Here is a 57,671-nt window from a genome sequence, read left to right on the forward strand (position 1 = left end):
GCTAATGACAGTGTTGTGTTGCGAACCGAGAAGGTTAGCCTTTAACCAAAAAGAGGTACTGAATGCATTGGATTCCCCAAAAGGGAGTCCTTTTATTTCAGCTTTTTTAGGTGAATTTCCAGTAAGATTTTGAATCAATTCACTTAAAGTACCGTGGTGCAAGAGTTAAATAGCACAGCTGTCATTGAGGCGGCTTTTTTTAGTGTTCTAACGGCTCAGGTTAGTTCAAAAAAGTTAAGGATTTAACCTTTTTGGAAAAAAGGGGAGACCAATCTGATTGGAATTAAATTTGCTTTACAGAATACATAGAATTGAATGAATTGAATTAGTTGGAACGCCGTATGCGGTGAAAGTCGCACGTACGATGTGAACAGGGGGAAAAGGAAGCGATAACTTCAAACCCTTACCTACCTGTATGATGATAGGGCTAAATAAAAACATATGATAATATTGAAGAAGGTTGATTCATTGATAAGAAGTTCATACTTACTTAATAATACACCTAATAGGAGAGTAAAATGGCTAATATAAAGGATATTGCCAAATTAGCTGGGGTATCTGTTTCAACAGTTTCAAGAGTTTTGAATAACCATCCATATGTGAGTGAAGAAAAACGGAAAAAGGTAGAAAAAGTTATAGAAGAATTAAATTTTCAACAGAATCTTAATGCGATACATCTAGTTAAAGGGAAAACATATACGGTTGGTGCCATTATTCCTTATATCGATCATCCTTACTTCCAAGCGATGGTAGGTGGAATTATGGAAAACGCTTTTAAACATAATTTTTCGGTACTTTGCTGTGCTACAAATTATGATCAGGATGAAGAATTAAAATACCTCCATATGTTAAAAAGAAAACAGTTAGACGGTCTACATCTGTTCTCATTCGAATAACTGGGAAACAATCATTCCTTATACCAAGTATGGTCCTATTATAGCTTGTGAACGTTTTGAACCTTTACCATGTGTACATACGGACTATTATGAATCGTTTTTGGCAGGTTTAAATTATCTTATAAAAAAAGGACATAGAAATATTGGTTATTGTACTGGGAGAGAACATAGCTTCAGTAGTGAAATGCGTTTTGCTGCGTTTAATGCAGCCCTCACCAAAGTCAAAGAACCAATAAAAGAGTCCTGGATATTCACCGACTGCTACACTATGAATGATGGGAAAAGAATTATTAAAGATTTACAAAATTTAAAGGATATTCCTACTGCTATTTTAGCAAATGGGGATGAAGTAGCTGCGGGGATGATTACACAGGCAAAAATGATGGGGATTAAAGTACCTGCTGAGTTATCCATTATGGGGGTTGATAACCAACCTATATCAGAAGCCTTAGACCTGACCACATTGGACTTAAATATAAAAGAAATTGGCGAGCAAGCATTTATGCAGTTCTATAACGGTACAAATAAGACAATTAAAGTTCCATTCACTTTAGTTGAACGCAATACCGTTTCCACTTTGGTTTAAAAAAATCCTTGACCTGAGAATGTTTTCATAAATTAAAACTTTGTTTGAAGAGTTTTAAAATACATTTCGGTCAAGGAGTGGGCTGTATGGATTACTTTATCAATTCATTACTATCGTCTGATGAACAAAAATATTCGAGTATTACTGCAACGTTTGAATTCCAAGAACTTACAGGTATTAACAATAAATTTGGTACGCTAATTGCAACAGACAAACGGCTAATTCAGTATACAAAACATCCATTGGGGTTTAAGGAGACAAATATATATAAATACCGAGACATTATTAGTGTAGATGTAACGCAGTCTTTATTTACGTTTAACAACGAAGTTTCAATAAAAGTGAAATTAATTAACCAAGGAAATATGAAGCATTTTTTAGAAACAATCAAATATTTCTCGGCGTACACTCCAGGAATCAGGAACTATTGTAAAATTAATTTTGAAAATTAGCAGTTTGTTCATATTATATTTTTCTTATTCAACTAACACGGGGGGCTTTACTTCAAATGAGGTAAAGCCTTTTTTATTCAAGTAACGGGGAAGGTGGCAGGAAAACATGGTATGGAATATTTGTTTATTTTATCGTTTTTAAATTCTTCTATCCTTTGTATGTAAAGTTACTTTCAAGAAAACTAGTCAACATTTAGCATAATAACAACTGGATCGCCGCCGGAATCCCTTAACTCTGCACTTTTACACTATAGTTGAAAATTCGTATAAAAAACGACAATAAAATAGCTAACATTAACGAGGGAGGTTAGTGGAACAAGAAAGATGAAAACCCATCACTCATTTATGGTGCATTAGATCGAAATTAAACACAAAAGAGACATGGATTTTCCATGCCTATTGTTGTAGTTGTTTATCCTTTAGCCCTAATTTTGCCGATACTGAGGAACGTATGGATTGTTTGGGTATTGTTGAATATATTGTGGCGGTTGATACTGTTGATTTACATTTTGATGAGGTGTATTATTCTTTACTCTGTGACAGTCCTTGTATGGACCTATATATGTTGAGGGTTTCACAGGTGCAATTGCTTGTTTCCATTGACTTTCGTTAAGACAATAGGTATGAGACATGATATTTGCAGGAGTAAATTTTAAGATGTCAGAACCTAAAATTACTTCTGGAGTGGGTGCATTAAAAATAGCCAATAGATGAGTATTATCAACTACAGCGATTTCATAATGCCACCAACCTTGTGGAACATTTGCCACTTGTCCAGGTGTGATTGTGTAATTAAGTATTTGTTTTGTAAAAGGGTTCAGCATCGATACAATAGCAGAACCAGAAATACAATAAACTAGCTCTGCTGCATTTTGATGATAGTGCGGTTCTACGACATTATTAGTACTTAGGAAGATGTCTAGTAGTGACACATTTTCCAGTGTATTCAACTGTTTTATTCCTAATACGTTAATATAGTTTTGGTTATCTTTTACGAACAACGGACTTTTATTTACGTCAAAGGTGTAATTAGTTGTCGGAGATGTATAATCCATATATAAAACCATAAATTTTATTCACCTCATTTATTAGGCATTAAAATAAACCTATTGGCATGCTATGCACTTACTTTTAGTTCGGTGTGAATAATTTAAAAAATAAATATGTACGCATTTGGGAAGAACTTATGCTACAGAAGAAAAGATACTTGTTCAACTAAAGGGTGCTTATCTTGAATAAGGTTAAAGCAATGATCTTCCACAACCGGGTGCTTTACTTCAATAAGGAGTAAAGCTTTTCTTTTTCAACTAAAGGAGCATTAATGTGTAATATGCTATGTATTAGGAGCACATAGTGCCGAATATATTTATTAATCTACTAGGTGAGAGGTGTTTTTTTTGGAGTGGAAACCGGATAGGCTATTACATTTAATTCTTATATATGTGATGCTTGGTGGGTTCACATTCTGGTTGCCAGTATCAAGAGGCTTAATCGATGGACATACTTATTCGTGGTCAGGATGGATGGAGATAGGCGGAACAGAAGTTGGCGGACAGTCGAGGGGATGAACCGGGGCATCTGCTTACTTTATGGTAAGGTCTAGCTATTTTTTTTGAACTCTTCCTAATTTAATTATAGCAGTTAAAAAATGGTTAATATAGACTTTTTATTCTCATTTATTACTGCTAAAATCAATAGAACTTTAATGGTTAGGAGAGATGTAGTATGAATTCTTTGGTTCTCGGTTTTCAGGAGATAGAAAAAACACAGCTTTTACTCGTTGGCGGAAAAGGGTTAAATATAGGGGAATTATCAAAAATTCAAGGAATACAAGTACCAGAAGGATATTGTGTTACAACAGTGGGATATCAAAAAGCCATCGAACAAAACGAAACGTATCATGCTTTGTTGGATCGACTAAAAATGCTAAAAGTAGAAGATCGAGATCAAATTGGTGAAATCAGCAGGAAGATTCGACAAATCATTATGGAAGTAGAAATTCCTTCCGATGTTGTGAAAGCAGTTACTCACTATCTCTCCCATTTTGGCGAGGAACATGCTTATGCAGTGCGTTCTAGTGCGACTGCTGAAGATTTACCACATGCCTCTTTTGCTGGTCAACAAGACACCTATTTAAATATCATCGGCAAAGAAGCAATCTTGCAGCATATCAGCAAATGTTGGGCTTCCCTATTTACGGATCGCGCGGTAATCTACCGTATGCAAAATGGATTTGACCACAGTCAAGTTTATTTATCCGTTATCGTTCAAAGGATGGTTTTCCCACAGGCTTCAGGGATTTTATTTACCGCTGATCCGATTACTTCTAACCGAAAGCTTCTATCCATCGATGCCAGTTTTGGACTTGGAGAAGCAGTGGTCTCTGGCTTGGTCTCTCCCGATTGTTATAAAGTACAGGAAGATAAAATCGTCGATAAGATGATAGCAACCAAAAAATTGGCTATCTATGGATTAAAAGAGGGCGGAACAAAGACACAGCAGATTGCTCCTGATCAGCAAAAGACTCAAACACTTAACAATCAACAAATTTTACAACTAGCACGCATCGGAAGACAGATCGAAGCTTATTTTGGTTGCCCACAAGATATCGAATGGTGTTTAGTTGATAATACATTTTATATCGTCCAGAGTCGTCCAATCACGACTTTATACCCCATCCCTGAAGCGAATGATCAAGAAAATCACGTCTATGTATCTGTTGGTCATCAACAAATGATGACAGACCCCTTGAAACCATTGGGAATGTCTTTATTCCAGTTAACATCTTTTGGACCCAGGTTTAAAGCTGGTGGAAGGTTGTTTGTTGATGTCACAAATAGGCTGGCTTCACCTGACAGCAGAAAAATGTTATTAGATGCCATGGGACAACACGATCCACTCATGAAAGACGCACTCATTACCATAATAGAGCGAGGAGATTTCATAAAATCTTTATCAAATAATAAGCAAGAACAGAGTTCCGATAAAAGCAATAAAAGTGTGTCGTCTGCGGATTCTCAAGCACAAATCGAAAACGACCCGACAATCGTTTCTGATTTGATTAAGAGTAGTCAAACATCGATAGAAGAGTTAAAACAAAACATCCAAACGAAATCAGGATCAGATTTATTTGATTTTATTCTAGAAGATATCCAGCAGTTAAAGAAGATTTTATTTGACCCACAAAGTTCATCTGTATTTATGGCTGCTATAAATGCTTCATCATGGATCAATGAAAAAATGAACGAGTGGTTAGGTGAAAAGAACGTAGCAGACACACTTTCTCAATCTGTACCAAACAATATTACTTCGGAAATGGGTCTGGCGCTATTGGATGTCGCAGATGTGATTCGTCCTTATCCAGAAGTAATTGATTATTTACAACACTTAAAAGATGATACCTTTTTGGATGAACTGATTAAGTTTGATGGTGGACAGGAAACCCATGACGCTATCTATGCTTATCTTAACAAATACGGAATGAGATGTGTCGGAGAAATCGATATTACTAAAACTCGTTGGAGCGAAAAACCAACTACACTTATCCCCATGATTCTGGGTAATATCAAAAACTTCGAGCCTAATGCTGGCAATCGGAAGTTTGAGCAAGGGCGACAGGAAGCTTTGAAAAAAGAACAAGAGTTAGTAGATCGATTGAAGCAATTACCGGATGGTGAACAAAAAGCCATAGAGACAAAACGAATGATCAGCCTAATCCGGAATTTCATCGGTTATCGTGAATATCCAAAATACGGTATGATTAATCGCTACTTCGTTTATAAGCACGCTTTACTGAAAGAAGCCGAACAACTCGTACAAGCTAGCGTTATTTATGAAAAAGAAGATATATACTATCTCACTTTTGAAGAACTTCACGAAGTCGTACGCACAAATAAACTGGATTACCCGGGTTGCTTGGTCGAGCAGCAAGCGGAGCTTGCGACCAGACAGATCATCAGCAAACGAAAAGATGAGTACAAATTATATGAAAAACTAACTCCCCCACGTGTTATCACGTCTGATGGTGAAATCATTGCAGGTAAGTACAAACGAGAAAATCTCCCAGATGAAGCTATTGTAGGTCTACCTGTTTCTTCCGGAGTTATCGAGGGACGGGCACGTGTCATCTTAAACATGGAAGATGCTGATCTAGAAGATGGAGATATATTAGTCACCTCCTTTACTGACCCTAGTTGGACACCATTGTTTGTCTCCATAAAAGGCCTAGTCACCGAAGTTGGTGGACTGATGACCCATGGAGCAGTTATCGCACGTGAATATGGCTTACCAGCAGTTGTCGGAGTGGAAAATGCCACCAATCTGATAAAAGACGGGCAGCGAATTCGCGTGCATGGAACAGAAGGGTATATCGAAATATTGTAATTGCTGAAAACTTCTAGAATTAATCATTAGCACCGCTCCAGTGGTTACCAGAGCGGTGTCTTACAAACTTTCCATTGGGACAAAAAGTTGAAGCCAACTTTATCGGTGGTGCACCGTGGTCGAAGGAGTCAGACTATAGGTTGGGCTCTAACGCACCATAGTTCATCGACCTTCCTCCCCCAGCCGTAGAATCAGAATTGACGGTTAAAGAAGATAATTTCCATCGTTTGTGGTGCAGAGCTGAATTTTGCGCTGCATTGGCGGCTATAGGGTGCAAGAGTTAAGACCGGAATCAGAGCTGTCTTTATGGAAGCTTTTTTGTTGAACTAAAGATCAGGTTACATTAACAAGATGAACTTATTCTAACATTATTCTCCTAATCGACCTGTGTTGGTCTACATCGAACCTCTTTGTAAATATATTTCTTCTCCTTGGACAAACTTATTTTGTCGGATTTAAATCAAGGAGGAATCAAATATGGCAAACGATGTTAAACAGGAAATGAAACGCATTTGGGTCGAAACGTGTGGTTTATGGGAAAATTGTAATGAGGAAAATATTCAGTCTTTCTTATCACAATGCCGAGAAAAGAGTATAGATCCACAATATTGTATGAGTTGGGTAGAGAAACATAGCAACCAAATCCCTAATTGGTCAGCCGTTTCTAAGGTATCTCTTGAATGGGTAAATGAACATACTTCAACCGGTTCGCCCATTAACATACATGAAACTCAGTAACAAGGAGAGGAACGCTCTCCTCTTTTTTTACTCTTAGAGAGTGTGGGGTAGTTGTATGAGAGTCGTAAAGTCAAAGTATTTAAAATAGCTGAAAATGAAGATATTGATGGTACTCTTATGTACAAGATGGTTTAATCTGTATAATTGAGTACCTGCTCATGTTATAATGAGGAACTTTGGATAATTACGACTTTTACGTATAATTGAACGGACGCCAAGAAAAGCCTCCGCGTAGAGATAAAATATGGAGGTGTAAGAGAATGAATAAACGATGGACAATTGGTAAAATTAAAGAATTTGTTGAGAACAATTCGGAAAGTAAGTTGCTAACAACGGAATATCACGGTTTTTCTCAAAAGTTACTACTTAAATGTGCATGTGGTAGCAACTTTGAAAAACATTTACGAAATTTAAAAATAATAACCAACGTAAATGTGACGTATGCCAACCGCCACAAGCGACACGATAACGTATAGCGAATAAACGAAGTGCCGATTTCTATTAAAGAGAAGTTGGCACTTCGTTTATTTAGATTGGCAGCATGAATGTTATTGGATCAATCCCCATTTAGAATTTCAAAAAAAACGAATTTTGATGAATGGACAGTTCCGATTTTTCCAAATGGCGATTATTATTTCTTTTTTCAAAAGAATCTTGAATGGGGTTATTTGGGTCACCCTTGGGAAAGAACCATAACTGTTTTTGGAAAAGAAATGATAAAGGGTTTTGAAAAACATCAACCAGGGATTTTTCAAAAAATATTACGTCAGGGTTAATTAACCTTGTTCCATTACGGTGGCAAGAATTAAGGCTGGAGATCGCTGCGTATTTTTCTTGCTTGTTGGACAAATGGGTCAGTTTGGTTGAATAAGCACATAAATAATAAAGGGAGACTATCTGTTTTTCTAAGGTAGTTTCCCTTTTTCCTCGAATGAATTACTTTTTCAATCCAGCTGCAAAGAAGGGTCCATTAACTGTTATGGTTGTTATGATTTGAGCCATTTCTTGAGGAGATTCGTTACTGCCACTATTCAACCATTGTTGAATTACTCCTATATGTGCAGACGCAACGTAAGAAGCTAAATATTGTCCTGGAACAAGTAAATTTTCTTCCTTAATAAGTGCGTTTGGATCATTTCCAAACAGTGTTTTCCACATAAAATCTTTCATTCTTGTTTGAAATGATAAATCTCCTTTTGGACCTAACACAGCTCTCATAAAATCACTATTTTCAGTTAGATATTCAAAAATTGAAACTGAAACGGCTAAAGGTGTTTCAGTCGGTGAGTTAGTTTCAAGTGCGGCAATAACAGCTGGGAAGTTCTGTTTTGCAATTCTGGACATTTCAAGCATAATCTCTTCTTCGCATTTGGTCATTAAATCAAATTTGTCTTGATAGTGTGCATAAAATGTACCCCTATTAATTTTCGCTCTAGTTGTTATGTCTTTTACCGTAATTGCTTCAAAACCTTTTTCATCGATTAATTCTACTAGTGCATCTCGGATTGATTCTTTTGTCCGAATGATCCGCAAATCCGTATTACTATCTCGCAAGCTACTTCCTCCTTAATTTTATCCAACACATTTATAAAAGGTGTTCTGTAAACAACACATCTGCCATTTTTGATTATTGAACATAATGGGATACAATTATAAAATTTGAAATGTAATAAACAACGGGTTGTTCATTATTATAACAAAAAATCAGGGAGGATAAAAATTGTTCAAAAATAAACTGTTATTAGTTTCACCCATTATCGCATTGGCAGTTATTTTTATTTTTTCACTAACATTATTTCCATCGGTTCAAGCTCAACCAAAAAATTTGCCCATTGCAATTGTAAATGAGGATTTAGGGGTGGATATTCCTAATCAACCAAAGATGAATATGGGTCAGACAATCGTTGAGATGATACAAAAAAATTCAAAAACAACAACAGATAAAGATCCTGCTGTGAAATGGATTGAAGTAAAAACCGCAGATAAGGTTCAAAAAGGGATGGATAATCAAGAATATTACGCAGCATTGGTGATTCCAAAAGATTTTAGTGCGAAGCAAGCATCATTACGGACACCAACCCCTTCTTCACCAGAAATACAAATCTATATCAATCAGGGAATGAATTCAGCGGCATCAGCCATGGCAGGACAAATGCTAAATGGAATCGTTGATAACATGAACACGAACGTTCGCACACAACTACTTGATGGTCTTGAAAAGCAAGGAGCAGCATTAACACCAAAGCAAGCTGCAAGTCTAGCAACTCCAATTGCAAAAAAAGTGACAAATGTGAATGAGATTGGTACGAATAGTGCAAACGGAAATGCTCCTGTTTCTTTATTCCAGCCACTATGGATGGCAAGCTTAGCGAGTGCAGCTATTATCTTCTTCGCTGTTAGCAAAGTATCAATTACTAATCAAAAAGAGAAATTTTCCGCAAAATTGGTACAAATATTTATGGGGGCTATTGTCGCTCTTGTCGTTGGATTCGGGTTGACTTGGCTGGCAGATGGGATGGTAGGACTTCATATTCCGCATTTTACAGATACAGCAATATTTTTATCAATTACTTCCTTTAGCTTTTTCCTAATGATATTAGCTGTACTTTCATTATTAGGACTTAAAGGTATGCCTATTTTTGTCTTAATGCTTTTCTTTGGTGCACCATTGCTTGCAATGGCTCCAGAAATGATGTCTTCATTTTATCACGATTGGGTTTATTCTTGGTTGCCAATGCGGTTTATGGTACAAGGTCTACGAGAGTTGTTCTTCTTCGGTAAAGGATTAACCTGGAACACTCCTGTTTCTGTACTTGTTTGGATTGGAGCGGTAAGCATGGTGATCATACTGGCTTCTGTATTAAAACAGAATTCAATAAAAGAGAAAACACGAACCGAAAAAGTAGAGGCATAACAATAAACAAGCCGTTTCCTTTTGGGAAAACGGCTTGTTTTAGTACAAGTTTGTGAATAAACGTACTTAAATTAAAGGGAGCAATAGTTGAAGAATCAGGGATTGCTGCGGTGATCCTTTTTGTTATTGAAATAACGGGAGTTTAATTGAAGAAGGATTTTTGCAAATGCAAAGTGAAATATTAGAAAAGAAGTGCAAGTTTTAGGGGGAGCAATAAAATGAAAAATCTTATAGATTCATTTTTAGAAGATGAGATTTCTGACCAAGAATACTATGATGGGATTTATGAATTTATCGTTTCTTTTAACATTAGATGCGGCGAATACGAAGGCAACCGCTTTATTATTAAGGCTCTTTTCGCATAGATTGTTGTTTTTAGGATATAAAGTTTGTACGTTGATTTCCGCTCCAGGCACTTGCTTCAGCGGGGAGGGATGAAGCTCCTCGGCGTTACCGCCTGTGGGGTCTCCAACTTCCGTTTTTTTCCTGCAGGAGTCAAGTGCCCTCCGCTACAATCAACCTTTACTATCCTAAAGATTTTCTAGACAATTATTTTTATATGAATTAAATTTAAGAAAATAATTCGTTTGCTCCCGAAAATGAACGAGGAAAGTGTCACGATTCGGGGATTTATGTCTCTTCGTTTACTTAATTGGATAGTAATTTTGCTCTTAATCTTGACATTTCCTTATCCATTAAGGAAGAAGCTTTAGCAAGCTCTATGAGCTGCTTTTTAGCATCCTCAGGTATAGTCTCACCTTGATATTTATAGTTTAGTTTATGTTCCGTGGATGCCCAAAAATCCATAGCGGATGTACGAACTTGTATTTCTGCAGGAACCCATAATATTTCGTTGGACAGGATGACTTGAGTTTCTACAATCAGGTGCAGACTTTTATATCCACTCATTTTTGAGTCCTGAATATAATCCTTAACGCGTATCATTCGAATGTCTTCACGTTGCTCAATATGCTCCTTCAGCATATACACATCTTCAATAAAACTTGTAACAATTCTAACACCCGCAATATCTCTTATTTCATTCCTTACCGCTTCTTGTGTTAGTTGAATTTCTTTTTTTTGAATTTTCTCCACCAAAGATTTTATTGTTTTCATACGTGTTTTCATATGTTCAATAAGGGAATAGCCATGTTGTGTTTTCCACTCTAAGTCAATAATCTTGAAATCACTTTCTAATTCGTGTAATGCCATTTGGTAGAGCAGAAAGAATCCCCTCCAATTGTCTATTACTTTTTGAATAACCTCGATCTTAATCTTTTCTTTCAGCATGTCCACAACCCTCCAGTTATTATTCTGTTATCATAACACAGTTGATTCGAAGTAAAAAAATATGTTCTGATAGGAAATTTTTTATTTTCTCTTGTTATTTAGATCCTACGTCTGATAATGAGTATGCCAAAAAACAGGGCTTTAAATTAAGGGATTCTTTCCAACTCATTCTTAAGAGGCTACGGAGTAGTAGTTGCAAATGCCTGGGCAGTGAAGGTACAGAAACAAGGACGAATTGCTCTCTATTGCACTTCGTGGGATAATTTCGCATCTCAATCAGTGGCAAGGAAGTTACAATTAGTTCATTATGTAACAGACGTTCATATGAGTTAAATTAACAATGGACTCTTACCTCAACTGACAAGGGCGTTGATCCAAGAAGGATTAACGCTTATTTTTGTTGAAGTTATTTACTAACGAAGCAGGGAGATTATTTTATTTGAAAATTGGTTTTTCAGAAGATAATAAACTGACATTTGATGAACCTACTTTTTCCATATTCATATAGCAAACCCTTGTAGCAAACATTTACTTTTTTATTGAACAAACTAGGCAGTTTAGTTTAAGAAGGAATTATATACTAAATATAGAAATAAATTAAAGATAAATGAAATTATTTACCAACTTATAAATGGATGATCGGATGTGAAAAAGTATGCAAAAAAGTATTCTCCTTGTTGAAGATGACATGGAAATTAGTCAATTAATTATGAATTCGCTCGTACAAGAGAATTTTAAAGTATTTCCTGTATTTGATGGAGAAGAGGCATTGGCTCTTTTTGATGAAACAAACCCTGATTTACTTTTATTGGATTTAATGCTACCCAAAATGAGTGGCATGGAAGTATTAAAGCGAATAAGAGAAAAAAGCATGCTTCCTGTTTTAATTATTTCAGCAAAAGGAAGTGACCTAGAAAAAGCGTTGGGTCTCGGTTTTGGTGCTGATGATTATATAAGTAAGCCATTTTCCATGATTGAACTAACAGCCAGAGTCCATGCTGCTATTCGTAGGGCTACACAATACCTTCCTATCGAAAAAACATCTAATCCTAATTTTCTTTATTATAAAGACTTCACCCTTGACTTACATTCATTTACTGCACAGGTTAGAGGCAAGACTGTACAGCTTACATCTAAGGAATTTTATATTTTAAAATTGTTTATGACTAATCAAAGCAGAGTGTTCACAAAGGAACAAATCTATCATTTCATTTGGGAAGATGATTATTATGGAAATGAAAATGTAATAAACGTGCATATAAGAAGACTTCGTGAAAAAATTGAAGAGAATCCTTCCAATCCACAGTATATTAGAACCATTTGGGGGATTGGATATAAATTAGGTGAGTGAAACATGTTACTCCTACTATATGTATTGATTTTCATTTTAACTATTTTAAATGTATTACAATATCGATCACGAAAGAAGATCAAGCAAACTTTACATGAGATGAGTGAAAAATTAGCTGATATTATGAAAAATGAGACATCTGAAAAAGTGTTAATTCAAACAAATCAACATGCCATCCAGCTTTTACTCATTCAGATTAATCGTTTATTGGATTATAACCAAAAGGTCATTGCGGATTATGCTAGAACAAAAGATAGTTTAAGGAAAATGATATCAAATATGTCTCATGATTTGAAAACACCACTGACTGTTATTTTAGGGTATGTGGAAAAATTGAAAATGGATGAACAGATAACCGAAGAAGAAAAAGGAATTGTTAGATTACGCCTGCATGAAAAAGTATTAAACCTTATCACCCTACTTAACCAGTTTTTTGACCTAGTAAAAATCGAATCAGAAGATTATTTGATCCCATTAAGTAAAATATGTCTCAATGAAATATGTAGGAAAAATGTGTTGGAATTTTATGATTTGCTGCATGCAAAAGGTCTCCAAGTAGAGATTAATATTCCAGATCAGCATTTATACATTTTGGGGAATGAGGATGCGTTAAATCGGATATTTGACAATCTCATCTCGAATTCCATCCGTTATGGCAGTGATGGAGGAGTTTTTGGTCTAACACTTAGAGAAGGTGAAGGAACGATAACTGTAGAGATTTGGGATAAGGGAAAGGGGATTGCGGAGATCCATCAAGATCGAGTGTTTGAACGATTATATACATTAGATGATGCTAGAAACCCACAATTTCAAGGAAGTGGTCTAGGTCTTAGTATTTCTAAACGCTTAATAGAATCCATGAAAGGATCCATTCATTTAAATAGTAAACCCTTTGAAAAAACAAGCTTTACTTGTATTTTTAAACAGATTACATATTAAAAACTCTTGAAAGAGGTGTTCTTGTTGTATGGGACAGCTCTTTTTTAAAACTTAAGAATCTTGTAAGGATTGAGAAAGAAAAAAGATATGATCTCTGCTTATGATAGGAGTATAAGAAATAAGGGGGCAGATTGATGGAATATATTGTTCGTACAAATGGATTAACAAAAAAAGTAAAAAGTAAAGTGCTCGTATCTAATGTAAATCTTCAAATAAAAAAGGGTGAAATTTATGGTTTCCTTGGCCAAAATGGAGCAGGAAAAACAACAATTATGAAGATGCTCACAGGATTAATTAGTCCTACTACAGGAGAAATTACTTTATTTAATCAGAAGCTGACAGAAATTTCAAAATCTAGTCTAAAACGTGTCGGAAGTATTATTGAATATCCAATCTTCTTCGAGCATTTAACCGCTATGGAGAATCTTCAGATACACTGTGAATATTTGGGGTATTATGATCAAAAGGCCATAATACAAGCTTTGGATATGGTTCATTTAACAGGGATTGAAGATAAGATTGTAAAGGACTTTTCGCTTGGCATGAAGCAACGACTTGGGATAGTGCGTGCAATCATAACAAAGCCTGAACTGATTATTTTAGATGAACCTACAAATGGCCTTGATCCAATTGGTATAAAAGATATGAGAGACTTAATTCGGATGTTAAATAGGGAATATGGGATTACTTTTCTTCTATCCAGTCATATCTTAGGGGAAATCGAACAGGTAGCCGACCGAATTGGTGTTATAAAGGATGGGAAACTTGTGAATGAAGTGACGTTAGCCGATATTAGTAAACAACGAACGGAGTATATTGAAATTGTCACAAAAGATGTTCAAAAATCAGTATATTTACTCGATTCTGAACTTAAAATCCCTAATGTAAAAATTATCCAAGATAATCGGATTCGGATATATGATCTTACTTTGCCACAAAGTGAAATATCAAAAACATTGATTCTACATGATATTGAGATTGAGGAAATTCAAAAACATATTAGTACTTTAGAAGACTATTTTTATCAACAAATTCATGGAGGTGACAAAGTTGGGTAAATTAATGATGCTGGAATGGAGAAAATTAAAACAAAAAATGATTATGGGCGAACTGATTATTTATTGGGGGATTCTAATGTTTTTGCCAATATTTTTTATTAAAATGGTCAGTACAGATTTTGGTGAAAGCTATTCCACGATCATCCAACTTATGATATCTATTCAGATGGGATTCGTTCTTTTTGGTGCCTCACTTATTAATCAGGTTGTAATAGATGAATATAAAAATAAAACGATCTCTCTTGCATTCGGATATCCAATAAGCCGAAAAAAATTAGTAACGGCAAAAGTTCTTTTTATATCACTTTTTGTTTTCTGTTGTACGATAGTATCCTTTTTACTTGCCGGAATAACAACCTATTTACTAGATCATTTCTTTCAAATTATTGATGGGCAGCCAACTATTGCGGATCTAACAACGTATTTTAGTAAGATGATTGGTCATTCTTTCATGATTACACTGATTAGTTTAATCCCACTTTACTTCTTTGGTGTATGGAAAAGAGCAACGTTCCCGACAGTCCTTTGTGCACTATTTCTAATGCAATTTCAAAATTTCTCCTACCTTCTGAATATAGATATTAATCCTGATATGGTGAATGTAGGGCTTTGTCTCCTTGGAGCAGCAAGCGTCTATCTTTCAATTAAAATGGTTGATAAAGTGGGGGATTTATAAGGAGGGATAGCTGGTAATGTTTGATAGAATTCTAATTACATTGTGAGAAGTTTGTGAACAAATGTACTTGAACCATAGGGTGCTTTCCTAAAAGAGATGGCTGCTAAAGACGGCCTTATCTTATAGAACTAAAGGGAGTTCAATAAGAAGCAAAAAAGGATCTTCATTCGAAGAACCTTTTTTTATTGCCGTAACGGGGCTTGTATCTTGTAGCAATTACTAAAGATGAGTGTCATTGAGTTTTGAAATTTTTTTACCATCGCTATAGTCAAGGCAAGAAACTTCAATTAATAAACCATTAAATGCTGTGAAATAAAAACCATAACTATTACCCCTCATTGTATAAGGTTCCTTGTCTATTTGAATACCCCCAGCTACTAAACGATCATATGCTTGATCAACCTCACTTGAGGTTTCCACCAAAAAACCAATATGAAAAGCTTCAGGATATCTAATCTCCTTTTTCCCCTTAAATGCTTTTGGATCACTTAACACGAGAATAAATCCATTCTCATCACTCATCACTACAAGGGCTTTTCCTTTTTGTTCCAAAAAATGAAAATCAAAAAATGTTTCAAAGAAATGTCTAGCTTCTGATAAATCATCAACACATAGATTTAAATGATTCAACCTCATTCACTCATCTCCTTTTTAACAATGATTAATCAGAAATAATCGTATTGACCTATATCGGTAACACTTGTGTGTTTTTCTTTTAATGTGCAAATATTACTGATATGGGTTTCTTGTTCTTTATAGGTAGGTCAACCAAATTATATATATGCCACTTAACATCACAATTATTCTTTTCTTACCTTTTGATATTTAGGTTCAAAGGTTGTAGAAGAGTTTTTAAAACTGTACCAGCAAGTCAATTAGCTGTAAGTGTTCGGAATCCAGAAAAAGCAGAAGGATTACGAGCTCGCGGACTAGAAGTTCGACACGGAGATTTTGATCAACCAGAAACATTAGATTCTGCTTTTTCAGGAATTAATCGACTTTTAATTATATCCACGGTTGGGGAACCGAATATCAGACACTAAGAAATTAGTTTTGATATTCGATTTTTGATTCAAGAGAATTTAAGACCACAGGTATCATTTTAAAAAAGCTAGTTTATATAAAAAACGATAAAACACTCTCGAACGTTGTTAAGTCAACGCTTGCGAGTGTTTTTTGTTTTGTGGGAAAGAGGTCTATTATTTACCACGAACAAAACGAATCATTATTTTATATTTACACTAGATAAATCATGAAGTAATATTATGCTATACGATATATCGTGATACATAATATCACATAACATAATATCTCGATGAACGAAAGAAGGGATGTAAGTAATGGCATATAATGGGGGACCGATGACCGAAGCAATGTATTATGTACTACTAGCATTAATGCATCCTAACCATGGGTATCAGCTTATGCATGCAATTACAGAAGTTTCGCATGGCAGATTAATAATGGGACCGGGGACACTTTACGGAGTCCTCTCACGGATGCAAAAAGACGGACTTATTTCATTAGCAGAAGATGATGGCAGAAGGAAGACTTACCAAATTACCCCAGAAGGAGAACAAGCTCTACGTATTGAGTATGGTCGATTAAAAGCCATGATACAAGACGGCAACATTTTAGAGGGAGGTAATGAGAATGAATAAAACAGTCTACAAACTTCGTCCCAGTGATTATTGGCGAATCGGTGAGCATGAAAGCTGGTTTGCAGACATGGCGGCTAATGGAATCCATCTAAAAAAGATGGGGTTACAATTTGTCCAGTTTGTTAAAGGCGAACCGAAAAAAATGAGGTACAGAATAGATGTATCAATAAATAAGAAGATTACACCAGAACAAATACAGATGTATGCGGAAAGTGGATGGGATTATGTGACCAGCTATAATTTTTTTCATGTATTTTCATCACCCGTTGAGCTTAATGCACCAGAGCTTCATACAGACCCAGCCGAGCAGTCTTATACATTAAAGGAACTGGACAAGAAACTAGCTATGAATGCTGGTATAGTTGCTGTCGCAATGATCTTAATGATCGTAATGTTGTATGCTATTTGGTTTCTTGATGAAACACCTACCTTAGTTTTGGTTGAAGGGATAGCTATTCAACAAACTATTTTAACCATCTTCATCGGATTTTCGGCCTATACTTCGTTACAGGCCGCCATATCCATTCGTGCTTTACGAAAAGATCTTATTGGAGGAAAACCGATTGATCATCATGCTCCTTGGAGGATGCACCACCGATTAAATTCTATAATAGCTTTACTGTTTACAGCAGTGGTGGGAGTGGGTTCTATAATTCCATTCGTGCAGCTTGCAAAAGGTGATACGAAAACATTACCAGAAGCAAGCCTTGACTTACCGTTTGTCAGATTAGCAGATGTAGAGCAGAATCCAGCTTTGGTTCGAGGGGAATCTACCTATATGAGTGACAATGTTGATTGGGGCAACCGGTATACATATGAATGGAGTCCGTTGGCACCAGTGCAATATGAAACAGATGAAAACGGGGTGGTACCAGGAAGAATGTGGAAGGACGGGAGCGGTGAATATTCACCAAGTATGCATACAAGAGTTTATCAGCTTAGTATACCAAGTATAGCCGATAATCTAATTTCTGATTTAATAAAAAGATATAATTATGATGATAGTGGCGAAGATTTTGTTAAAACAAAGCATCCAACTTTTGATCATTTGATTGTTCATGAGGATGAGGCGATGAAAGAAGTATTTGCTTCTAAAGGCAAAGCCTTCATACATGTTCGTTATTATGGCTATGCAGATATCAATTCAATAATAGAAAATATAGAAGAGAAGATTGAGATAATTTTAGAATAAATTTCGTAGATAGGTAGTGAACCATATCCATTTATGGTTAGGTGAGGAAAACGAAAAAAGTATCCTTATGTATATGGTTGGAGAAGGAGAAATTTACATTACATCTTCTAAAACTACAAATCAAATAATGAAATTAATACTATCTGATCAAGAAGATAAAGTGCAGCTTTTTTTATTTAAGTTAATGGCAGGATAGTCCAATGTGGAATGTTAGAACCCACAAGACATTAATCATGACACAAACTCGCCGAAAATGATAAAGTAATATGAAAAATAGACAATTGGGTGGTGGAATCATCATGAAGCATCTTCTTCCTAGCATAGAAGACCTGTTGCAAACGAATTTTTCTTTGCTTTCCGATATGGGTGACAAAAATGAAGCAGCATATATATTTAAACAGCATCAAAGTGAAGTCTGGATGTTAACGATAAATGAGTATCTTCATTATAAAAACGAGAATATCAAAGATCTTTATTGGAAAAAAGCTGGCGTTTCCAATGAAAAAGCTGTTATTCAAGACGTGATTCAAGAAGTGCAAACATCAGATGTTGTGGTCATCACGGATGGAGAAGGAAAAATCAAGGGCTACATCGCTTCCGCTGCTTTACTTTCTAAAGTGTTTGAATCTTATCAATATTTAGAGGCCTATTTTCAAACGATGATTGATACAATGGATGGTTCGGTCTCGATTGTGGATGAAGCTGGAAAAACGGTTGTTTGGACTCCTGGTGCTGAGAGGATTTTTTCAATTCCTAAAGAAGAAATTATCGGAAATGAAATGGAGCAGTTTTTTCCAAAAGAAATGTTATTAAATAAAGTTACGATGGAAACAGGTCAATCATTTCGTCATAAACAGCATAAACCTCGTGAGGATCTTTTTGTCATGATTAATAGCAGTCCGATTGTCATCAAGGATCGGATCGTAGGTGCGGTTGCTGCAGAAACAGACATTACCAGTCAAGTGTTAATGAATCAAGAACTTATGAATGCTTCCTCCAAAATTCTTCAACTTCAGAAGGAGGTTTCAAGGCTGCAGTTGTCACATGATTCCTTTCAACAAATTAAAGGTTCAAGTCAATTGATGAAAGAAACAGTTTCATTATCAAGGAAAATGTCTGAAACGAGTGCAAACATTTTATTACTTGGTGAAACTGGGGTTGGAAAAGAAGTCTTCGCAAAAGCTATTCATTATTATCGTGGATCAGACTCTCCATTTATTGCTGTAAACTGTGGTGCGATTACACCATCATTGTTTGAGAGTGAATTTTTCGGCTATGAAAAAGGAGCATTTTCTGGTGCAGATGCAAAAGGTAAAAAAGGAAAACTGGAGTTGGCGCATGGAGGAACACTTTTTCTTGATGAAATTGGTGACCTACCGTTGGATATGCAAGTGAAGTTACTCCGAGTATTGCAAGATAAAACGTATTATCGGGTTGGTGGCACAAAGCAACTTAAAGCCCAATGCCGAATCATTGCTGCTACAAATAAGGATTTAGAGGCAATGGTTGAAACCAATACCTTTCGAGAAGACCTTTATTATCGGCTTAACATTTTATCTATTACAATTCCCCCTTTGAGAGAACGAAAAGAAGATGTTATGGAGCTCCTTCATCTATTTATTAATGAGTTTTCACTGTTATACCATCGAACGATTAAAATCGTAGATCCTCAGGTCACTTCCGCCCTAATACAATACGATTGGCCAGGAAATGTGAGGGAGATGCGAAATGTTATTGAACGATTAGTGTTATTGTCAGGAGAAGGAACCATCTCTGTCGGAGCATTACCGCCCAAGCTGTTACAATCTACATTGTCATCGACCGGATACCTTGATGACTCCTTGCAAGATGACCTAAATGATTTTGAAAAAAATAAAATCATGGAAGCCATTCAAACGGAAAATGGCAACAAGCAAGCAGCGGCAAAAAAACTAGGAATATCTCGAGCTACTTTATACAATAAAATGAAAAAATTAAAGATTGAACTTTAAAAACTAAAAGCATATGCGCCTAAATTAGTCCAGACGAGCGTAAGAAGCTCCTGGGCTGATTTAGAAGCTGGAAATCAAAGGTAGACGCAAGTATTGCTCAGTTAGTCGCAAGTTATCTTCCATTACCGAAAGTATTGCTCCTCTACCCGTAAGTAAGCTCCCTACCTTTAAATAAACTCCACTTATAGGATGTTCCACTGTTCTATCAAAACTCTAACCGTCTAAATACTTTGACACTAAGCACTACACAGTGTCTAAAAACATTTACACTATTATCTAAACTAGCCCCTAATAAAAGATTATTAAAATGGCACAGAACTTGCATCATTACTTCATGTCTATTTTTATCCATACATTAAAGGGGAATTGATCATGAATAAGCGATTGCAAGAATTGCAAACCTTTTTACAAAAACAAAGTATTCCAGGTGGCTTAGTCACATCGCGCCAAAATATTTTTTATTTATCGAATTTTGATTACAATCCGCACGAACGGTTTGTAGGTATTTTTGTCTTCCCGAATGGCGAACCCATTTTTATTACACCGGCAATGGAAGTTCAAATGATAAAGGAAGCAGGCTGGAACCATCCAATCCTAAGTTACACAGATTCCGATCACCCGTGGGCACTTGTTCGTGACGTGATCGAAAGCAGAAACAAAATGAAGCAATTTGCTGTTGAGAAACATGAAATCTCCTATTTTTACATTGAAAGTCTACAACAGATTTTTGGTGAAGTAGAGTTTGCATCACTAGATCCAATACTGACTGAAATGCGACTAGTAAAAGATGCTGATGAAATTGAAATATTACGTGAAGCCGCCGCTTTTGCTGATTACGGCGTACAAGTGGGTATTGAAGCATTAAAAGAAGGAATCACAGAACTTGAAGTATTAGGGAAAATTGAATTTGAATTAAAGAAAAAAGGGATTAAAGACATGTCATTCCCTCCCATTGTATTGTTTGGCCAAAATGCAAGTAACCCACATGGCGCATCAGGTGACAATAAGTTAAAAAAAGGCGATACTGCCCTATTTGATTTAGGTGTGAAATATAAGGGATATTGCTCTGATATCACAAGAACCGTCATTTATGCTAATACCAATAGCGAACTCGATAAAATCTACAATACGGTTTTACAAGCTAATCTTGCTGGGGTGGATGCTTCTCAACCTGGAACAAGAATTGGTGATGTTGATATCGCTGGAAGACGCGTCATTCAAGCGGCTGGCTACGGTGATTTTTTTCCACATCGAATCGGTCATGGCCTTGGAATTGATATTCATGAGGCACCTTCTATGAACGATGCTAATGAGGGAGTATTGAAATCAGGAATGGTCATCACCATTGAACCTGGCATTTATCTTAATGGCCTTGGTGGTGTTCGCATTGAAGACGATGTTGTCATTACGGATAATGGGTATGAAGTATTAACGAAGTTTCCAAAAAAATTAATGGTTGTAGGAGCTGAACGATAATGAACCGAATCGAAAAAATACAGAAACAGCTTTTAGAAAACAATGTCGATGCAATATTAATTACAAAGAGTGAAAATCGTAGATATACGACAGGTTTTACAGGATCAGCAGGAATGGTGCTAATTTCAAAAAATGCTGCTACCTTTATCACTGACTTCCGCTATGCAGAACAAGCTCAAAATGAAGTGAAAAACGCTAAGATTATCGTCCATGACGGTAATCTTGAAAAAGAAGTTTCCAATGAAATCGAACGTAAAGGTCTTAAAAAGGTCGCTGTTGAGGCAAATGCCATGACATTAAAAACGTTCTCAACGCTACAAGAGTATGGAAATGTACAATGGATCCAATTGGAAAATATCGTTGAAAAGGTTAGAGAAATCAAAGAGCCGTTAGAATTAGAATTAATGAGAACGGCAGCTAAGATCGCAGATAAGGCGTTTGATTATATTTTGAATGTCATTAAACCAGGGGTTACGGAATTAGCAATCCGTGATGAGCTGGAATTCTATATGCGTAAGCAAGGTGCAGCCTCATCATCCTTTAATACCATTATTGCTTCTGGAAAGAGGGCTGCACTACCGCATGGAGTGGCTTCCGAAAAAGTGATCGAGCATGGTGACATGGTAACCCTTGATTTTGGTGCATTGTACAATGGTTATTGCTCTGATATTACGAGAACAATCGCCGTCGGGAGCTGCTCGGATGAGTTCCGCAACATTTATCACATCGTATTAGAAGCTCTAAAACGTGGAACAGAAGGAATTCGATCAGGTGAAAAAGCGAAAACGATCGACGATTTAACGAGAGACTATATTACAGAAAAAGGCTTCGGAAATCGTTTCGGACATTCAACAGGTCATGGGTTAGGTATGGAAGTTCACGAACCAATCCGGCTTTCTGACAAAAGTGTAGAAATTCTTCAAACTGGAATGGTTGTTACCGTCGAGCCAGGAATTTATATCCCAGGATGGGGTGGCTGCCGGATTGAAGATGATATTGTAGTAACAGAGAATGGTTATGAAATCATTACCCATTCTCCTAAGCACTTAATTATCTTATAAAAAATATTGAACAGGTCATCCAAGTAATTTTTATAAAGATGACCTTTCTTTTGAATGAGGTCGTATTCGATATGAATGAAATCATCATATTTATCATGACAGGATTTATGGTTCTAGGAGCAATAGATTATCTGTTGGGTAATCGGTATGGAGTCGGACAAAAATTTAAGGAAGCCTTCCATTCCATGGGAACACTAGCCCTTTCAATGGTTGGAATGATCTCACTTTCGCCTGTATTGGCAAAATGGTTAACACCGATTGTATCCCCTGTCTACCAATTTCTTGGAGCAGATCCATCGATGTTTTCATCCTCGTTTTTGGCTCTTGATATGGGTGGATACTCTTTAGCAAATGAAATGGCTCAATCGAGTGATGCTGCTTTATTTTCTTGGGTATTTTTAGGAACGATGATGGGGCCGACTATTGTTTTTACCATTCCGGTTGCTTTAAGCATCGTTCATAAAAATGATCATCCCTTTTTTGCTAAAGGAATTTTAATTGGGCTCATGACTATTCCATTTGGATGTTTAGCGGGAGGATTCTTAGCAGGATTTGACTTGATATGGATGTTGAAAAATCTGTTTCCTTCTATCCTCATTTCTGTCTTGATCGGCATTGGAATGTTATCCGCTCAATCCGTGATGATCCGTGGTTTTAAATGGTTTGGTAAAGGGATTGAAATAGTTATTATCATTGGTCTTGTTTCGATTATCATTGAAACTTTAACAGGTATTGTTCTTATTCCTGGTATGATGCCGCTTTCAGAAGGCTTTGTAACAGTTGGAAAAGTAACCATCATGCTTGCCGGTGCGTTTCCGTTTGTATTTGTATTAGTAAAAGTATTAAAGAAGCCTTTTGTACTACTCGGAAATAAGCTAGGTATGAATCAACAAGCATTGGGAGGATTCATTGCGTCCTTCGCCCATCACATTCCTATGTTTGCGACACTGCACGAAATGGACGACCGCGGGAAAGTTATAAATACCGCATTTGCCGTAAGCGGCGCATTTGTATTTGGCAGTCACTTAGGGTTTGTGGCGGGTGTGGAGAAGAATTTTGTCATTCCGCTGATTGTCGGTAAACTGACCGCTGGCTTTTTGGCTGCAGCATTGGCTTTGTTAGTGACAAAACGTCGTTAATGAAGGAAAGGTGGAGCCAACAGTCCAATCGACCGTTCAAAGTCACAAGCAGCTGTGAAATTGTGGAATTACCATTTTCCTTCTCTGTGGTGCAGCACTGATTTTGAGTTGCAAGGATGGCTAACCATCAATTTAATTTAACAAGTTATTAATTGAATAGTTGAAAGTTAAAGAGCATTTCTTTGTAATGAGGAATGCTTTTTATCTTTGTCTAAATTTAAAAGGATATTTACATAACGATAAGAGTATATTTGAAAAAGATAATAATTTATTGTAAAACGATAAATATCATGTTAATATCAAATTGAAAATAAATAAGTGAGGTGCTTTATATAAAACAAGGGTCAACATTATTTTTAAGGATGGCTGTTTTTCTTATTGGAACTCCAGTTCTTTCTTTGGGTATATTCGGGTTACCTTGGTTAGCTAATAATCCAGTAAATCCAGATTATGCCCATATACTTTATCCCATCGTAATAGGTCTGTATGTATCAGTGATTCCGTTTTTCGTTGCATTGTATCAGGCTTTTAAACTTTTAAGTTATATTGACAAGAACCAAGCTTTCTCTGAATTGTCTGTTAATGCTCTAAAGAATATCAAATTCTGTGCCATGACAATCAGTGGTTTGTTTGTGGTAATTTTGCCATTTGTTTATCTCGTAGCAGAGCTAGACGATGCACCAGGTCTTATCATCATCGGAATGGTCCCTATCTTTGCTTCAATGGTAATCGCAGTATTCGCTGCTGTTCTTCAAAGACTTTTACAAGAAGCGATTGATATAAAATCTGAAAATGAATTAACGGTCTGAGGTGATAACAATGGCAATTATAATCAATATTGATGTGATGCTGGCTAAAAGGAAAATGAGCGTAACAGAACTTTCGGAGAGGGTTGGAATCACGATGGCTAACCTTTCTATATTGAAAAATGGAAAGGCAAAAGCGATTCGATTATCAACTTTAGAGGCGATTTGTAAAGCTTTAGAATGTCAACCTGGAGATATTTTAGAATACCGAAGTGATGAAGACTAAGCAGGACTTATATATTCAGAATAATCCATTGGAGGCACAAATCATGAGAGCACTAAAACAACTCGTACTTTTTGGTTGGGAGCAGGCCCTATCATGTTTGTTTCCTGTTGCTATTTTTGCCTCTTTGGCTTTAACAAAAATAATACCACTTCCCTTTCTACCACGGTATGACTGGCTGCTCTTCATCTGCCTTCTGATGCAGTGGTGGATGGTCCGTTCTGGGCTTGAAACACGGGATGAACTTAAGGTTATCACAATGTTCCACCTAATTGGACTTGCTCTTGAACTTTTCAAGGTACATATGGGCTCCTGGTCTTATCCAGAGCAAGGATATTTCAAAATTTTTGGAGTTCCTTTGTATAGCGGATTCATGTACGCGAGTGTAGCGAGTTATCTGTGCCAGGCATGGAGGAGGTTAACCGTTGAACTAGTTAAGTGGCCACCGTTTTTGGTAGTGGTACCACTTGCAGCTGCGATTTATTTGAATTTTTTCACCCACCATTATTGGATTGACGTCCGTTGGTGGTTGTCTGGACTTGTCATGATCGTCTTCTGGAAATCATGGGTCACATACGAGGTGGGTGGAACGCGTTACCGTATGCCACTCGCACTTTCTTTTGTGCTCATCGGATTTTTTATTTGGATAGCAGAAAATATCGCAACCTTCTTTGGAGCTTGGGAATATCCAAACCAAACCGATGCATGGAGTCTCGTTCATTTAGGAAAGGTGAGTTCATGGCTCTTATTAGTGATAGTTAGCTTTCTTATCGTAGCGACGTTAAAAAAGGTTAAGGGAAACTCCACTAGGATAGATAACAGTCAATTTTTATAACAATAAAGAACCCTCTATTAAAAAAGTCGGATCCTTAGCATAGTAAGGAATTCGACTTTTTTTAGGTTGAAGTTCTCCTGTCGTACTGTATACTCTATGGTTGTTCGGTTTATATCTTCTTAAAGTAACGAGTGCATGAGTTGTGCAAAACGTTTCTAGTTTAAGTTAAGAGCTTTATAATAGAGTAGAAAAAAGCTTAGAATTATTATGATGAGTAGGTTGTAATTAATTCTGCAAGAAAGAAGGGCTACATTTGCTATTCTATGTAATTGCAATCCTCGTTATTGTGATGGATCAGCTTTCTAAATACCTAATTCGTATCTACATTGACATGAATGAAACATTTACATTGTGGGGAATACAACTCACACATATTGAGAATAGTGGGATGGCAGGAGGTTTATTTCAAGGCTATGCACGACTCTTCGGAGTTGTGGCTGTGTTGTTCGTGATAGGTGTTTTATATTTTCGAAGAACCGGAGAAATGAAGGGTGCGCTCATCGATAGTAGTTTTGGATTCCTAGTCGGAGGAGCAATTGGAAATGGAATTGATAGATTTTTATTTGGGCAGGTGACAGATTTTATCATTCGCTCTGGTGGAATTCTTAACTTAGCCGACCATGCTATTGAGATGGGGATGTTACTGCTTATTATTTATGGAGTCGTTAGCTGGGGGAAAAATAAGCACTAGATTCTCTAGAATTGATTAGTCCTTGTGCCTTGCAGTTAATTCTATACTGGAAAAAAGTAAGAAGTAACAGGACATTCACAGCCTCTATGAATCTTTTGGTGAACTATAAGAGATGTTGTTCGGCAAGGAAGTTAGCCACGAGGATGAAAATAATACATATTTCGATTCGGAATGCGAAGAGTTAGAGTATACGTTCATGCACTGTTATACGATACGTAGACAAAAAGAAAAAGAAAAAAAGAAAAACAACAACAAGTTCTGTATCCAAATATAGATAAAAATTCAGATTTAGAGAGTCCGATACAGAATCATCAACAAGATGTGAAAGAAATTATTGTTGTTGAACCAACTTGGAATGATTGTTTTTCTACTTTTTAAATTCATTCAATCTTTCATATGTTTCAATCAGAAAATCATAAAACAGCTCTTCAGTTGGAAGCAGTTTACGTTCGGCCGGGTAGATAACACCGACTGTTCGAGTGAGTCTCGAATCTGAAAGTGGAATAACGACGGTAGATCGTGGTGTGTTATCGACCAATGTCATCTCAGGCATCAAAGCTACACCCAAGCCTGCAGATACTAACCCTTTTAATGCGTCAATATCTTTCCCTTCGAATTCAATATTTGGTGAAAAACCTACATCATTACATGCTTGAACAACTTGTTCACGAAATACAAATCCTTCAGGAAGAACGCAAAAGGGGTCATTTTTTAAATCCCGTAACCGAATGGATTGCCGGTCCGATAATGGATGATGAAGAGGGATGAGGGCAACGATATCCTCAGTGAAAAGAGTCTCCCCTTTAATCTTTTTTTCTTTTTCCAGATTTGGCATGGGGGCAATCATCGCCAAATTAAATTGACCATTTACAACACCATCTATTAAATCATAATAAAGGGCATTGCTCATTTGAAATTTTGCTTCTGAGAACCGATTACGAAAAGAATAAATGATGTGAGGCAATGTATGGGCTGCCATGCTAATCGGAAATGCAATTCGAACGGTCCCTTTTTCAGGATTTAAATATTCTCTTATCTCTCTCTTTGCATCTTCCATCAAATACCACACTTGTTTAATCCGATCATAAAAAATTCTGCCTAAAGGGGTTAACTTTACATTCCTTCCCTCACGTATAAAAAGCTCTACACCTAATTCCTCTTCTAAATTGGAAATTTGTCTACTAATGGCAGATTGGGCAATATGCAAGGCATCTGCTGCCTCTGTTACATGCTCTCTTTTTGCTACCTCCAGGAAGTATTGAATTTGTCTCGTCTCCATTTTTTTACCACTCCACGTTCATGCGTTTAATGAATGAATTTCATCAAAAATTATTGGAACAATCAATTATTAAATTATAAATTGGAAACCCATTTTAGAAAAGGAAATCTGCAAACTTAAAAAAGTTTACAATCCTGAAACGAGAGTAACTTGCGATTAAAAACTTAAGAAGATAAGGTTTATGTAACATAGAAGTGAACAAACATACTTCTTGGGAGAGATATTATATAATGAATGTCTTTTCGGTAAAACCTCTATAAAACAAGTATTCCCCCTTAGAATTTATTTAAGGGGAAAATTTAGATGTGGTGTTTTCCCGACCTTGCTTCACAAGTAATTGAGATAAGAAAACGCTGTTAATATCATGATTAACAGCGTTTTGAGCTTTTAAACTAAACTTATGTGCACTTAAATGTCCCACCAATTATCCATGAATCTTATCCCATGTAATATTAAAAGCTAGTTTCCAAATTGTACCCAGACATAGGATGGCAAACACTAAATAAAGATAGATTCCATAAGAGAACAAAGTGGTGACAAAATGTAGACCGGCAAATAATGCAACAAACAGCATTAAACCGAAAATAATGGCACCATTGCTATTTTGATTGTACTGATCAAAAGACTCTGAAAAGGGGATGGATTTTTTTAGAATCATAAAACAAATAACAGCATACGTGCAGGCGTTTAAAAATACGATGACAAGGTCCGGCAGAATTCTCACCCCAAATAGTGCAATAAATATTACACTAAGAAGCAAGTAAACTGGCAAATACAATTTGAAAATAAACGCCTTTATCGTACCGCTAAACATCGGTTTTAGATGTTTTATAGGTGCAGCTCTGTAAATCCACGCACCTTTATATTTTCCTGAAAACTTCAAAAGCACCAAGATTGTCGGGATGATAATTAAGCTAAAGTATATCGTTAAAAACGATTTGCTGGTGGAAAGATGATCAAAATCAGTATTAAAGCCATTCATGATAAAAATAAGCGGAATAACGACGGAAAAGCCCAAAGATGGATAGACCTTTAATTTAAAATCTCGTTCATTTTTCATCATAAAACTGGCAAAACGGAAAAAGGCTTGTTCCTCATGTGAGCGACAAATGACTGAAAGAAGCAATTGGCCCAACTGACTACGTCGCTTTTCTTTTGCCTTTCCATGGTAAGAAAGCTTTTGAAGGTTTTGCTCGAAAGCGGGATTGAGCTTTATATAAATCCATATGGATAAAAGAGGCATCAGAATCCCTAACAGAGTGAATAAAAGGTGAAACAGCTGCGCGTTACCATTCATCATTACTTCCATCATTGCGCCATACCACATCGGAAAGATGAATACTTGCCACCATTGCGGTTCAAGTGAAATGCTCAAATCAATAAACTCAAAGGAGCGAACAAGTAGATGATACCCAACCATTATTCCAAGCGATAACACAATTTGGACATAGTTAATGATATCTTTTAATTTTTCCCCATCAAAGAAGCGTAAAATAAACAAATAAATAAGCGCGGTTAACACAACAATAAACAGGTCAATTAGAATAATGGTAACGACTGTAGTAAGGAAAAATAAGAAACCATGTTTGATAAGTCCAACAATCAAAGGGATCCCGACCAGTGCAATGGTAAGGAACGACAAATATATAACTATATGTATCATTTTCGTCGTGCTAATGGTTCTTTTATCAACCGGCTTTGGAAACAGAATGTTTCGATCTCGAATGTCTAGTAACACAGAAGAAAAATCAGAAATCATAGATGTCATGATAAAAAAGGTAAAAATCCCATAAAAGAGACTCATTTGAAACAGGTAATTTTCACCCATGAGGATAAATGGAATCATGAACAGACCGAATAACACGTAAATCCATAATGATTTGATATACTGATTGTTAGTATCCTTTTCTTTCTTTTTTGCATTTTGTGAGAAAATAGTTGGCAAGCGGCGTCCATCCATCGTTAACTTTACTTGTAAAATTCTTCTCATTATCTTGTAATCTATTCCAAAGCTGAGGAAAACCTTCTCGAACCGATCCAATAGTTTCAGAGTGCGATAGTCCTGCATCCTTACATCTCCCCTACGATCGATACAAATCTTGCACCAAGTTCTTTATGTTCACTAAACCCTGTCAGTTGGTTGAAAATCTGTTCAAGTGAGCCTTCCATATTTTGCTGTTTTAACTCTTCGAAGGTACCGTCTGCAGCAATTTTTCCGTCATGCAGGAGAATAATACGGCTGCTTATTTTTTCGACCACATCCATAATGTGTGAAGAGTAGAAAATGGTTTTTCCCTGTGCAGCAAGTTGAGTCATGATTTCTTTGAAAATCATCACACTGTTTGCATCCAGACCATTGATGGGCTCATCAAAAAACAAAAGTTCTGGATTATGTAATAAGCTCGAGATAATTAAAAGCTTTTGACGCATTCCTTTTGAATAAGAAGCAATACGCGAATGATAGACTTCTCCGACCCCAAATAGTTCCATTAAACTTTTAGCCTTATAGTCTGCAAGATCAAATTCGAGACCATATAATTCGCCAACAAAGGTTAAATATTCATGGCCGGTTAAATTGTCGTATACTTCGGCGATCTCCGGCACATAACCGATTTTTCTTTTATACTCTATATTTCCATCTGAAATATCATGACCGAAGATTTTAATCTCACCAGAATAGTCATCTTCAATGCCAAGCATGATTTTAACGGTGGTGCTTTTTCCTGCTCCGTTTGGACCGATATAACCAATGACTTCTCCTCTTTTCACCTGAAGAGACACACCATTTAAGACCGCCTTAGAGCCATAATTTTTTCTTAAATCCTTAATGGTAAGGATAACTTCTTCTTCCATAGATTAATCCTCATTTCTGAATTATTTCCAATATAATCCTTTTTCTATAGTGTAACATATAAAAAATCAATTAAACTATTATCTAAAGGAAATTTCATTTACCTACAATAAAATAATAGTTTAGTACTTTGTGTAAAAAGTAATAAAAAACCGATCCCCACGATATTTCTTGATTCCCGCATTCCACAGAAGAATTGAGATACCAAAGATTAATGGGTTATCGGCCGTAATTGTTGATAGTATACATCATCGCCAAAATCTGAAACACAGTGGTTTTCTATTAATTAGTAAGTAATGGATATCCCTATTTTATCGTTATTATGAATTTCTTCCGTTCCGGCATCCAATGCAGTTTTGTAATATCTACATTTATGCTCGATGACTTCCAATGTTTTTTTTAGTCCTTCTATCTGTGATTCTACAATAGCTTTTCAAGCATCTACTGATGGTACAAATTTTCATAATTAATTTAGGATAAGAGCACTTGAGGAAAACTTTTCTTTAGTGCTTTTTCTATAATGACGCTCCAAGCAGCATTTATTATAAGGTTAAACGAAAGTGGTTGGTTAAAATTATTGTTAATTGGATGGTTATTTGTAGGTGTATAAATATTATAATGAATTTATTTAGAAAATTGATGTCCTTAAAGGAAAATCTATTATTGAAGTGGTATACCGGGTTAGTTATCGATTCCCATTTCTAAATAGGTTAAGAAAATTCGTCTAAGAGGTGTAACATGAGTGTTATGTATGTTTTGGTCATTATTATTTTATTAATCTCAATAGTTTCAACACTGCTAATCACAGGAAAAAGTGATGAAAACTATAGCAGTTCCACAAAAAGAAATACCACAAATTTAACGTTAATTTATGTTGTGATCATTTCCTTATCTTTAATTTCTCTTGGAGTGTATATTAGATTTTTCGCATAAATAATATTGTTTTGTTTCCTATTGACTTAATAACTCGATAGGTTATTTTTTTATGGATTTTTCTGTAGGAAATAACTCAAGAGTAAAAAAGTGAAATAGAAAAATAATATAAGGTATGAATAGAAAAAATTGAATCATAAGGACTGTAGTAAATGGACTGGAAACCAGATCGTAAAGCTAAAAAAGCTATTTATAAACAGCTTGCTGAATATATTGAAAATGGGATTGCAAATGGTACATTTCCGCCTGATAAACCATTACCATCCGAAAGAAATTTAGCTAAGGAACTTGACATAAACAGAAGTACAGTGGTTGCGGCCTATGATGAGTTGGAATCGAATGGATTGATTCAAAGAAATAGAGGAAGCGGGACAACCATTAGCAAGGATATTTGGGGGATTACCAAGAAACGTATTCCGAGCTGGAACAGGTATATTGAGGCAGGATCATTTTTACCAAATTTACCTGTTACCCAAAGGATACGAAAAGAAGCAGTTGAACATAAACTCATTAATTTAGCCAGTGGAGAATTATCCGAAGATCTTTTTCCATTGGATTCCTTAAGACAGATAACCGTTTCTAGATCGTTTATCGGAAGCTTAGGATATGATCATCCACAAGGTAACCTTATTCTTAGGGAGACAATTACAAAGCATGTCAAGCAATTTCGGAGAATTGAATCCGATCCTTCTTCGATATTAATTACATCTGGAGCGCAGCAGGCCTTACACCTAGTCGTACAGTGCCTGTTAAAGCCTGGAGATGCAGTAGCTTTAGAGGACCCTTCCTATAGTTATAATCTACCGATATTTAAATCAGCCGGAATAAAACCATATTTCCTTTCAGTTTATAAAGATGGAATAAACCCGGATGATTTATTAACTTTACATAAAAAACATCGAATTAAAATGATATTCTTAAACCCTTCTTTTCAAAATCCTACAGGGACCCTACTTCAGGAAAAACAAAGGAAAGCGATTTTAGAAATATCTTCTGAACATGGGATTCCGGTAGTAGAAGACGATCCATATAGTTTAACTTCTTTCACAGGAGAAGAGGTTACAACATTAAAATCGAAGGATATTCATGGCAACGTCTTATATATTAGCTCATTATCAAAGATTGTTGCTTCTGGATTAAGGATTGGCTGGATTATCGGACCAAAGCCCGTAATTGAAAGGCTATCCGATGCGAAACAACAAATTGACTTCGGGCATGCCAGCTTTACTCAATGGATTGCAAATGATTTTATTGAATCTGAGAATTTTCATTCACATATTAAACGGTTGGTGAAAGAGTTAGAAAAACGAAGGGATCAGATAGTTACTAGCCTAAAGTTTTATTTAAAAGATCAAGTTGAATTTTCTATTCCTCAAGGAGGTATTCATTTATGGTGCCGGATGAAAAAAGACTTTAACGAAATGCAATTACTGGAGGAATCAATTAAAAGGGGAGTTATTTATGTACCGGGTTCCACGATGGGGTCGAAAAAAGGTTTTGTGCGATTTACTTTCGCTAGGGAAGATGAGGAATCAATACATGAAGGAATAAAAAGGTTTGCGGAAGCTCTTCATTCTCTTTAAAAACAATTACTGCTTATGTGTTTTCTTATCTAAGAATCATGATTTTATCGTGGTTCTTTTTATTTTGAAGGCAAATGGATGGTAAAAAAAGTGCTAATTTGGATGGTAATAAAATTTATAAATCCTATATTATGGAGAAGTGCATTTTATTAATGTATCTGTAAAGGAGAGATAAAATGAACGAACTTGCCACACATTTAAACGATATTATTAAGAAATATAATCCACATGTATTTAACTTACTGTCTAATATGGGTAAGAAGTTATATTACCCAAAAGGAATCTTGAGTCAAAGTGCTGAAGCAACTAAAAAAGCTACCCGTTTTAATGCAACAATAGGAATTGCTACTGAAAAGAAGGTTCCGATGCATTTTGAACATATACAGGAATCGTTACAAGGATATTCCCCAGAGGATATTTATCCATATGCACCGCCGTCAGGAAAATTAGAGTTACGGAAAGAATGGAAACGAAAATTACTACGAGATAATCCATCTTTACATGATAGATTGATTGGACTGCCTATTACTACAAATGCTCTTACACATGGATTAAGTCTCGCAGCCGATCTTTTTGTAGAAGAAAATGATACCATCATTCTTCCAGATAAATATTGGGGGAACTATCAAACTATTTTTCATGTTCGAAGAGGCGGCAATCTTAAGACCTTTAAGCTTTTTGATAACAGTGACACCTTTAATGTTCTCTCATTCAGACAATGTTTACTTCAGCAAAAGGATGCAGGTAAGGCAATCGTCTTGCTTAATTTTCCGAACAACCCAACGGGATACACGCCAAAGGAAAGAGAAGTCGAAGGAATTATTTCAGTCTTAATGGAAGCGGCAGAAGCTGGTATTAATCTAGCTGTAATTCTTGACGATGCCTATTTCGGCTTGTTTTTTGAGGACTCTGTAAAAGAGTCATTGTTTGGTAGGTTGGCAGGGATCCATCCAAGAATTTTACCGATTAAGGTGGATGGAGCAACAAAAGAAAACTATGTTTGGGGACTTAGAGTAGGTTTTTTAACTTTTGCAGCCGATAGTCCAATTATATTAGAAGCTCTAGAACAAAAAACAAACGGACTTATTAGAGGAACCATTTCAAGCAGTTCTCATTTGTCTCAGACTATCATTTTACGCTCCTTGCAATCTAGCCAGTATGAAGAGGAAAAGTATAAAAAACATAATATAATGAAGCGGCGTGCGATGAAGGTCAAAGAGATTATTACTCGAGAAAAGTATAAGGAAGCTTTGGGTTTTTATCCTTTTAATTCTGGATATTTTATGTGCTTAAAGCTTAATCAGGTAGATGCAGAGGAATTGAGGCTTCATTTATTAAATGAATATGGAGTAGGAACCATTGCCATAAATACAACTGACTTACGCATCGCCTTTTCGTGTGTCGAGGAAGAAGACTTAGAAGAACTCTTTGAACTAATTTACCGTGGTATCAATGATTTAGTAATAAAGGGAGTAAGCAAAAATGTCTAATGCTGCAGAAACACTTGAAGGATGGTATTGCCTTAATGATTTTCGAAAAATAGATTGGAAGAGCTGGAAGACCTTAAACGATAATGAACGTCAAGAAATTATTGAAGAGATGATGGGATTATGGAACCAATGGAGTGATACCGAAGGAAATTCCGAAGGCAGTCATGCCCTCTTTCAAATTGGAGGGTATAAAGCAGATATTATGCTCTTGTTTCTTCGTCCAACCCTTGAAGAATTAATGCAAATTGAATTAGCTATTAATAAAACAAAGTTCGCTGAGTATACAGTGCAGTCTACATCGTATTTATCCGTAGTAGAGCTTAGTAATTATCTTCCTAAGGGGGAAGATCCATATAGTAAACCGGAAATAAGGCAACGATTGTTTCCAAAACTACCAAACACCGATTATATTTGTTTTTATCCAATGAATAAGCTTCGCAGCGGAAGTGATAATTGGTACATGTTATCAACCGAAGATCGTAATCAAATGATGCGAAGCCATAGCTTAATTGGTAGAAAGTATGCGGGTAAAGTAAAACAAATTATATTAGGATCTGTCGGTTTTGATGATTATGAATGGGGCGTTGCCCTATTTGCACAGGACCCAATCCAATTTAAAAAACTTATTTATGAAATGCGTTTTGATGAAGTAAGTGCTCGATTTGCTGAGTTTGGTTCCTTTTTTATAGGAAAGTATGTGTCAAAAGAACACTTTAATCATCTACTACAACTATGATTGCCTTTAATATGCAAGATGAGAAAGGGTGTGTAAAAATTGGTTAACCAATTTGAAACTCCGCTATTTACAGCCTTAAAAAAACATGCAGAAGAAAAGCCGATCCAATTTCATATTCCCGGTCATAAAAAGGGAAATGGAATGGATCCAGAGTTTAGAGAATTTATTGGTGAAAATGCACTTTCTATCGATTTAATCAACATAGGACCTCTGGATGATTTACATCTTCCAAAAGGTATTATTAAACAATCACAAGAGTTAGCTGCCAAAGCTTTTGGTGCCGATTATTCTTTCTTCTCAGTACAGGGAACTAGCGGTGCCATTATGGCCATGATTATGTCTGTTTGCGGACCAGGTGATAAAATTCTGGTGCCTCGAAATGTTCATAAATCTATCATGAGTGCCATTGTTTTTTCAGGTGCTGTTCCTATTTTTATCCATCCGGAAGTAGATTCCTACTTTGGAATTTCTCATGGGATTACACCAGACTCTATTGATAGAGCATTAGAGTTACATCCAGATACAAAAGCAGTTCTTGTGATCAATCCAACTTATTATGGTGTTTCTGGTGATTTAAAGAAAATAGTGAAAATTGCTCATTCAAGAGATATTCCTGTACTTGTAGACGAAGCACATGGGGCACATATTCATTTTCATAATGAACTTCCGTTATCTGCTATGGAGGCAGGAGCTGATATGGCTGCAACAAGTGTTCATAAGCTAGGAGGTTCCCTTACTCAAAGCTCAATATTGAATTTGCGTGGGAAACTTGTGTCTCCTAAAAGGGTACAATCTGTCCTAAGTATGTTAACGACTACCTCGACTTCTTATCTATTACTTTCATCATTAGATGTTGCAAGAAAATCACTTGCTACTGAAGGACAAGCACTGTTAGAGGACACGATTCGAAAAGCAGAAGAAACACGTTCGAAAATTAATGGAATTCCCCATCTGTATTGTATGGGCCGTGAAGTTTTGGAATCAAGTGCTGCAGTGGCGATGGATCCAACTAAGCTGCTAATATCAGTAAAAGAGCTAGGTATTACAGGTTACAATGTGGAAAAATGGCTTCGTAATAGATTTAATATTGAAGTTGAATTATCTGATCTCTACAACATTCTCTGTATAGTCACTCCTGGTGACACGAAGGAAGATTTAATAACATTTGTATCATCATTAACTGAATTATCCCAGGAATACAAAATACAGGTGGACAAGAATGTAGACAGTTCTGTTTTGTTGCCTGAGATTCCTTCGCTAGCGTTGACACCGCGAGATGCTTTTTATGCTGATACAGAAGTGATTCCGTTTGAAGAGTCTGCAGGAAGAATCATTGCAGAATTTTTAATGGTTTATCCACCAGGAATTCCTATTTTTATACCAGGAGAAATTATCACCCAGGAAAATCTAGTATATACAAGGAAGAATGTTGAAGCTGGGCTTCCTGTTCAAGGTGCCGAGGATGTTGAACTAAATAAAATACGTGTAATTAAAGAACACCTAGCTATTAAATAAAAAACCATAAGGCGGCGAATTAGATGAACTTTGAAAATTAATTGATCATACATTACTTTCACCTGTCACCAACGAAAATGAAATCATAATTTTATGCCAAGAAGCAAAACAATATGGCTTTGCATCAGTATGTGTAAATCCTGCATGGGTAAGCTTATCAACAGAACTTTTACGCGATTCGGATGTAAATGTTTGTACGGTTATAGGATTTCCATTAGGTGCGAACACACCCGAAACAAAGGCGTTTGAAACCAAAAATGCGATTGAAAATGGGGCTGCAGAAGTAGATACAGTGATAAATATTGGTGCATTGAAAGACAAAAACGATGCACTTGTTGAGGAAGATATACGTTCAGTTGTGGACACTGCAAAAGGAAAGGCTCTGGTAAAAGTTATTATTGAGGCATGTCTATTAACGAATGAAGAAAAAGTAAGAGCATGCGAATTATCTGTAAAAGCTGGAGCAGACTATGTCAAGACTTCAACAGGATTTTCTTTACACGGAGCTACTGTTGAAGATGTAGCGATCATGAGAAAAGCAGTTGGACCAAATATTGGAGTCAAGGCATCAGGCGGAGTCCGTAATATAGAAGATATCAAAGCAATGATAGATGCTGGAGCAACAAGAATTGGTACCAGCTCTGCCATAAAAATACTAGGATAAGTGAATAATGAATCCTTCTATATAAATTTAAACTCTCTAATCAAAATGTAACCAAGGATATGTACCCTAAGGATTTAGCTTGTTATGATGACCTTGTTTCAGCTCCAGATGTGATGAGTAACGGTGGAAGTCAATCGTTGGACCACTTGGTGATTATATTGCGGAGCCTGTTTGGGGGAAAGAAGAGATTATCATTGCAGACCTTGATATGAAAGACATAGCCTATAGTCAATATGCCTTTGATCCTGTTGGTCATTATTCAAGACCTGATGTATTTAAATTGGTAGTAGACAAACAAAAACAGAAAAGCACAATCTGGTTGAAATGATAGAATTACCATCCTACAGGATAAAGCCGTTTTCTTCTTTATAGGAATTCGGCTTTTTTATATAGTGAATTATTATTAAAGATGTTAATGTTATTTTATTTAAAACAGAACAAGAATATTTGAAAAATAAAAAAGTCTGGTGGTCATGTATTGAACCTTTCTTCAAACCAGATTAGGAGTGGCGTATGTGAGAACAAAAAATGATGAGGTCGTTTTAAATCAGATCATTAATGAACAACTTAAACCATTTATTAGACAAATTGATGAAAATGCTTCTTATCCGAAAGAATTTCTCAGTGCGGTTGGTAAAGCTGGTTTTTTCAATTCAAACAATATACAGAAGGAACTTGTGAGCTATGGAGATATCTATTTAATAGAAGAAACTGCAAAGTATTGCATGACATCAGCTTTTACATTATGGTGTCATTTAGCTGCTTTGTCGTCTGTGAGATTGAGCAACAATCCTGTTTTTAAAAACGATTTATTACCATTATTAGAATCAGGAGACGTGCTGGGCGGAACTGGCTTATCAAACGCATTAAAATATTATGCCGGGTTAGAACCGATTCGTTTAAATGCTGAAAGGACCGATGGGGGATATACTATATCTGGCTGTTTGCCGAGCGTGTCTAATTTGGACGACGACCATTGGTTTGTTATCCTAGCATCTCTAAATCCAAAACAGCGAATAATGTGTATGATTCCTGTAAAACTAAAAGGTTTAGTGTTAAAAAGTAAAATGGACTTTATAGGTTTAAATGGTAGTGCAACTTCCTCTTGTTTTTTTCACAATGTATTTATTCCAGATAAGTGGATTTTAACAGAAGAAGCGGACGAATTTATCCCAAAAGTCCGCCCAATATTAGCTCTTTATCAAATACCTTTGGGAATAGGAATATCACAGGCTGCTATTGATTCAATTGTCAAAAGTCATTCGAAAAATATAGAAGTAAATCAACATATAAAACCGCAGCCAAGGGAATTAATCGATGAAATACAGTGTATCAGTAAAAGAACATATGAACATGCACAGGCTTCAAATATAACAATTATTTGGACGGAAATATTGCGAACACGATTAGAAATTGCCAAGGTAACCTTGAAAGTAGTCCAGGCAGACATGCTCTATTCTGGAGGCCAATCTTATATACAGGGGAGTGATCAATTCAGAAGACTAAGAGAAGCGTATTTCTTAGCAAATCTGAGTCCAACAATAAAGCAGTTAGAAACGTTATTTTAGTTAGTAAACTATTATAAATAGAAAGAGGGCAGCGGTATGTCAAAAGGACTTACGGGGAAACGGGTTGCTATCGGTGCATCCCGCAAAACGGATGAGATAAGTATACTTATTGAAAAACAGGGCGGAGTTCCAATTGTCCGCTCGCTGCAAGGGACTGTATTTTTGGCGGAAAAAGAGGTCGGACCAAATCTGAATAAAATGGTAAAGGAGGGTACAGATTGGGCAATTTTCACAACGGGGATAGGTATGGAAACTTTGTTGGATATAGCTGAGAAGCAGGGGATAAAACAGCAGTTTATAAACATGATCCAACAAGCCAAGATTGCTTCGAGAGGATATAAGACACTTTCGACCATAAAAAAACTTGGGATAAAACCGGAAGCACTAGATGAAGATGGTACAACCAGTAGTTTAATAAAATCCTTGGAGAGATTTGATTTTTCCGGAAAAAGAGTAATGGTTCAGCTACATGGTGAAAAAGCGCCAACTTTAATAAAATTTCTTGAAGAAAAAGGTGCAGATGTTACATTGATTCTCCCATACCAGCACATTCCTCCAGCAACAGAAACCGTTGCAACACTATGTGAAGAGCTATTGGAGGAAAAGTTGGACGCAATTTGTTTTACTACTGCCATTCAAGTCCGTTCTCTTTTTGATTTTGCAAGGGAGAAGGATTATGTAGGCAGGCTTTTAACTTCTTTTAATGGGCATATACTTGCGGTTGCAGTTGGAAAAGTTACTGCGGAGGCTTTAAGAGAAGAGGGAGTTGAGCAAATACTTGTCCCTGAACATGAAAGAATGGGTGCGATGATTATGGAACTTTCCCGATACTATCTTAATCATTAGGAGTTGAGGTTCTTTAGATTTTTACTTTACAACCAAAATTAAAAACTAAAAAAACGCAAGGCATAAGCACTTGCGTTTTTTTAATTATTCTTTCTTATTGCCATCTTGCAGATTTTGCTAATTCAGATAAAGCCTATATAAGGTGAAACATAAACATGGATATACAAATGGGTATAACGATTAATAGATTTTTTCCGTACCGTTCTTTTAACATTCCTGCAAAATAACCACAAAAAAATAAAACTACCATCGCAACAATAAGTACTAGCATGAGGATTAACTTCATGTTTACCACCCTAAATGCAAAATATTAAAATATCTGAAGATATTTTACACAACAAACAATTACTAGTTTCAGAAAGCAAGGTTATTTAAAGTAAATCATATTACATCTTTAGAAAATATCTTGGTAGATATAGTGAATTTTTGTAGATTATCAGACCTAAGATTATAAGCTACAACTTTCTTTTTGTACTGCTTGACTACATAAACGTAATCTGCAAAACAATAAACAAAGATCTTACTATCTTTTTTCCCTCTTTTTACGTTGATAACAAATGGAGTAACATGTGTCTCTGGATGTAGAAATAATTTTTCTTTGCCTGGAAAGATATCATATTGTTTTAAAAAAGTTGCTTCATTAAAATAGTCAATAAATCGATTTTTTTCTTCCTCTACAAAGTGCTCTCCGATATATGTTACAGTAACATCCTTTGAATTAAGTTTTGGATGAAGTGCAAATTTACTTGTTATCCATTTCACAACTGCACTTGGAGGACTCGTTACCATTTTAATCACAATTCCAAGCAATACCAAAAGTGCAATAGTCCATGTCATATCTTATCGACTCCTTTAGTCATAATCTTTGATTACTAATTTACCTGTAGGTCCTCGTTTATATCTTTTACATTTCGATTATCACAAATATCATAAGGTAATTTTTCATTTAACGAACCATCCAATTCTCAACGAATTTAGCCAACCACTAAGTTGCGGAACTGCTTCTTTCTCCCATCTGACTATACCTTTGGCTTTGAAATTATCGATCGTTGTGTTTAATCCAATTTGGAGAAATTCAATGGACTCATCCAAAATAGTTGGCTCTATTAAAAAAGAGACCTCAAAAGAAGGTCTATTTGCTAATACTTATTCAACATTCGCACCCGTCAGAGTCATCAATTTCACCCATTATTCCACGAATTATAGGTGCCTATTTAAAGATATAAAAAGAAAAACATGATCACGAAAAACGTTAAGGATGTGGAGGATCTCTCACTTATTCAATATGTTTTGGAGTCCATTCAAAAACAGGAAAATCGCCGCCTATATGAATCTGTTTGTAAACCAGAAGAGATTTTTTTCGGCAAGAAAGTTTGCGACCAAGATGAAAATGATATATATATTCGGAATACGTAGCTACACGATACGTTTACGCCTCGTTATACGATAGGTGTGCAAAAAGAAAATGAAAATGAAAAACAACAACAAGTTTTTTATCCAGATATATTCAGGTAGTTTTTTAAAAACTTCTTTTGTTGCATTTTCTCCATTGTTACTGCACTAATCATAAAAGTTGTTGGCTATTATTTTGCAGAAGTGCTCCTTTATGGTAACTGGATACAGCCATTCGGCTCCATCCCTGGAAACGTTATGCAGGTCGTAATTGCAGGTATAATTGTAGTAACTCTTGTAGGTCGCTTAAAGAAAAGAGTTTGATTCTTACAGGGGCATTGCTAAAAGCTATATCGCAAGATTAACTAAAATGTTCAAACCGCACCCCAAAATTGACTTGCACGTTGAGGTTTTGATTTGGGATAAAAACACCATTATTTACAACAATATAAATATTATGTTGTGAAATGGGTGTGTTTTTATAAATGAGGAAAATATGGAGTATATATACTACTGATTGGAAAAATATCTTTAGTGTTCCAACAGTCGCATTATTGGTGGTTGGACTTATGCTGCTTCCTTCCGCATATGCATGGTTTAACATCAAGTCTATGTGGGATCCATATGGGAATACTTCAGGCATAATTGTTGCCGTTGCCAATGAAGATGAAGGCGCTGTAGTTAGTTTAACCAAGCAGAAGATTAATGTTGGAGAAGAAACGATAAAAGCTCTAAAAAAGAATAAAAAGCTTGGCTGGGTGTTTGTCGACCAGAAAGAAGCCAAACGAGGCGTAAAACATGGTGATTATTATGCCTATCTTATTATTCCAAAAGAATTTTCTAAGAAAATTACAAGTATTTTAGAAGAGAATCCAGAAAAGCCTCAAATCCTTTTTGGTGTAAATGAAAAAATTAATGCCGTTGCTCCTAAAATTGCTGCCACTGGTGCCACAAGTGTAACCGCCCAAATTAGTGAAGCTTTTATCAAAACAGTTGGAGATGCGATTTTCTCGGCATTTTATAAAGCAGGAGTTGAACTTGAAAAGGATTTACCGTCCATTTTCTCTGTAGAAAACCAAATCTTTGAGCTTGAAAAGGCACTCCCTCAAATAGAAGAAATGGGGCGTAAAGCGATAGAATTGGAAGGAAAATTACCTGAAATTCATGAGAAAGGACAAGAAATTATTGCCTTAGAACAGAGGATTCCTGAACTTGACCAGGTGGGAGCTAGTATTCTAAAAGTTGAGGCAAGCCTACCACTAGTCAAGGATGCGGGTGAACAAGTGTTAGCTATTCAGGAAAGGCTCAACGATATTTCTAGAACCACTGCCATTATCAATGACGTTGTGACTCATATCACCGAAATAGAAACACAATTAAAACAAGCAATTGATAGTGTCAATGAGGCGAATCAATCAGGTACAACAACCAATTCGGAGCAGTTAACTACATTATACAATGAATTAATGAACATTCTTGGAATCATCCAAAATACGCGGAAGGATTTACAGCAAAAGTTAGATCAGGTTACTGGTGGGATTAACACAGCAGCAGATTTTGTTAAAAATGTACTGCCCACTGTTGAACAAAAAATCCATAAAGCAGCTGATTTTGTACGGAACGACCTACCTAAAGTGGAGTCCGATATTCATGAAGCCGCAGATCTTGTTCGTACCAAGCTACCAGCAGCAGAACAAGCTATCCATAAAGCAGCTGACTTTGCCAGAAATGATTTGCCGGGATTCGAAGAAAAAGTAAGGACTGCAGCAGATCGACTCAGAAAGTTTAAGAGCAGTGTTAATATTTATGAATTGATTGAATACTTAAAGCATGATCCGAATAAGGAAAGCAGTTTTTTAGCAAAACCGATTCTGTTAAAAACAGAGCGGATTTTTCCAATTCCGAATTACGGTTCAGCGATGACACCCTTTTATACCATGCTGGCACTTTGGGTAGGCGGCACACTTCTGGTGTCTTCATTACGAGTCGATGTAGAAAACGTGGAAATTCAATATAAACATTACCAAATTTATTTTGGAAGACTATTAACATTTTTGACAATTAGCATTCTCCAAGCTGTTATTGCATCAGTAGGAGATTTGTATTTAATCCATGCGTATATCGCGGACAAACTATGGTTTGTGCTATTTAGTATTTATATCAGCATCGTATTTACCATTATTATTTATACTCTATGTTCGGTGTTTGGCAATATTGGAAAGGGGTTATCCATCATATTATTGGTATTGCAAATTTCCAGTTCAGGTGCAACCTTTCCGGTAAGCTTGACGCCTTCCTTTTTTCAAAAATTGCACCCGTTCATGCCATTCACATATGCGGTCAGCATACTGCGTGAAACGGTGGGTGGAATGATTAAGACGATCGTGATAAAAGACACCCTTTTTCTGCTAATTTTTATCGGAATTAGCTTCTTTGTGGCACTTGCTCTAAAACGGCCTTTGGGAGCGTGGATTCACCGGACAGCAGAAAGGTCTAAATCAACCAAAATAGTCCCATAAAAAACGACATCTCTCCAGTCAAACGATAATAGGTAATGTGAATCCTAAAAAATTACCAAAGCTACTATTGAACAAAAAAGTATTAGGAAATGCAATGATTTTGAGTGGAAGAAAATAAGCGTGCACTAATTTGCTTACGAAAATAGCGCTGCCTTTTCTATTATTAGGGCAACTACTTTATTTAACACAGGGGCTTTAGGAGAGTAAGTAGAAGAAAAAAATGAATCCATTCAAATTTGTTTAACCCTGTCAAGAAACACGGAAAAAATACATAGGTTTTGTCAAACGAAATTTTAATCCTCGTAAATGTTGGTTCATTTAACGTTCACGAGGATTTTTCAGTTTGCCGAATCAGTAGAAAAATTGATTTCTATATTGTAACAATCCTTACCAAAGCTTCTCTTTATATTTAATATCCTTCACATTTCGAAATACCCCTCTTTGTAAGTCAAGTTTCCAAATGGTCCCTTGCAACATATTAGAAAACATGACAAAGGTTGAATTTGTTTTAAGGCAAACACCCATTAAATCCTATATTTGTTACAAAATTCAACCTGCTCCATGCCATTTGTTTTTTGGTAATCTTATAGATACCAATTAAGTCGTATTTGAATTCGTAAGAAGATAGAGGTAAAAATACTTTTCCTCTGGGGTCAACTCTAGAGGAATTAGGTGTAGAGCTTTTTATTATGGGTATATTAAGAAAAAAGATAATGAACTAAAGATAAAAGAAATGGAGTTAGTGGAAAAAAAGTTAGAGCTGGAGATGAAAAAATTAGATCAAGATAAAAAGGATAGCTTCTTATGAGGAAATGCTGCATGATCAAATAGTACGTTCGGTTAGTGTTGAGAGCATGGAAAACCCTACAAAATGGTAACAGTTAAAGTCAGTTAGCAATCTTCCGAATCATATATAGTAATCTCTTATATTTAGTCTGAAAATGGGATGTGTCCTTCCTTCATAATGGAGGCAGAGGAACTGTCCCATTTATTTCTATTCAATAGTAGTAATATTCGGATGTTATTCCAGTGTTTAAAAAGATTAGGACCATCTTCTTCTGCTTGTTTTGCTTCTGGGATTGCAAATGCTTCTTGTAGTTTTTCCATATTTCACAAACATGATTTTCCCATGCATGGTACTTCCGAAAAATACATGAATGCATCGAATATTAGGGAATCTAAATATAGAATAGTGTAGCGTACTGACTACGTTATGATGATATAAATGGAGGGAAAATATGAAGCTGATTCGCAATCGACTGCTTGAATATGGGATGGACCCAGTCGTTACTGATTATCTTGCTGCTATAATTATGATTCTTTTTTTAGGGGTTCTTTGTATAGCTGCGAATTTTATCACGAAGAAGGTAGTGTTGAGGGTCATTACTCACATTATTACAAATAACAAATTCGAGTGGGATAATATGTTTTTAGAAAGGAAGGTTTTTCACAGGTTATCCCATATTGTTCCAGCAATTTTTATTTATTATTTTTCATCTACTTTTCCTGACTTTCAACATTTGATAGAAAAAGGAGCCATTACCTATATAGTATTTGTCGGGTTAATGGTCATTAATAGTTTTTTAAAAGCATTCAATGATATTTATTTAACCTTTGAAATCTCCAAGATTAAGCCAATCAAGGGATATATTCAGGTGGTTCAAATCATTATTTTCATTCTCGGAGGAATTGTCGTTATCGCTCATTGGATGGGAGAGAGTCCTTTTATTCTTCTAAGCGGGGTTGGTGCCTTATCAGCTGTTCTTCTGATCGTGTTTAAAGATTCGCTTTTAGGACTTGTAGCTGGAATTCAGTTAGCGGCCAATGATATGGTGCGTGTTGGAGATTGGATTGAAATGCCTAAGTATGAAGCGGATGGCGATATTATTGATATCTCTTTGAATACGGTAAAAGTTCAGAACTTTGATAAAACGATTACGACAATCCCAAGTTATGCTCTTATTTCTGATTCTTTCAAAAACTGGAGAGGGATGCAAGCTTCTGGTGGACGTCGAATTAAGCGATCTTTATTTATCGACACCAAAAGTATCACGTTTTGCACCGAAGAAATGATAGAGAAATTCAAAACGATCCAATTTCTTTCCGATTACATAACTTCTAAGGAACGTGAAATTGCTGAATACAATGCCATGAATGAAATTAACCGGCATAATCCAGTAAATGGCCGGGCACTTACCAATATCGGTATTTTCAGAACGTACATTAACCAATATCTTCAACATCATCCAGGAATCAGTCAAGAAATGACCTTACTCGTAAGACAATTGGCACCAACTGAAAATGGATTGCCACTAGAGATTTATGCATTTACCAATGATATTCGCTGGCATGTGTATGAAACGATACAATCCGATATCTTTGATCATCTTTTTGCAGTAGCCCCTGAATTTGGACTTCATATTTTCCAGAATCCCTCAGGGAATGACTTTAAAAATATGATAGTGGAATTTGGCGGGAATGGAAGGAGTAGAGAAACCGATCACTACTCATAGCAATACCGCCTTATTGGTGTTAACTTTCCTGCCAGTTTGGCGGTTCGACCCTGAGTCATCGGTATAAGAAGATGACCGTTTTCGATATTCTAGGGGTTGTGTATGAAACGACGGTGAAGCAAAGACAAGCTGCCTAGCAAAAAAATCGCGTTTTAAAAGGCTTTTTTGGTATGCCTACTTTTCTATCACTCGCTAGTTTTGAAGTAAGGATCATTCCGTATCTAGTAATTTAGGTTGTTAGTTTGATGGGCATGTGGCAGTACCCTAGTAAACCTTAAATATCTCAGTTGTTTGATATCCATTGTTGAAAACATTCCTTTCTCATATACGAAAAACCTATGTAAAACTTATTTTTTATATATTTTTCATATAGTTGACCTTATGTTAGCATATTTGTAAAGAAAGAAAAGGAGCCATAATGTTGTATCGTCTCTTCATGTTTTTATTTGTTTTTTTTGCTTGCTGCGTGTCAAACTGTACCCAATTCCTCGCAAAGTTTACCGAAAGAACCGCAGTCGAAAAAACCGCAATCTAATGAAAAGCAGGTGGAAATAATGAACCAACAATTGATTTTTTCGGCAGAAAAAGGAGACACTGAAAACGTCCTAAAACTGCTTCAAGACGGAGCAAACATCAATGCAACGGATGAACACGGAAGAACAGCCGTCATGGCAGCGACTTATAACAATAAGGTAGATACCGTAAAGATACTGATTCAAAAGGGTGCAGACATCAACGTTCGTGATAACAACTTAGAAAATGTACTCTTGCATGCCGGAGCGGAAGGGTTTCTCGAAATCGTAAAACTCACGATTGCTGCTGATGCTGATACAAGACTTACGAACCGGTTTGGGGGTACAGCCCTTATCCCTGCTTCAGAACGTGGACATGTTGAGGTTGTTCAAGAACTACTTACTCATTCAGACATCGATGTTAATCACATCAATAACTTGCATTGGACAGCATTATTGGAAGCGGTCATTCTAGGAAACGGCCGAGAAAAGCATCAAAAAATCGTACAACTGTTAGTCGACCACGGAGCTGATGTCCATATTGGTGATGGGGACGGAATTACTCCTTTGGAGCATGCGCAAAAACGTGGATTTCAAGAAATTGTAAATATTTTAAAAAAAGTAGAGAGATAGCGACACAGGAATATGGGACTGTAATATTTTTATCTCTTATTTATAAATCCAGAAAAAGGAATCAAAAGTTCTCAACACGGTTGAAGCAGTTAGGTTTGAGAATGATCTCTTAATCCATAATCCAAGGAGGGCTAAAGAAAGTGACGGATAAAGCATACTGGTTAACGAATGTAAGCTTAGAAATCGGTTACCACTTTGAAAATGGTACGGTTACAGGAACAAAAACAGGAAGATTCCATGTACGTATTGAAGATGGAAAAATAAATGAAATTACCTTAGCTTCCAAACCTTTAGAAACTAATTTACCTAAACAGGATGCCAAAAATTATTTAATGCTCCCATCCTTTAGAGATATGCACATCCATATAGATAAAACGTACTATGGAGGTCCTTGGAAAGCGCCAACAATTCCTGCTAAGGGGATTTTGACAAGGCTAGAAGAAGAGCGAGAATTACTTCCACGCTTACTTCCTGTTGCTGAAGAAAGAGCAGGAAAATTACTAGATTTGTTGCTACATTCAGGTTCAACGCACATTAGAACACATTGCAATATTGATCCTGTTATTGGGTTGAAAAATCTAGAAGCAACTTTACTAGCAGTCGAAGCTTTTAAAGGAAAAGCTTTTGTAGAAATTGTCGCTTTCCCACAACATGGTTTATTACGCAGCCAATCTGTGCCGCTTGTGAGAGAAGCATTGCGCAGTGGTGCTTCACTAATCGGTGGTGTCGACCCTGCTACCATTGATGAAAATATTGAGAAGTCATTACTAACGGTGATGGAGCTTGCTGTAGAAGCCAATTCGAACATTGACCTTCATATACATGATCCGGGACAACTTGGTATTTTTACGTTTAAGCGATTGGCTTCTCTAACAGAAGAAGCTGGATGGCAAGGAAGAGTCACCATAAGTCATGCCTTAGCTTTTGCCGATATTTCGTCAAAAGAGGCAAGTGAAGTTGCAGAGTTACTCGTTCAACAAGGGATTTCGATTACATCATCTGTTCCTATTGGAAAAACGATTCCGATTCCTCTCTTGCATGAAAAAGGAATAGAAGTATCTCTCGGTGATGATAGCATTACAGATCACTGGTCTCCTTTCGGAAAAGGAGATAGTCTGGAAAAAGCAGGGACGCTTGCGGAACGTTTTGGCTTAAGTGATGAACGTTCACTTGGACAAACCTTAGGGTTTATCACTGGAGGCATAACCCCTTTAAACAAAGAAGGAGAACGCATTTGGCCAAATGTAGGAGATAACGCTGATCTCGTTTTTGTTGATGCAAGTTGTTCAGCCGAAGCTGTTGCAAGGAGGGCTAAAAGAATAGCTGTTTTATTTAAAGGAAATCTAGTTGCTGGAGCACTTTAATTATTGTGACAAAGAAGGAGAAGTATAATATGAGCTCAACTTTTTGGCTTACAAATGTTTTATTAGAGAGTGGTTATCAACTTGATAATGGTGTCATAACAGGTACAAAAACGGAAGGTGTCCATCTTTTGATCAAGGATGGAAAAATTGGAAATATTGTATCTTCTATTGAAACTATTAAAGACGATTTACCAAAAAAAGATGCGAAACGGTTGTTGGTTCTTCCATCTTTTATAGAAAAACATTGTCATTTGGATAAAACGCTCCTTGGCGACAGATGGCGTTCAGTAACACCTGTTAATAGTATTTTTGAACGGCTCGAAATCGAGAAAAAGGTTCTTCCAACCTTAGAAACTACTACACAAGAACGTGCGGAAAAGTTACTTAATAGTTATTTGAAGTCCGGAGTAACCCATGTACGTACACATGTGGATCTATATCCAGAGGTTGGATTAAAGAATTTAGAAGAAGTGCAAAAAGCATTGCATATGTTTGAAGGGAAATTATCGTATGAAATTGTTGCATTTCCGCAACATGGCTTATTGCGAACAAAGGCAAAAGATTTAGTAAGGGAGGCTCTTCGCCAAGGAGCAAGCCTTGTAGGTGGTGTTGATCCAGCTACCGTGGATGGTGATATTGAAACATCTTTACAAGAAATGGTGGAACTTGCTGTTGAAGGAAATGCTGGAATCGACTTGCATTTACATGACGCGGATCAACTAGGTATATATACAATGAAACGATTGGCTCATTTAACCAAAGAAGCCGGTCTACAAGGTAAGGTTGCGATTAGCCATGCATTTGGACTTGGGGATATCCCTCCATCTCTAGCAGAAGATATGGCAGAACGATTGGCTGATGCAGGGATTTCCATTATCACGAGTGTGCCCATAGATAGAAAGTTTCCACCTGTTGGCTTATTACACAGGAAAGGAGTAGCGGTTGCCGTCGGATGTGATAACATTTTTGATGTTTGGTCACCATTTGGAAATGGCGATGTATTAGAACGTGCCGGTCGTTTGGCAGAAGTTTCAAGATGGGCAGATGAACGGTCATTAGCACAAACTCTCTACTTTATTTCCGGTGGCAAAACACCGCTTAATGATAAAGGAGAACAAATATGGCCGCAAGTTGGGGACGAAGCAAGCATTGTGTTAGTTGAAGCCTCTTGTTCCGCTGAAGCCATTGCAAGAAGATCGAAACGAGTAGCTACGATGTTCAAAGGAGAAATTGTTTCAGGCTCTCTTGAATCAAGTAAAGAATAATTAAAATATCATTTCTAGGACAGAAACAATTACATCTGTTTGGAGTAATAGAGGAGAAAAATCCATGCCAACAAAATCTGCGTTTCCGTTGTTACTGACTTATATGTTTCTTGCGATGCTTGGCATTGGGCTTGTTATTCCGATTCTCCCTGAGCTTCTAATAGATTTCGGAGCAGGCGGAAAAGCAGCAGGATATTTAGTATCCGCCTTCGGCTTGACACAGTTTTTGTTCTCGCCAATTGCTGGCGATTTCTCAGATAAATATGGACGTAAGCCGATGATTGTCGTCGGACTGTGTTTATTCGTTATTTCCAACCTATTGGCTGCTGCTGCAGATCATTTCTCGCTTTTTCTTGTTTCACGATTAATTGGCGGTATGGGTTCTGCTGCCTTGGTTCCCTCCATTATGGCTTATGTCGTTGATATCACGACAGAAGAACAGAGGCCTAGAGCGATGTCATTTCTAGGCGCTTCGATGTCATCCGGTTTTATTATTGGTCCGGGTTTGGGAGGATTGCTTGCTGAGTTTGGAAATAGGGCTCCTTTCTTCGCTTCTGCAAGTATTGGTCTTCTAGCGGTGATCTGTTGCTTACCATTATTACCGGAATCCCGATCTGTAGGGGTTCGTCTCGTGCATCTGAAATCGAAACCGAAGAGAGAAAATATTTTTCATCAACTTGCACAATCAGTTAAATCTCGTTATTTTATCCTATTGTTTATGATATTCGCTCTTTCATTCGGACTTACTCACTTTGAGGCGATATACCCGTTATTTGTTACTCAGAGCTATGGATTTACGACTAGAGATATTTCCATCTTGTTTATGGTTTGTTCCTTGATCGGTACATTCAACCAAGTGATGCTGACCAACCGTCTTACACAAAGGTTTGGGGAAAAGTCAATAATTAGCAGCATGCTTTTACTTTCGGCAGTATCTCTTGTGTTCTTGCTATTCTCGGGCAATTTCTTTTATGTAATGGTAATAACGATGTTGTTTTTCACATTTAATAACATTTTACGGCCGACGATTAACACGTTGCTTTCGAAGGAAGCTGGAAATGAACAAGGATTTGTAGCAGGGTTGAACAACGCCTATATGAGTCTCGGACAAATTTTTGGGCCAGTGCTTGCGGGTGTTTTATTCGATATTCATATCAACCTGCCGTATCTATTCGGAGCATTCGTGCTACTTGTCAGCAGCTTCGTATCAGTCAAATGGGTAGGGAATAAGAATGGAGTAATCCACCAAGAATATAGGAGAGAAAAGGATCAAGCCTTATAGCACTGTGGATCGCTACTTAATCGTTTGATCCGTCTTTAATGGTAAGTTAAAAGGGAAGAAAAAAGCGCTGTCCAGCCTCTAGCCAACATTCTAACGAAAATATTTGCTAAGCCCTCGAATGTTTCGGCTTGGCTTTTTTCTTACTCACAGCCGGTCCGGGGGACATAGCCCAGACCGTTGCTAAAAAAGCCTGAAAGGGATCAATACCCTGCTGTCCAAGGAGGCTGGGGAGTAACTTAGTCTTCTAGAAGGGATGGTGTGTACATTCCTTCTTTTTTGAATAAATCGACAAAATTTTGAGCAGCTTTGGATAAGCAATGATTCTTTAGCCATATTAATCCGACAGGGGAAGATATCTCGGTAAAGCTGGAAATTTTGTGAATATGTATAGAATACCCTTTATGCCGTTTAAGCAGTGTTTCCGGAACGATCGATGTGCAAAAGTCAGATGAAATTAAATCCATCAAAAGAGTAATGTCTGAACATTCGCCAACAATGTTGGGATGCAGATGGAGTCGGGAAAATGCTTCCAAAATTAAATAATGCACTCCTAATCCCTGGGTACTTGGTAATATGAGTGGATGGTTTTGAATGTCCACAAGTGACACTTCATGGTCAAACAGTTTCTTGTGTTTGGATGTAATAAAGTAAAAAGGTTCGGTATATAGGTGAAGAACTGAAAAATCATCCAAGTCAAGTGGCAATCGAATGAAAGCCAGTTCGACTACCCGGTCTCTCACTAATTTACAAAGATGAGCGGACTCATTTTGCTGAATTTTATAAGTCACCTTAGGGTATTGCTTTTTAAATTTATAAAGGGTTTCGGGCAAATCGGCAACAGAAAAGGTATTAATTCCAATCGTTAGCCTACCGTTCACCCCGTTTCCAACTTCCTTAACTTCCATTTTGGCCTCTTCCATTAACTGATCCATTTGCAAAGCATATTTATATAAGGCTTTTCCTGCTTCCGTTACTTCTAAATATTTCCCACTTCTTTCCGCTAATTTTGAGCCGAGTTCCTCTTCCATTGCTTTCAGTTGTTGGCTTAATGGCGGTTGAGAGAGATGAAGTCTTTTCGCAGCAGCTGAAATGGTCCTTTCCTCCACAATCGCTATAAAGTATCGCAGTTGTCTGATGTCCATCGTCGAAAAACTCCTTTTTCATATATGAAAAACCTAAGTGAATTGTATTTTTTATATATTTTTCGTTTAGTTATCTTCATGTTAGCATATTTGAATGGAACGAAAAAGGAGCCATGATGTTGTATCGTCTCTTCATGATTTTATTTTTTGTTTTACTTACATCCCAACTCCTCCCAGAGTTTACGGAAAGAACCGCAGTCCAATGAACCCTAATCTAATGAAAAGAAGGGGCTCCTCCACGTCGAAAAAAACACAGAGAAATCTAGCCTCTGTGTTTTTCAAAGTTGAAACCAAATGACCTGTCTTATTGGTTTCATAGAATCGTAATGAAAGCTTTTGTACGCAATCAAACAATTTCCTACGAATATCAATTTCAATGCTAATCCAAGTTTATGTCACCAATAGGTAACAAGATTATACATATAAGCGTTTTTAGAACTTTAACCTTCCAATTGATAGATTGACACGGTAGTTACCATGAGTTAAGAGACGTTCAAGAAGTAACTCCATTTCCTCATTTGAGGCGAAGTGTGCAGCCAATAAATAACACCCCTCTCCGCTGATCCGATGAACTTCGGAAATGGCCTCTTCCGTATTGAAAAACGTACGAAATGCCATGTGATTCTCTGAATTTACAAAAACAGTAATAAATGCAGTCACAGGCTGTCCGAGTTTCGCCTTATTTGTTGCAATCGTATACTGTTCAATTATGCCCATATCTTCTAACCTTCTAATACGGTTTCCAACAGCCTGCCCAGTCATATGTATTTCTTGACCAATTTCTTTCCATTGCATTCTTGAGTTTTCTTTAATAAGTGAACGATTATTTAGCAAGGCCATTGTTAATGTCTTATAATTACATTAACAGTATTAAATTTAAATCATTAATGGAGGTTTTGAAATGGATAAATTCATGGAACGAGCAGTAGAACTAGCGATAGAAAATGTTCGTGAAGGTGGACAACCTTTTGGTGCAGTACTTGTGAAAAATAACAAAGTTGTAGCAGTAGGTGTTAATGAGCTGCACAAAACTTATGATGTTAGTGGACATGCGGAATTACTGGCTATCCGGCGCGCGCAAGAGCAATTACAAACGAATGATCTATCAGGTTATACCATGTATGCAAGTGGGGAGCCTTGTCCGATGTGTCTAACGGCAATGTACTTTGCTGGAATCGAAAAGGTTTTTTATTGTGCTTCAGTTGAGAATGCGGTTGAAGTGGGATTAGGGAAATCTAAAACTATATATGAGGATTTACAAAAAACAAAAGCAGAACGCTCACTTTCGATGATACAAATGCCATTAAATGAAGGGCAAAAAAATCCAATGAAGCTTTGGAAAGAGAGAACGTAGTCTTTGGAAACTGTGAGTTTAATGATTCAGGAAACAAGTTAATATAAGTTTATTGATCTTCAGCAAACGGGCACATTTCCGGTTTATACGGATCATTTCAAATAAGGGATGAAAAGGCGACCAAACATTGGTGGTAACCCTTATTTTTTTGATTTGAATAAATACCGATAAATTTTTTTATAGGGATTTGTATGAACTGACAAACCTTTAGTTTTCATTTATTTTTAATAGACAAAAAATTTATTGCTTAGAAAGATTTACATAATGTGGCGCAGTTCGTCCTTTTTCGGTTAGTGTCCATATGCCTCGAACTGAATAATCTATGTAACCATCATAAACTAAATAATTTCTAGCAAAAGCAACTTCATTTTCAAACTTCTTTACTCCACTTTTTCCTCGGATTTTCGGGTGGTGACAGGCATCGGTTGGTACGAGCAAATCTTTACATCAAATTAATAGTAACTTAATAGTTTTGGAATAAAATGAATTTATCGTCATTTAGTGGAAGAATTCCTCATAATTTGACGATGTTTAATAGACTTTGGAGGTGCTGTATGAAGAGAAATTGGAAGAAAAGGTTGTTGCCGATCACTCTGTCAGTTGCTTTGGCTACGAGTATCATTTCTCCAAACCTGACGTCGGCCTTGGGTAGCTTTGATTTAAATTCTGAGGTTGTTCAAACACCGATCAACCTATATCAAGCTGATCTTGGATCTGGTGTGAAGGAAAAACATTATAGTTTTGAGGGGAAAGACGGTAAAAAGATTGAGAGTTTTGTAGTTGATGTAGATGTACATAATCCTAGTGTTTCGATTGAAGCAGGGACACCGAATGACGGAGAATCATATGGCCTTCAGCCCGTTAGAAAGCAAGCGGAAGCCGCAAATGCGGACAACCATCAAGTGGTTGCTGCTGTAAATGCCGATTTTTATAATATGGCAACAGGTGAGCCGAATGGGATTGTTTATAAGGATGGAAAAGCAATAAAAGCTCAGAATGGATCCTGGAGATTTTTTGGAATGACCAAATCAGGCGAAGCGGTAATAGGTTCTGCCGCTGAATATGATGTCATGAAAGAGCAGTTACAAGAAGCGTTAGGCGGGAATGCAATCCTAGTAAAAGACGGACAAATCTTTCAAACACCGCAAACAGGCGCAGATAAAGAGCCTCGAACCGCTGTTGGGATTAAAGCAGACGGCGATGTATTTTTTGTCGTGATCGATGGACGACAAGAGCCATATTCAGCTGGAATCTCTATGCCTGATTTGGCGAAATTAATGATTGATCTAGGAGCAGTGGATGCGTTAAACCTTGATGGCGGAGGGTCGTCAACTTTTACCACTCGTGAACTGGGTGGAGATCAGCTTGAGGTTGACAACCAACCGTCTGATCGTTCGGAACGAAGTGTTGCGAACTCGTGGCTGATTGTAACTGAAGAGCCAGCTGATCATGTTTTTGCCTCTGCTCATATTGAACCGTATGATCAATCCTTTACTCCTGGCTCAGCCATATCATTTACCGCGAAGGGAAGGGACAAATCCATGGCTTCCGCTGCATTGCCGACATCTGGCTTAACATGGGAATTATCGGATTCTTCCTTCGGTACCATTGATGAGATAGGAAATTTTACTTCGAACGGAAAAACCGGTCAATTCAATATTGTTTTGAAACATCAAGGCAATGAGGTTGGAAAAAGCATAATCGAAATCGCCCAGCCGGAAGAGATGTCTTTTACCTCATCGGAAATAACCGTTGCGAGGAATAGCGAAAGTAACTTAGGCTTAGTGGCGAAATTTCAAAAGAGAATGGTAGATTGGAGTTTACAAGATATCGAATTTGAAATCCCTGAAGGGATGGGAACCATTGATGAAAACGGTGTCCTTCATTCAGCTGATAAATCCGTTTCCGGAACGATTACAGCGCGCTTGAAAGATTCCAATCTTTCAGCACAAATAAAAGTTTCAGTTGGAAAACTTCCTAAAGTTATGTTTGATTTTGAACAGGATCTTGAAAGCTGGAGAACAGCAACAGCCAACCGCGGTGAAAAAGGAACGCTTAGTTTAAGTAAATATCCAGCACCCGTTCGGTTTGGTAGTCAGTCATTAAAACTCGATTTTGATTTTACCAATGCCCAAAAGGGAACCACTCTTGGAGTTTATGCAGGTCCGGGGTCAAACACAGCCATCGAAGATAACCCTTCTGGCATTGGGATGTGGGTGTACGGAACACCGGAAGCACAAGGCTATTGGCTGAGAATGCTGATTGTCGATGGTAACAACAAAAGTCAGACCATTAATCTGACTGGGGAAAAACCAGGGATTGATTGGACAGGTTGGAAATACGTCGAAGCAGAGATTCCTGCCTCTTTTACTGGGCCGTTCAAGCTATCGGGGACCCAAACCATTCGGTTAATGTCAACAAATTCAGGAATCACCGGACCAATGACCAAAGGAACTATTTATGTTGATAATATTAGAGCTGTATACGGGGAAAAAGTAGACGACTTATATCCTCCAGAAATCCAATCCATTAACGTAGACGGAAAAGAATTCACGAACAATGCTGTGAATCTGAAGGCAAGCATAAATGAATATGAAAACGATCCATTTAAAACAGGAATCGATTGGGATAAAATAAGTATTTTCATAGATGGAAAGGATTATTCCAAGCTGGAAGGGCATTTTTCATATGATATGGATGGCTCCGTGTCCTTAAGTGGACTAAAATTTGCTGATGGAACCCATCAGGTCACCCTTATGGTTCCAGATAAATTTGGAAACCAAGCCATTAAAACAGTCTATTTCACAGTAAACACCGGTTCAGCCAAGGTTGAAATCGCAAAAAAACAAGAGGAAGCGTTGCTGGGCGATGTGTTCGAGCTTGTGGTGAAAGCAACAAATCCAGCTGAAATCTCTGAATCTGCCATTAAATTGCAACTTGATAAAAACTATCCAGTAGAAAGTGTTACTTTTTCAAATGCTTTTAGCACTAGCACATCAAACTATGATAAGGAAACGGGAATTCTTACATTAAATCTTGTGAACAACGGGGAAACTGCAGCAGCTGCAGAGGCGGCAACGATTCAAGTTCGCATTCCTGAAACTACAAAGGAAGGCAGCTTGTTAACCTATGAAATCGCAGAAGCTAGTCTAAGCTATCGACCAGCGAAAGATCAAAGTTTTGTCTCTACCTATTCCATGAAGCCTGCGAGCGTGGAGGTCAGAGGTGCTTTCGAAATAGTAACAGAGCACATTTTAATTGGCAAGCCTACTGTTATGATGGTGAAAGATACTAAGAATGAATTTGTCGCTGATGCGGAAGTTTTTGCTGTGATTGATGATAAAACTGTTTCACTTGGAAAAACAGACGAAAAGGGTTCTCTTCTAGTCGATTCTATCATCAATGAAGTAAAGAAAATTGCTTTATATGCTGTCAAAGATGGTAAGTATTCATTCAAATTGAACACGCAGACCTATCCTTCTCTAGCGGCGGCAAACGAAATCAAAAATGTGATTAGCTCGCCGACGGGTGATCCTTATAAAGAAAAAGGCTTCACATGGATGTCGAGTCCATTAGCGGAAGATAAAACGGTAATCCAGTTTGCCAGAAAAAAGGACTATGACAAGAAAGGCGAAGGGGCACTAGAAACGGTTACCGGGTCATCCAGCAACCAAGTATTCTCTGGAGAGCAAGATATTACGAAAAACGGAATCGTTCGTGTGAATGAAGTGATCGTAACGAAATTACAACAAGGTACAACTTATATTTATCGTGTTGGTGATGGCGAAAATTGGTCAGAACTACAAGAGTTCAACACGTTAAAAAGGAAGCAAACGTTCGAATTTGCGATTTTAGGAGACACGCAATCTCCT

The 57,671-nt window shown here is 36.8% G+C and carries 47 protein-coding genes and 9 pseudogenes (1 of these 56 cut by a window edge); 42 read left to right on the forward strand and 14 right to left on the reverse strand.

The features are described from left to right. Positions 1 to 518 precede the first annotated feature (518 nt). Both TR08_RS34025 and TR08_RS19865 read left to right on the forward strand, forming a co-directional pair. Positions 519 to 1,482 (forward strand): annotated as a pseudogene (locus TR08_RS34025) (LacI family DNA-binding transcriptional regulator). Between the two features lie 86 nt (positions 1,483 to 1,568). Beyond that, on the forward strand, positions 1,569 to 1,934 hold the full coding sequence (locus TR08_RS19865; RefSeq protein ID WP_045521228.1) for a PH domain-containing protein: 366 nt from the start codon (positions 1,569 to 1,571) through the stop codon (positions 1,932 to 1,934). 425 nt (positions 1,935 to 2,359) lie between these two features. Here TR08_RS19865 and TR08_RS19870 read toward each other — a convergent pair whose 3' ends face one another. Next, positions 2,360 to 3,001, reverse strand: a complete 642-nt coding sequence (locus TR08_RS19870; protein WP_045521229.1) for a cupin domain-containing protein — start codon at positions 2,999 to 3,001, stop codon at positions 2,360 to 2,362. A 330-nt stretch (positions 3,002 to 3,331) separates the two neighbouring features. Between TR08_RS19870 and TR08_RS32700 the strand changes: the two genes are divergently transcribed. The 5 genes and pseudogenes from TR08_RS32700 to TR08_RS19890 form a co-directional block, all read left to right on the forward strand. Further along, positions 3,332 to 3,502 carry a hypothetical protein gene (locus tag TR08_RS32700; RefSeq protein WP_193747804.1) on the forward strand — a complete coding sequence of 57 codons (171 nt, stop codon included), beginning with the start codon at positions 3,332 to 3,334 and terminating at the stop codon, positions 3,500 to 3,502. Positions 3,503 to 3,659: 157 nt separating this feature from the next. After that, positions 3,660 to 6,317 (forward strand): phosphoenolpyruvate synthase, encoded by a 2,658-nt coding sequence (ppsA, locus tag TR08_RS19875; protein ID WP_045521230.1) that lies wholly within the window; start codon positions 3,660 to 3,662, stop codon positions 6,315 to 6,317. Positions 6,318 to 6,794: 477 nt separating this feature from the next. Continuing rightward, entirely contained in the window at positions 6,795 to 7,055 is a 261-nt protein-coding gene (locus TR08_RS19880) for a hypothetical protein (protein WP_045521232.1), read from the forward strand. 260 nt (positions 7,056 to 7,315) lie between these two features. Beyond that, positions 7,316 to 7,524: pseudogene (locus TR08_RS19885) on the forward strand (hypothetical protein). Positions 7,525 to 7,571: 47 nt separating this feature from the next. Continuing rightward, positions 7,572 to 7,831, forward strand: a pseudogene (locus TR08_RS19890) (DUF2716 domain-containing protein); the annotation flags it as partial. Positions 7,832 to 7,991: 160 nt separating this feature from the next. Here TR08_RS19890 and TR08_RS19895 read toward each other — a convergent pair. After that, entirely contained in the window at positions 7,992 to 8,609 is a 618-nt protein-coding gene (locus TR08_RS19895; RefSeq protein ID WP_045521234.1) for a TetR/AcrR family transcriptional regulator, read from the reverse strand. Between the two features lie 166 nt (positions 8,610 to 8,775). On the opposite strand from TR08_RS19895, the gene TR08_RS19900 reads away from it, so the two are divergent. Both TR08_RS19900 and TR08_RS32705 read left to right on the forward strand, forming a co-directional pair. After that, positions 8,776 to 9,969: a YhgE/Pip domain-containing protein gene (locus TR08_RS19900; RefSeq protein ID WP_045521236.1), complete on the forward strand. Its 1,194-nt coding sequence runs from the start codon at positions 8,776 to 8,778 to the stop codon at positions 9,967 to 9,969. Positions 9,970 to 10,187: 218 nt separating this feature from the next. Continuing rightward, a complete protein-coding gene (locus TR08_RS32705; RefSeq protein WP_193747805.1) occupies positions 10,188 to 10,334 on the forward strand; it encodes a hypothetical protein in 147 nt (48 codons plus the stop codon). A gap of 283 nt (positions 10,335 to 10,617) precedes the next feature. Here the strand turns inward: TR08_RS32705 and TR08_RS19905 are convergent, their stop codons facing one another. Then, complete coding sequence (locus TR08_RS19905) at positions 10,618 to 11,259, reverse strand: GTP pyrophosphokinase (protein ID WP_052427540.1); 642 nt, start codon at positions 11,257 to 11,259, stop codon at positions 10,618 to 10,620. 655 nt (positions 11,260 to 11,914) lie between these two features. On the opposite strand from TR08_RS19905, the gene TR08_RS19910 reads away from it, so the two are divergent. The 4 genes from TR08_RS19910 to TR08_RS19925 all read left to right on the forward strand — a co-directional run bounded on the left by TR08_RS19910 (position 11,915) and on the right by TR08_RS19925 (position 15,283). After that, a complete protein-coding gene (locus TR08_RS19910; RefSeq protein ID WP_045521238.1) occupies positions 11,915 to 12,610 on the forward strand; it encodes a response regulator transcription factor in 696 nt (231 codons plus the stop codon). A 3-nt stretch (positions 12,611 to 12,613) separates the two neighbouring features. Further along, positions 12,614 to 13,549 carry a sensor histidine kinase gene (locus tag TR08_RS19915; protein ID WP_045521240.1) on the forward strand — a complete coding sequence of 312 codons (936 nt, stop codon included), beginning with the start codon at positions 12,614 to 12,616 and terminating at the stop codon, positions 13,547 to 13,549. Between the two features lie 134 nt (positions 13,550 to 13,683). Next, positions 13,684 to 14,607: an ABC transporter ATP-binding protein gene (locus TR08_RS19920; protein WP_045521242.1), complete on the forward strand. Its 924-nt coding sequence runs from the start codon at positions 13,684 to 13,686 to the stop codon at positions 14,605 to 14,607. Next, positions 14,591 to 15,283: an ABC transporter permease gene (locus tag TR08_RS19925; RefSeq protein WP_238579201.1), complete on the forward strand. Its 693-nt coding sequence runs from the start codon at positions 14,591 to 14,593 to the stop codon at positions 15,281 to 15,283. Before TR08_RS19920 ends, TR08_RS19925 begins: the two co-directional genes overlap by 17 nt. 219 nt (positions 15,284 to 15,502) lie before the next feature. Here TR08_RS19925 and TR08_RS19930 read toward each other — a convergent pair whose 3' ends face one another. Beyond that, positions 15,503 to 15,919, reverse strand: coding sequence for a VOC family protein (locus TR08_RS19930; protein WP_045521245.1), 417 nt, complete (start codon positions 15,917 to 15,919; stop codon positions 15,503 to 15,505). Positions 15,920 to 16,108: 189 nt separating this feature from the next. Between TR08_RS19930 and TR08_RS33335 the strand changes: the two are divergent. From TR08_RS33335 to lspA, 11 genes and pseudogenes are all read left to right on the forward strand, one after another. Beyond that, a pseudogene (locus tag TR08_RS33335) lies at positions 16,109 to 16,320 on the forward strand (NAD(P)H-binding protein); the annotation flags it as partial. Between the two features lie 303 nt (positions 16,321 to 16,623). Further along, positions 16,624 to 16,944, forward strand: coding sequence for a PadR family transcriptional regulator (locus TR08_RS19935; RefSeq protein ID WP_045521247.1), 321 nt, complete (start codon positions 16,624 to 16,626; stop codon positions 16,942 to 16,944). Beyond that, positions 16,937 to 18,136: a DUF2812 domain-containing protein gene (locus TR08_RS19940; RefSeq protein WP_045521249.1), complete on the forward strand. Its 1,200-nt coding sequence runs from the start codon at positions 16,937 to 16,939 to the stop codon at positions 18,134 to 18,136. Before TR08_RS19935 ends, TR08_RS19940 begins: the two co-directional genes overlap by 8 nt. 299 nt (positions 18,137 to 18,435) lie before the next feature. Continuing rightward, the gene (locus TR08_RS19945) at positions 18,436 to 20,127 is read left to right on the forward strand and encodes a sigma-54 interaction domain-containing protein (RefSeq protein ID WP_045521251.1); all 1,692 of its coding nucleotides are present in this window, start codon (positions 18,436 to 18,438) and stop codon (positions 20,125 to 20,127) included. 372 nt (positions 20,128 to 20,499) lie between these two features. Then, positions 20,500 to 21,603: a M24 family metallopeptidase gene (locus TR08_RS19950; RefSeq protein ID WP_045521253.1), complete on the forward strand. Its 1,104-nt coding sequence runs from the start codon at positions 20,500 to 20,502 to the stop codon at positions 21,601 to 21,603. Beyond that, complete coding sequence (locus TR08_RS19955; protein ID WP_274521038.1) at positions 21,600 to 22,664, forward strand: M24 family metallopeptidase; 1,065 nt, start codon at positions 21,600 to 21,602, stop codon at positions 22,662 to 22,664. Before TR08_RS19950 ends, TR08_RS19955 begins: the two co-directional genes overlap by 4 nt. Before the next feature lie 71 nt (positions 22,665 to 22,735). Further along, positions 22,736 to 23,803, forward strand: coding sequence for an ethanolamine utilization protein EutH (gene eutH, locus TR08_RS19960; protein WP_045521257.1), 1,068 nt, complete (start codon positions 22,736 to 22,738; stop codon positions 23,801 to 23,803). A gap of 332 nt (positions 23,804 to 24,135) precedes the next feature. Then, positions 24,136 to 24,612, forward strand: a complete 477-nt coding sequence (locus TR08_RS19965; protein ID WP_045521407.1) for a DUF2975 domain-containing protein — start codon at positions 24,136 to 24,138, stop codon at positions 24,610 to 24,612. A 10-nt stretch (positions 24,613 to 24,622) separates the two neighbouring features. Further along, positions 24,623 to 24,835: a helix-turn-helix domain-containing protein gene (locus tag TR08_RS19970; protein WP_045521259.1), complete on the forward strand. Its 213-nt coding sequence runs from the start codon at positions 24,623 to 24,625 to the stop codon at positions 24,833 to 24,835. A 43-nt stretch (positions 24,836 to 24,878) separates the two neighbouring features. Continuing rightward, complete coding sequence (locus TR08_RS19975; protein ID WP_045521261.1) at positions 24,879 to 25,667, forward strand: DUF817 domain-containing protein; 789 nt, start codon at positions 24,879 to 24,881, stop codon at positions 25,665 to 25,667. Positions 25,668 to 25,920: 253 nt separating this feature from the next. Next, positions 25,921 to 26,358 (forward strand): signal peptidase II, encoded by a 438-nt coding sequence (gene lspA / locus TR08_RS19980; RefSeq protein WP_045521263.1) that lies wholly within the window; start codon positions 25,921 to 25,923, stop codon positions 26,356 to 26,358. 367 nt (positions 26,359 to 26,725) lie between these two features. Here lspA and TR08_RS19985 read toward each other — a convergent pair whose 3' ends face one another. The 4 genes and pseudogenes from TR08_RS19985 to TR08_RS33340 all read right to left on the reverse strand — a co-directional run. Beyond that, a complete protein-coding gene (locus TR08_RS19985) occupies positions 26,726 to 27,637 on the reverse strand; it encodes a LysR family transcriptional regulator (protein ID WP_045521270.1) in 912 nt (303 codons plus the stop codon). Between the two features lie 424 nt (positions 27,638 to 28,061). After that, entirely contained in the window at positions 28,062 to 29,705 is a 1,644-nt protein-coding gene (locus TR08_RS19990; protein ID WP_045521272.1) for a hypothetical protein, read from the reverse strand. Positions 29,706 to 29,707: 2 nt separating this feature from the next. Continuing rightward, complete coding sequence (locus TR08_RS19995; protein WP_045521274.1) at positions 29,708 to 30,490, reverse strand: ABC transporter ATP-binding protein; 783 nt, start codon at positions 30,488 to 30,490, stop codon at positions 29,708 to 29,710. Positions 30,491 to 30,774: 284 nt separating this feature from the next. After that, positions 30,775 to 30,921 (reverse strand): annotated as a pseudogene (locus tag TR08_RS33340) (MerR family transcriptional regulator); the annotation flags it as partial. Between the two features lie 652 nt (positions 30,922 to 31,573). Here TR08_RS33340 and pdxR point away from each other — a divergent pair. The 8 genes and pseudogenes from pdxR to TR08_RS20035 all read left to right on the forward strand — a co-directional run bounded on the left by pdxR (position 31,574) and on the right by TR08_RS20035 (position 39,823). Further along, positions 31,574 to 33,004 (forward strand): MocR-like pyridoxine biosynthesis transcription factor PdxR, encoded by a 1,431-nt coding sequence (gene pdxR / locus TR08_RS20005; protein WP_045521278.1) that lies wholly within the window; start codon positions 31,574 to 31,576, stop codon positions 33,002 to 33,004. Between the two features lie 176 nt (positions 33,005 to 33,180). Then, entirely contained in the window at positions 33,181 to 34,494 is a 1,314-nt protein-coding gene (locus TR08_RS20010) for an aminotransferase class I/II-fold pyridoxal phosphate-dependent enzyme (RefSeq protein WP_045521280.1), read from the forward strand. Beyond that, on the forward strand, positions 34,487 to 35,230 hold the full coding sequence (gene hemQ, locus TR08_RS20015) for a hydrogen peroxide-dependent heme synthase (RefSeq protein WP_045521282.1): 744 nt from the start codon (positions 34,487 to 34,489) through the stop codon (positions 35,228 to 35,230). The genes TR08_RS20010 and hemQ overlap by 8 nt, the downstream gene beginning before the upstream one ends. 39 nt (positions 35,231 to 35,269) lie before the next feature. Beyond that, complete coding sequence (locus TR08_RS20020; RefSeq protein ID WP_045521284.1) at positions 35,270 to 36,745, forward strand: aminotransferase class I/II-fold pyridoxal phosphate-dependent enzyme; 1,476 nt, start codon at positions 35,270 to 35,272, stop codon at positions 36,743 to 36,745. Positions 36,746 to 36,785: 40 nt separating this feature from the next. Continuing rightward, positions 36,786 to 37,409, forward strand: a complete 624-nt coding sequence (gene deoC / locus TR08_RS20025) for a deoxyribose-phosphate aldolase (RefSeq protein WP_045521286.1) — start codon at positions 36,786 to 36,788, stop codon at positions 37,407 to 37,409. 38 nt (positions 37,410 to 37,447) lie between these two features. After that, a pseudogene (locus TR08_RS33345) lies at positions 37,448 to 37,737 on the forward strand (nitrilase-related carbon-nitrogen hydrolase); the annotation flags it as partial. A 187-nt stretch (positions 37,738 to 37,924) separates the two neighbouring features. Further along, positions 37,925 to 38,977, forward strand: a complete 1,053-nt coding sequence (locus TR08_RS20030) for an acyl-CoA dehydrogenase family protein (RefSeq protein WP_045521288.1) — start codon at positions 37,925 to 37,927, stop codon at positions 38,975 to 38,977. A gap of 36 nt (positions 38,978 to 39,013) precedes the next feature. Continuing rightward, positions 39,014 to 39,823 carry a uroporphyrinogen-III synthase gene (locus TR08_RS20035; RefSeq protein ID WP_045521290.1) on the forward strand — a complete coding sequence of 270 codons (810 nt, stop codon included), beginning with the start codon at positions 39,014 to 39,016 and terminating at the stop codon, positions 39,821 to 39,823. Between the two features lie 381 nt (positions 39,824 to 40,204). Here TR08_RS20035 and TR08_RS20040 read toward each other — a convergent pair whose 3' ends face one another. Continuing rightward, positions 40,205 to 40,660, reverse strand: a complete 456-nt coding sequence (locus tag TR08_RS20040; RefSeq protein WP_045521292.1) for a YfmQ family protein — start codon at positions 40,658 to 40,660, stop codon at positions 40,205 to 40,207. A gap of 708 nt (positions 40,661 to 41,368) precedes the next feature. Here TR08_RS20040 and TR08_RS31310 point away from each other — a divergent pair. From TR08_RS31310 to TR08_RS33350, 3 genes and pseudogenes are all read left to right on the forward strand, one after another. Continuing rightward, positions 41,369 to 41,539, forward strand: a pseudogene (locus TR08_RS31310) (ECF transporter S component); the annotation flags it as partial. 161 nt (positions 41,540 to 41,700) lie between these two features. Then, the gene (locus TR08_RS20050) at positions 41,701 to 43,734 is read left to right on the forward strand and encodes a YhgE/Pip domain-containing protein (protein WP_045521296.1); all 2,034 of its coding nucleotides are present in this window, start codon (positions 41,701 to 41,703) and stop codon (positions 43,732 to 43,734) included. Positions 43,735 to 43,783: 49 nt separating this feature from the next. Continuing rightward, positions 43,784 to 43,852: pseudogene (locus tag TR08_RS33350) on the forward strand (class I SAM-dependent methyltransferase); the annotation flags it as partial. An 812-nt stretch (positions 43,853 to 44,664) separates the two neighbouring features. Here the strand turns inward: TR08_RS33350 and TR08_RS32710 are convergent. Beyond that, positions 44,665 to 44,841, reverse strand: a complete 177-nt coding sequence (locus TR08_RS32710) for a hypothetical protein (protein ID WP_193747806.1) — start codon at positions 44,839 to 44,841, stop codon at positions 44,665 to 44,667. A gap of 131 nt (positions 44,842 to 44,972) precedes the next feature. Between TR08_RS32710 and TR08_RS20055 the strand changes: the two genes are divergently transcribed. From TR08_RS20055 to TR08_RS20075, 5 genes are all read left to right on the forward strand, one after another. Then, positions 44,973 to 46,247: a mechanosensitive ion channel family protein gene (locus TR08_RS20055; RefSeq protein WP_045521297.1), complete on the forward strand. Its 1,275-nt coding sequence runs from the start codon at positions 44,973 to 44,975 to the stop codon at positions 46,245 to 46,247. A gap of 554 nt (positions 46,248 to 46,801) precedes the next feature. Then, entirely contained in the window at positions 46,802 to 47,392 is a 591-nt protein-coding gene (locus TR08_RS20060) for an ankyrin repeat domain-containing protein (RefSeq protein WP_045521299.1), read from the forward strand. 140 nt (positions 47,393 to 47,532) lie between these two features. After that, positions 47,533 to 48,756 carry an amidohydrolase family protein gene (locus TR08_RS20065; protein WP_045521301.1) on the forward strand — a complete coding sequence of 408 codons (1,224 nt, stop codon included), beginning with the start codon at positions 47,533 to 47,535 and terminating at the stop codon, positions 48,754 to 48,756. A 29-nt stretch (positions 48,757 to 48,785) separates the two neighbouring features. Then, positions 48,786 to 50,021, forward strand: coding sequence for an amidohydrolase (locus TR08_RS20070; RefSeq protein ID WP_045521304.1), 1,236 nt, complete (start codon positions 48,786 to 48,788; stop codon positions 50,019 to 50,021). 64 nt (positions 50,022 to 50,085) lie between these two features. Continuing rightward, a complete protein-coding gene (locus tag TR08_RS20075) occupies positions 50,086 to 51,303 on the forward strand; it encodes an MFS transporter (protein ID WP_045521306.1) in 1,218 nt (405 codons plus the stop codon). A 236-nt stretch (positions 51,304 to 51,539) separates the two neighbouring features. Here TR08_RS20075 and TR08_RS20080 read toward each other — a convergent pair whose 3' ends face one another. The 3 genes and pseudogenes from TR08_RS20080 to TR08_RS20085 form a co-directional block, all read right to left on the reverse strand. Beyond that, positions 51,540 to 52,445: a LysR family transcriptional regulator gene (locus TR08_RS20080; RefSeq protein WP_045521308.1), complete on the reverse strand. Its 906-nt coding sequence runs from the start codon at positions 52,443 to 52,445 to the stop codon at positions 51,540 to 51,542. Between the two features lie 273 nt (positions 52,446 to 52,718). Then, positions 52,719 to 52,858, reverse strand: a pseudogene (locus TR08_RS33695) (ABC transporter transmembrane domain-containing protein); the annotation flags it as partial. A 19-nt stretch (positions 52,859 to 52,877) separates the two neighbouring features. Next, positions 52,878 to 53,285 (reverse strand): winged helix-turn-helix transcriptional regulator, encoded by a 408-nt coding sequence (locus TR08_RS20085; protein WP_045521310.1) that lies wholly within the window; start codon positions 53,283 to 53,285, stop codon positions 52,878 to 52,880. 61 nt (positions 53,286 to 53,346) lie between these two features. Here TR08_RS20085 and TR08_RS20090 point away from each other — a divergent pair, with 61 nt between their 5' ends. After that, entirely contained in the window at positions 53,347 to 53,799 is a 453-nt protein-coding gene (locus tag TR08_RS20090) for a nucleoside deaminase (protein ID WP_045521312.1), read from the forward strand. A 240-nt stretch (positions 53,800 to 54,039) separates the two neighbouring features. On the opposite strand, the gene TR08_RS34030 is transcribed toward TR08_RS20090, so the two are convergent. Continuing rightward, entirely contained in the window at positions 54,040 to 54,237 is a 198-nt protein-coding gene (locus TR08_RS34030; protein ID WP_081954569.1) for a winged helix-turn-helix domain-containing protein, read from the reverse strand. Between the two features lie 116 nt (positions 54,238 to 54,353). Between TR08_RS34030 and TR08_RS20095 the strand changes: the two genes are divergently transcribed. Next, positions 54,354 to 57,671: the 5' portion of a phosphodiester glycosidase family protein gene (locus TR08_RS20095; protein ID WP_045521313.1), read on the forward strand. The gene runs 792 nt beyond the window's last position; only the first 3,318 of its 4,110 coding nucleotides appear in the window; it begins with the start codon at positions 54,354 to 54,356; its stop codon lies beyond the right edge, outside the window.

Origin of the sequence: Neobacillus niacini (assembly GCF_000759675.1) — a bacterium.
Lineage (GTDB): Bacteria > Bacillota > Bacilli > Bacillales > Cytobacillaceae > Neobacillus > Neobacillus niacini_A.

Coding starts and splice junctions, on each gene's coding strand:
- TR08_RS20075 (WP_045521306.1), top strand. CDS start 50,086: ATGCCAACAAAATCTGCGTTTCCGTTGTTACTGACTTATATGTTTCTT.
- TR08_RS20060 (WP_045521299.1), top strand. CDS start 46,802: ATGAACCAACAATTGATTTTTTCGGCAGAAAAAGGAGACACTGAAAAC.
- TR08_RS19950 (WP_045521253.1), top strand. CDS start 20,500: ATGAATAAGCGATTGCAAGAATTGCAAACCTTTTTACAAAAACAAAGT.
- TR08_RS19975 (WP_045521261.1), top strand. CDS start 24,879: ATGAGAGCACTAAAACAACTCGTACTTTTTGGTTGGGAGCAGGCCCTA.
- TR08_RS19935 (WP_045521247.1), top strand. CDS start 16,624: ATGGCATATAATGGGGGACCGATGACCGAAGCAATGTATTATGTACTA.
- TR08_RS20035 (WP_045521290.1), top strand. CDS start 39,014: ATGTCAAAAGGACTTACGGGGAAACGGGTTGCTATCGGTGCATCCCGC.
- TR08_RS20070 (WP_045521304.1), top strand. CDS start 48,786: ATGAGCTCAACTTTTTGGCTTACAAATGTTTTATTAGAGAGTGGTTAT.
- TR08_RS20010 (WP_045521280.1), top strand. CDS start 33,181: ATGAACGAACTTGCCACACATTTAAACGATATTATTAAGAAATATAAT.
- TR08_RS19920 (WP_045521242.1), top strand. CDS start 13,684: ATGGAATATATTGTTCGTACAAATGGATTAACAAAAAAAGTAAAAAGT.
- TR08_RS19990 (WP_045521272.1), bottom strand. CDS start 29,705: ATGCAGGACTATCGCACTCTGAAACTATTGGATCGGTTCGAGAAGGTT.
- eutH (WP_045521257.1), top strand. CDS start 22,736: ATGAATGAAATCATCATATTTATCATGACAGGATTTATGGTTCTAGGA.
- TR08_RS19910 (WP_045521238.1), top strand. CDS start 11,915: ATGCAAAAAAGTATTCTCCTTGTTGAAGATGACATGGAAATTAGTCAA.
- TR08_RS32710 (WP_193747806.1), bottom strand. CDS start 44,841: ATGGAAAAACTACAAGAAGCATTTGCAATCCCAGAAGCAAAACAAGCA.
- TR08_RS20055 (WP_045521297.1), top strand. CDS start 44,973: ATGAAGCTGATTCGCAATCGACTGCTTGAATATGGGATGGACCCAGTC.
- TR08_RS20080 (WP_045521308.1), bottom strand. CDS start 52,445: ATGGACATCAGACAACTGCGATACTTTATAGCGATTGTGGAGGAAAGG.
- TR08_RS19880 (WP_045521232.1), top strand. CDS start 6,795: ATGGCAAACGATGTTAAACAGGAAATGAAACGCATTTGGGTCGAAACG.
- TR08_RS19870 (WP_045521229.1), bottom strand. CDS start 3,001: ATGGTTTTATATATGGATTATACATCTCCGACAACTAATTACACCTTT.
- hemQ (WP_045521282.1), top strand. CDS start 34,487: ATGTCTAATGCTGCAGAAACACTTGAAGGATGGTATTGCCTTAATGAT.
- TR08_RS19905 (WP_052427540.1), bottom strand. CDS start 11,259: ATGCTGAAAGAAAAGATTAAGATCGAGGTTATTCAAAAAGTAATAGAC.
- TR08_RS20050 (WP_045521296.1), top strand. CDS start 41,701: ATGAGGAAAATATGGAGTATATATACTACTGATTGGAAAAATATCTTT.
- TR08_RS19945 (WP_045521251.1), top strand. CDS start 18,436: ATGAAGCATCTTCTTCCTAGCATAGAAGACCTGTTGCAAACGAATTTT.
- TR08_RS19985 (WP_045521270.1), bottom strand. CDS start 27,637: ATGGAGACGAGACAAATTCAATACTTCCTGGAGGTAGCAAAAAGAGAG.
- TR08_RS19915 (WP_045521240.1), top strand. CDS start 12,614: ATGTTACTCCTACTATATGTATTGATTTTCATTTTAACTATTTTAAAT.
- TR08_RS19930 (WP_045521245.1), bottom strand. CDS start 15,919: ATGAGGTTGAATCATTTAAATCTATGTGTTGATGATTTATCAGAAGCT.
- TR08_RS19995 (WP_045521274.1), bottom strand. CDS start 30,490: ATGGAAGAAGAAGTTATCCTTACCATTAAGGATTTAAGAAAAAATTAT.
- pdxR (WP_045521278.1), top strand. CDS start 31,574: ATGGACTGGAAACCAGATCGTAAAGCTAAAAAAGCTATTTATAAACAG.
- TR08_RS19970 (WP_045521259.1), top strand. CDS start 24,623: ATGGCAATTATAATCAATATTGATGTGATGCTGGCTAAAAGGAAAATG.
- TR08_RS32705 (WP_193747805.1), top strand. CDS start 10,188: ATGAAAAATCTTATAGATTCATTTTTAGAAGATGAGATTTCTGACCAA.
- ppsA (WP_045521230.1), top strand. CDS start 3,660: ATGAATTCTTTGGTTCTCGGTTTTCAGGAGATAGAAAAAACACAGCTT.
- TR08_RS20090 (WP_045521312.1), top strand. CDS start 53,347: ATGGATAAATTCATGGAACGAGCAGTAGAACTAGCGATAGAAAATGTT.
- TR08_RS20085 (WP_045521310.1), bottom strand. CDS start 53,285: ATGGCCTTGCTAAATAATCGTTCACTTATTAAAGAAAACTCAAGAATG.
- TR08_RS19865 (WP_045521228.1), top strand. CDS start 1,569: ATGGATTACTTTATCAATTCATTACTATCGTCTGATGAACAAAAATAT.
- TR08_RS20040 (WP_045521292.1), bottom strand. CDS start 40,660: ATGACATGGACTATTGCACTTTTGGTATTGCTTGGAATTGTGATTAAA.
- TR08_RS19940 (WP_045521249.1), top strand. CDS start 16,937: ATGAATAAAACAGTCTACAAACTTCGTCCCAGTGATTATTGGCGAATC.